General features: G+C 68.1%; 56 protein-coding genes and 1 pseudogene (1 of these 57 cut by a window edge). 26 read left to right on the top strand and 31 right to left on the bottom strand.

Annotated features, from left to right (window positions below):
- The 4 genes in view from QM806_RS36035 to QM806_RS36020 are tightly spaced (at most 14 nt apart) and all read left to right on the top strand, a layout consistent with a single transcriptional unit that may run on beyond the window.
- On the top strand, window positions 1-376 hold the 3' portion of the coding sequence (locus QM806_RS36035) for an acyl-CoA dehydrogenase family protein (protein WP_005566085.1). 776 nt of this gene lie to the left of the window's left edge; only the last 376 of its 1152 coding nucleotides appear in the window; the start codon falls outside the window, past its left edge; its stop codon occupies window positions 374-376.
- Window positions 377-390: 14 nt separating this feature from the next.
- Complete coding sequence (locus tag QM806_RS36030; protein WP_133986016.1) at window positions 391-1401, top strand: bifunctional MaoC family dehydratase N-terminal/OB-fold nucleic acid binding domain-containing protein; 1011 nt, start codon at window positions 391-393, stop codon at window positions 1399-1401.
- Complete coding sequence (locus QM806_RS36025; protein ID WP_005265182.1) at window positions 1398-1820, top strand: MaoC family dehydratase; 423 nt, start codon at window positions 1398-1400, stop codon at window positions 1818-1820. Before QM806_RS36030 ends, QM806_RS36025 begins: the two co-directional genes overlap by 4 nt.
- The gene (locus QM806_RS36020; RefSeq protein WP_283294564.1) at window positions 1817-2986 is read left to right on the top strand and encodes a lipid-transfer protein; all 1170 of its coding nucleotides are present in this window, start codon (window positions 1817-1819) and stop codon (window positions 2984-2986) included. Before QM806_RS36025 ends, QM806_RS36020 begins: the two co-directional genes overlap by 4 nt.
- Here the strand turns inward: QM806_RS36020 and QM806_RS36015 are convergent.
- Window positions 2958-4067, bottom strand: coding sequence for a flavin-containing monooxygenase (locus QM806_RS36015; RefSeq protein ID WP_283294563.1), 1110 nt, complete (start codon window positions 4065-4067; stop codon window positions 2958-2960). The genes QM806_RS36020 and QM806_RS36015 overlap by 29 nt on opposite strands.
- Before the next feature lie 109 nt (window positions 4068-4176).
- Window positions 4177-5817 (bottom strand): helix-turn-helix transcriptional regulator, encoded by a 1641-nt coding sequence (locus QM806_RS36010; RefSeq protein WP_283294562.1) that lies wholly within the window; start codon window positions 5815-5817, stop codon window positions 4177-4179.
- A gap of 151 nt (window positions 5818-5968) precedes the next feature.
- Between QM806_RS36010 and QM806_RS36005 the strand changes: the two genes are divergently transcribed.
- Both QM806_RS36005 and QM806_RS36000 read left to right on the top strand, forming a co-directional pair.
- Window positions 5969-6925 carry a daunorubicin resistance protein DrrA family ABC transporter ATP-binding protein gene (locus QM806_RS36005; protein WP_005566074.1) on the top strand — a complete coding sequence of 319 codons (957 nt, stop codon included), beginning with the start codon at window positions 5969-5971 and terminating at the stop codon, window positions 6923-6925.
- Complete coding sequence (locus tag QM806_RS36000) at window positions 6922-7740, top strand: ABC transporter permease (RefSeq protein WP_005244857.1); 819 nt, start codon at window positions 6922-6924, stop codon at window positions 7738-7740. The genes QM806_RS36005 and QM806_RS36000 overlap by 4 nt, the downstream gene beginning before the upstream one ends.
- A gap of 64 nt (window positions 7741-7804) precedes the next feature.
- Here QM806_RS36000 and QM806_RS35995 read toward each other — a convergent pair whose 3' ends face one another.
- Window positions 7805-8386 (bottom strand): nucleotidyltransferase family protein, encoded by a 582-nt coding sequence (locus QM806_RS35995; RefSeq protein ID WP_005566073.1) that lies wholly within the window; start codon window positions 8384-8386, stop codon window positions 7805-7807.
- A gap of 35 nt (window positions 8387-8421) precedes the next feature.
- The gene (locus QM806_RS35990) at window positions 8422-9414 is read right to left on the bottom strand and encodes an isopenicillin N synthase family dioxygenase (RefSeq protein ID WP_120659817.1); all 993 of its coding nucleotides are present in this window, start codon (window positions 9412-9414) and stop codon (window positions 8422-8424) included.
- Window positions 9415-9656: 242 nt separating this feature from the next.
- On the opposite strand from QM806_RS35990, the gene QM806_RS35985 reads away from it, so the two are divergent.
- Window positions 9657-10601: an alpha/beta fold hydrolase gene (locus tag QM806_RS35985; protein WP_265146968.1), complete on the top strand. Its 945-nt coding sequence runs from the start codon at window positions 9657-9659 to the stop codon at window positions 10599-10601.
- Here the strand turns inward: QM806_RS35985 and QM806_RS35980 are convergent.
- On the bottom strand, window positions 10598-11497 hold the full coding sequence (locus QM806_RS35980) for a LysR family transcriptional regulator (RefSeq protein WP_005244852.1): 900 nt from the start codon (window positions 11495-11497) through the stop codon (window positions 10598-10600). The two genes, QM806_RS35985 and QM806_RS35980, sit on opposite strands and share 4 nt — an antisense overlap.
- Window positions 11498-11651: 154 nt before the next feature.
- On the opposite strand from QM806_RS35980, the gene QM806_RS35975 reads away from it, so the two are divergent.
- Together QM806_RS35975 and QM806_RS35970 are read left to right on the top strand one after the other, a co-directional pair.
- The gene (locus tag QM806_RS35975; RefSeq protein WP_005566068.1) at window positions 11652-12956 is read left to right on the top strand and encodes an NAD(P)/FAD-dependent oxidoreductase; all 1305 of its coding nucleotides are present in this window, start codon (window positions 11652-11654) and stop codon (window positions 12954-12956) included.
- 9 nt (window positions 12957-12965) lie between these two features.
- The gene (locus tag QM806_RS35970) at window positions 12966-13430 is read left to right on the top strand and encodes an NUDIX hydrolase (protein ID WP_005566066.1); all 465 of its coding nucleotides are present in this window, start codon (window positions 12966-12968) and stop codon (window positions 13428-13430) included.
- 32 nt (window positions 13431-13462) lie between these two features.
- Here the strand turns inward: QM806_RS35970 and QM806_RS35965 are convergent, their stop codons facing one another.
- The 10 genes and pseudogenes from QM806_RS35965 to QM806_RS35920 all read right to left on the bottom strand — a co-directional run bounded on the left by QM806_RS35965 (window position 13463) and on the right by QM806_RS35920 (window position 24700).
- Entirely contained in the window at window positions 13463-16174 is a 2712-nt protein-coding gene (locus QM806_RS35965) for a molybdopterin-dependent oxidoreductase (RefSeq protein WP_283294561.1), read from the bottom strand.
- Window positions 16171-16980 carry an FAD binding domain-containing protein gene (locus tag QM806_RS35960; protein ID WP_120659814.1) on the bottom strand — a complete coding sequence of 270 codons (810 nt, stop codon included), beginning with the start codon at window positions 16978-16980 and terminating at the stop codon, window positions 16171-16173. The genes QM806_RS35965 and QM806_RS35960 overlap by 4 nt, the downstream gene beginning before the upstream one ends.
- 4 nt (window positions 16981-16984) lie before the next feature.
- Window positions 16985-18352, bottom strand: a complete 1368-nt coding sequence (locus tag QM806_RS35955; protein ID WP_120661339.1) for an 8-oxoguanine deaminase — start codon at window positions 18350-18352, stop codon at window positions 16985-16987.
- The gene (gene pucL, locus QM806_RS35950; RefSeq protein ID WP_120659813.1) at window positions 18352-19263 is read right to left on the bottom strand and encodes a factor-independent urate hydroxylase; all 912 of its coding nucleotides are present in this window, start codon (window positions 19261-19263) and stop codon (window positions 18352-18354) included. The genes QM806_RS35955 and pucL overlap by 1 nt, the downstream gene beginning before the upstream one ends.
- Before the next feature lie 3 nt (window positions 19264-19266).
- The gene (gene uraH, locus QM806_RS35945) at window positions 19267-19596 is read right to left on the bottom strand and encodes a hydroxyisourate hydrolase (RefSeq protein ID WP_120659812.1); all 330 of its coding nucleotides are present in this window, start codon (window positions 19594-19596) and stop codon (window positions 19267-19269) included.
- Window positions 19596-20108 (bottom strand): 2-oxo-4-hydroxy-4-carboxy-5-ureidoimidazoline decarboxylase, encoded by a 513-nt coding sequence (gene uraD / locus QM806_RS35940; RefSeq protein WP_120659811.1) that lies wholly within the window; start codon window positions 20106-20108, stop codon window positions 19596-19598. Before uraD ends, uraH begins: the two co-directional genes overlap by 1 nt.
- A 44-nt stretch (window positions 20109-20152) precedes the next feature.
- Complete coding sequence (locus QM806_RS35935; protein WP_283294575.1) at window positions 20153-21472, bottom strand: amidohydrolase family protein; 1320 nt, start codon at window positions 21470-21472, stop codon at window positions 20153-20155.
- Window positions 21473-21532: 60 nt separating this feature from the next.
- Window positions 21533-22276: pseudogene (locus QM806_RS35930) on the bottom strand (alpha/beta fold hydrolase); the annotation flags it as partial.
- Window positions 22273-23337, bottom strand: coding sequence for an isopenicillin N synthase family dioxygenase (locus tag QM806_RS35925; RefSeq protein WP_283294558.1), 1065 nt, complete (start codon window positions 23335-23337; stop codon window positions 22273-22275). The pseudogene QM806_RS35930 and the gene QM806_RS35925, both read right to left, overlap by 4 nt.
- Window positions 23318-24700, bottom strand: a complete 1383-nt coding sequence (locus QM806_RS35920) for a uracil-xanthine permease family protein (protein ID WP_283294555.1) — start codon at window positions 24698-24700, stop codon at window positions 23318-23320. The genes QM806_RS35925 and QM806_RS35920 overlap by 20 nt, the downstream gene beginning before the upstream one ends.
- A 140-nt stretch (window positions 24701-24840) precedes the next feature.
- Between QM806_RS35920 and QM806_RS35915 the strand changes: the two genes are divergently transcribed.
- Entirely contained in the window at window positions 24841-25404 is a 564-nt protein-coding gene (locus tag QM806_RS35915; protein ID WP_005567129.1) for a helix-turn-helix domain-containing protein, read from the top strand.
- A 3-nt stretch (window positions 25405-25407) separates the two neighbouring features.
- Here QM806_RS35915 and QM806_RS35910 read toward each other — a convergent pair whose 3' ends face one another.
- The 7 genes from QM806_RS35910 to QM806_RS35880 form a co-directional block, all read right to left on the bottom strand.
- A complete protein-coding gene (locus QM806_RS35910; RefSeq protein WP_005567130.1) occupies window positions 25408-26136 on the bottom strand; it encodes an aspartate/glutamate racemase family protein in 729 nt (242 codons plus the stop codon).
- Window positions 26137-26146: 10 nt separating this feature from the next.
- Complete coding sequence (locus QM806_RS35905; protein ID WP_005567132.1) at window positions 26147-27685, bottom strand: NCS1 family nucleobase:cation symporter-1; 1539 nt, start codon at window positions 27683-27685, stop codon at window positions 26147-26149.
- A gap of 179 nt (window positions 27686-27864) precedes the next feature.
- On the bottom strand, window positions 27865-28578 hold the full coding sequence (locus QM806_RS35900) for a GntR family transcriptional regulator (protein WP_037206963.1): 714 nt from the start codon (window positions 28576-28578) through the stop codon (window positions 27865-27867).
- Between the two features lie 10 nt (window positions 28579-28588).
- Window positions 28589-29521, bottom strand: a complete 933-nt coding sequence (puuE, locus tag QM806_RS35895) for an allantoinase PuuE (protein ID WP_054248342.1) — start codon at window positions 29519-29521, stop codon at window positions 28589-28591.
- Window positions 29518-29661 (bottom strand): hypothetical protein, encoded by a 144-nt coding sequence (locus tag QM806_RS35890; RefSeq protein WP_166680663.1) that lies wholly within the window; start codon window positions 29659-29661, stop codon window positions 29518-29520. Before QM806_RS35890 ends, puuE begins: the two co-directional genes overlap by 4 nt.
- A gap of 87 nt (window positions 29662-29748) precedes the next feature.
- Window positions 29749-30996 (bottom strand): DUF6986 family protein, encoded by a 1248-nt coding sequence (locus QM806_RS35885; RefSeq protein ID WP_005567136.1) that lies wholly within the window; start codon window positions 30994-30996, stop codon window positions 29749-29751.
- Between the two features lie 61 nt (window positions 30997-31057).
- Window positions 31058-31636 (bottom strand): TetR/AcrR family transcriptional regulator, encoded by a 579-nt coding sequence (locus tag QM806_RS35880; protein WP_283294553.1) that lies wholly within the window; start codon window positions 31634-31636, stop codon window positions 31058-31060.
- A 78-nt stretch (window positions 31637-31714) separates the two neighbouring features.
- Between QM806_RS35880 and zapE the strand changes: the two genes are divergently transcribed.
- The gene (gene zapE, locus QM806_RS35875) at window positions 31715-32632 is read left to right on the top strand and encodes a cell division protein ZapE (RefSeq protein ID WP_054248344.1); all 918 of its coding nucleotides are present in this window, start codon (window positions 31715-31717) and stop codon (window positions 32630-32632) included.
- Window positions 32633-32675: 43 nt separating this feature from the next.
- On the opposite strand, the gene QM806_RS35870 is transcribed toward zapE, so the two are convergent.
- Entirely contained in the window at window positions 32676-33992 is a 1317-nt protein-coding gene (locus QM806_RS35870) for a TrpB-like pyridoxal phosphate-dependent enzyme (protein WP_054248343.1), read from the bottom strand.
- A 115-nt stretch (window positions 33993-34107) separates the two neighbouring features.
- On the opposite strand from QM806_RS35870, the gene QM806_RS35865 reads away from it, so the two are divergent.
- Genes QM806_RS35865 through QM806_RS35845 form a run of 5 tightly spaced genes read left to right on the top strand, consistent with a single transcriptional unit; the run spans window position 34108 to window position 38045 of the window.
- Window positions 34108-35082, top strand: coding sequence for a DUF4129 domain-containing protein (locus QM806_RS35865; protein ID WP_349307619.1), 975 nt, complete (start codon window positions 34108-34110; stop codon window positions 35080-35082).
- Entirely contained in the window at window positions 35064-35546 is a 483-nt protein-coding gene (locus tag QM806_RS35860) for a hypothetical protein (protein ID WP_283294551.1), read from the top strand. The genes QM806_RS35865 and QM806_RS35860 overlap by 19 nt, the downstream gene beginning before the upstream one ends.
- Window positions 35543-36499, top strand: a complete 957-nt coding sequence (locus QM806_RS35855) for an AAA family ATPase (RefSeq protein WP_283294549.1) — start codon at window positions 35543-35545, stop codon at window positions 36497-36499. The genes QM806_RS35860 and QM806_RS35855 overlap by 4 nt, the downstream gene beginning before the upstream one ends.
- Window positions 36496-37716 (top strand): DUF58 domain-containing protein, encoded by a 1221-nt coding sequence (locus QM806_RS35850; RefSeq protein ID WP_005563574.1) that lies wholly within the window; start codon window positions 36496-36498, stop codon window positions 37714-37716. The genes QM806_RS35855 and QM806_RS35850 overlap by 4 nt, the downstream gene beginning before the upstream one ends.
- A complete protein-coding gene (locus QM806_RS35845; RefSeq protein WP_005563573.1) occupies window positions 37713-38045 on the top strand; it encodes a hypothetical protein in 333 nt (110 codons plus the stop codon). The genes QM806_RS35850 and QM806_RS35845 overlap by 4 nt, the downstream gene beginning before the upstream one ends.
- Here the strand turns inward: QM806_RS35845 and QM806_RS35840 are convergent.
- The 3 genes from QM806_RS35840 to kstD form a co-directional block, all read right to left on the bottom strand.
- Window positions 38024-38524, bottom strand: coding sequence for a C40 family peptidase (locus tag QM806_RS35840; RefSeq protein WP_005263843.1), 501 nt, complete (start codon window positions 38522-38524; stop codon window positions 38024-38026). The genes QM806_RS35845 and QM806_RS35840 overlap by 22 nt on opposite strands.
- Before the next feature lie 198 nt (window positions 38525-38722).
- The gene (gene chsH3 / locus QM806_RS35835) at window positions 38723-39589 is read right to left on the bottom strand and encodes an enoyl-CoA hydratase ChsH3 (RefSeq protein ID WP_005263850.1); all 867 of its coding nucleotides are present in this window, start codon (window positions 39587-39589) and stop codon (window positions 38723-38725) included.
- Window positions 39579-41297: a 3-oxosteroid 1-dehydrogenase gene (gene kstD / locus QM806_RS35830; protein ID WP_169695790.1), complete on the bottom strand. Its 1719-nt coding sequence runs from the start codon at window positions 41295-41297 to the stop codon at window positions 39579-39581. The genes chsH3 and kstD overlap by 11 nt, the downstream gene beginning before the upstream one ends.
- A 148-nt stretch (window positions 41298-41445) precedes the next feature.
- On the opposite strand from kstD, the gene QM806_RS35825 reads away from it, so the two are divergent.
- The 3 genes from QM806_RS35825 to dmpG are packed head-to-tail and all read left to right on the top strand — an operon-like array spanning window position 41446 to window position 44208.
- Window positions 41446-42231, top strand: coding sequence for a 2-keto-4-pentenoate hydratase (locus QM806_RS35825; protein WP_005574859.1), 786 nt, complete (start codon window positions 41446-41448; stop codon window positions 42229-42231).
- Window positions 42232-42241: 10 nt separating this feature from the next.
- Entirely contained in the window at window positions 42242-43144 is a 903-nt protein-coding gene (locus tag QM806_RS35820; protein WP_025431774.1) for an acetaldehyde dehydrogenase (acetylating), read from the top strand.
- A 44-nt stretch (window positions 43145-43188) separates the two neighbouring features.
- Entirely contained in the window at window positions 43189-44208 is a 1020-nt protein-coding gene (dmpG, locus tag QM806_RS35815) for a 4-hydroxy-2-oxovalerate aldolase (protein WP_162130642.1), read from the top strand.
- Between the two features lie 39 nt (window positions 44209-44247).
- Here the strand turns inward: dmpG and QM806_RS35810 are convergent, their stop codons facing one another.
- The 3 genes from QM806_RS35810 to QM806_RS35800 form a co-directional block, all read right to left on the bottom strand.
- Window positions 44248-44625 carry a VOC family protein gene (locus tag QM806_RS35810; protein WP_005574864.1) on the bottom strand — a complete coding sequence of 126 codons (378 nt, stop codon included), beginning with the start codon at window positions 44623-44625 and terminating at the stop codon, window positions 44248-44250.
- A 133-nt stretch (window positions 44626-44758) separates the two neighbouring features.
- On the bottom strand, window positions 44759-45106 hold the full coding sequence (locus tag QM806_RS35805) for a hypothetical protein (protein ID WP_065489014.1): 348 nt from the start codon (window positions 45104-45106) through the stop codon (window positions 44759-44761).
- Between the two features lie 2 nt (window positions 45107-45108).
- On the bottom strand, window positions 45109-46293 hold the full coding sequence (locus QM806_RS35800; protein WP_283294544.1) for a 3-ketosteroid-9-alpha-monooxygenase, oxygenase component: 1185 nt from the start codon (window positions 46291-46293) through the stop codon (window positions 45109-45111).
- 190 nt (window positions 46294-46483) lie between these two features.
- Here QM806_RS35800 and hsaA point away from each other — a divergent pair, with 190 nt between their 5' ends.
- From hsaA to hsaB, 4 genes are read left to right on the top strand one after another with little or no spacing between them, the layout of a single operon-like run.
- Complete coding sequence (gene hsaA, locus QM806_RS35795) at window positions 46484-47659, top strand: 3-hydroxy-9,10-secoandrosta-1,3,5(10)-triene-9,17-dione monooxygenase oxygenase subunit (RefSeq protein WP_005244809.1); 1176 nt, start codon at window positions 46484-46486, stop codon at window positions 47657-47659.
- Window positions 47660-47667: 8 nt separating this feature from the next.
- Window positions 47668-48546 (top strand): 4,5:9,10-diseco-3-hydroxy-5,9,17-trioxoandrosta-1(10),2-diene-4-oate hydrolase, encoded by an 879-nt coding sequence (gene hsaD, locus QM806_RS35790; RefSeq protein ID WP_169692843.1) that lies wholly within the window; start codon window positions 47668-47670, stop codon window positions 48544-48546.
- Window positions 48546-49448, top strand: coding sequence for an iron-dependent extradiol dioxygenase HsaC (hsaC, locus tag QM806_RS35785; RefSeq protein WP_283294541.1), 903 nt, complete (start codon window positions 48546-48548; stop codon window positions 49446-49448). Before hsaD ends, hsaC begins: the two co-directional genes overlap by 1 nt.
- On the top strand, window positions 49445-50032 hold the full coding sequence (gene hsaB / locus QM806_RS35780) for a 3-hydroxy-9,10-secoandrosta-1,3,5(10)-triene-9,17-dione monooxygenase reductase subunit (protein ID WP_283294540.1): 588 nt from the start codon (window positions 49445-49447) through the stop codon (window positions 50030-50032). The genes hsaC and hsaB overlap by 4 nt, the downstream gene beginning before the upstream one ends.
- 3 nt (window positions 50033-50035) lie before the next feature.
- On the opposite strand, the gene QM806_RS35775 is transcribed toward hsaB, so the two are convergent.
- Window positions 50036-51484 carry an NAD-dependent succinate-semialdehyde dehydrogenase gene (locus QM806_RS35775; protein ID WP_283294537.1) on the bottom strand — a complete coding sequence of 483 codons (1449 nt, stop codon included), beginning with the start codon at window positions 51482-51484 and terminating at the stop codon, window positions 50036-50038.
- Between the two features lie 114 nt (window positions 51485-51598).
- Between QM806_RS35775 and QM806_RS35770 the strand changes: the two genes are divergently transcribed.
- The 3 genes from QM806_RS35770 (at window position 51599) to QM806_RS35760 (ending at window position 54299) form a co-directional block, all read left to right on the top strand.
- Entirely contained in the window at window positions 51599-52840 is a 1242-nt protein-coding gene (locus QM806_RS35770) for an aspartate aminotransferase family protein (RefSeq protein WP_005263864.1), read from the top strand.
- Window positions 52841-52908: 68 nt separating this feature from the next.
- Window positions 52909-53403: a DUF3830 family protein gene (locus tag QM806_RS35765; protein ID WP_005244798.1), complete on the top strand. Its 495-nt coding sequence runs from the start codon at window positions 52909-52911 to the stop codon at window positions 53401-53403.
- 74 nt (window positions 53404-53477) lie between these two features.
- The gene (locus QM806_RS35760) at window positions 53478-54299 is read left to right on the top strand and encodes a PhzF family phenazine biosynthesis protein (protein ID WP_283294534.1); all 822 of its coding nucleotides are present in this window, start codon (window positions 53478-53480) and stop codon (window positions 54297-54299) included.
- Window positions 54300-54301: 2 nt separating this feature from the next.
- Here QM806_RS35760 and QM806_RS35755 read toward each other — a convergent pair whose 3' ends face one another.
- Entirely contained in the window at window positions 54302-55462 is a 1161-nt protein-coding gene (locus QM806_RS35755; RefSeq protein ID WP_164059382.1) for an iron-containing alcohol dehydrogenase, read from the bottom strand.
- Window positions 55463-55537: the final 75 nt, after the last annotated feature.

Raw genomic sequence — 55537 nt, 5'->3', positions numbered from 1 at the left:
CAACTGGGCGGTCGCGCACGAACTGCTCGACGAGCCGGACGTACGTCGCGCGCTCGGCGAAATCCACGCGACGTTCCGCCTCAACGAACTACTCAACTGGCAGGTGGCGTCGAGTGAGGCGGACGCCGTCGACATCGCCGACGCGTCCGCGACGAAAGTGTTCGCCACCGAACGTATTCAGCGCATCGGCCGGCTCGTCGAAGAGATCGTCGGACGCTACGGCGACCCGTCCGAGCCGGAGACCGCCGACCTCATGAGGTGGCTCGACATGCAGGTGAAGCGCAACCTCGTCATCACGTTCGGTGGCGGTGTCAACGAGGTGATGCGCGAGCTGATCGCGACAGCCGGTCTGAAACTTCCCCGAGTCCCGCGATAGGAGCGCCGCGCGAAATGAGTTCCGAACAGATTCTCGCTGCCGCAGAAGAGGTCCGGTCGGCGGGCCCGAGCGCTCCCCGCCCCGGGCGGGACCCGATCAACCTGCCGATGATCCGCAACTGGGTGGAGGCGATCGGCGACAGGAATCCGATCTACGTCGACGAGGCGGCGGCGCGGGCAGCGGGACACGACGCCATCGTGGCCCCGCCCGCGATGGCGCAGGTGTGGACGATGCAGGGGCTGAACGCGGTTCGGCAACCCGACGACCCGCTCGGGCGCATGACGACGATCCTCGACGAGGCCGGGTTCACGTCCGTCGTCGCCACCAACTGCGATCAGATCTACCACCGCTACCTGAAGGTCGGCGAGGAGGTCACCATCACCACGACCCTCGAGGAACTCGTGGGTCCGAAGAAGACGGGCCTCGGTGAGGGGTGGTTCTTCACCACCCGCAGCCTGTGGCGGGTCGCGAACGGCGACGGCACCGGCGAGGTCGTGGCCGAGATGCTGTTCCGCATCCTGAAGTTCGCCCCGAAACCCGCTGAACCGGTGGCATCTTCGGCGAACGGTCGGGGCGCGTCCTTCGACGATCTGGACCCCGCCAAGTTGATGCGGCCCAGCGCCTCGCAGGACACCCAGTTCTTCTGGGACGGGGTTGCCGCGCACGAGTTGCGGATCCAGCAGCGGGAGGACGGATCGCTGCAGCACCCGCCGGTGCCCGCGCTGTGGAAGGACAAGGCGGAGACGACGGACTACGTCGTCGCGTCGGGCCGCGGCGCGGTGTTCAGTTACGTGGTCCACCACGCACCGAAGGTTCCGGGACGCTCGCTGCCGTTCGTGGTGGCGCTGGTCGAACTGGAGGAAGGCGTCCGCATGCTCGGTGAGCTGCGCGGTGTCGACCCCGCCGAGGTGACGGTCGGGATGCCGGTGGAGGCGATCTACCTCGACTTCCCGGGCGACGACGAGACGGGCGGCACGCCGTGGACCCTGTACGCGTGGCAGCGCGGAGCGAAGGAGCAGTCATGACGTCCACACTCGATGTCGCGGTGGGAACGACGCTTCCGGAATTGACGGTGACCGGCGACCCGACGTTCGTCGTTTCGGCCGCGCTGGCGACACGCGATTTCCAGGACGTCCACCACGACCGCGACCTGGCGCAGCAACGCGGGTCGAAGGACATCTTCGTCAACATCCTCACCGACACGGGTCTGGTGCAGCGGTTCGTCACCGACTGGGCGGGACCGAACGCGGTGATCAAGTCGATCGCGTTGCGTCTCGGGGTTCCGTGGTACGCGTACGACACCCTCACGCTGAGCGGCACGGTGGCGTCGGTGGACGACGGCGTCGTCACGCTGGACGTCGTCGGGAAGAACGGTCTCGGCGACCACATCACGTCGAAGGTGACCCTCGTCCTGGACGGACGCACGAACGGAGCGGGTGCATGAGCGGGTTGTCGGGCAAGGCTGTCATCGCCGGGATCGGCGCCACCGACTTCTCGAAGAACTCGGGCCGGAGCGAATTGCGGCTGGCGGCAGAGGCGGTCACCGCGGCGCTGGACGACGCCGGGCTGACCCCCGTGGACGTGGACGGTCTGACGTCCTTCACGATGGACACCAACACCGAAGCGGCCGTGGCCCGTTCGGTCGGCATTCCGGACCTGAAGTTCTTCAGCCGCATCCACTACGGCGGGGGCGCGGCGTGCGCGACCGTGCAGCAGGCGGCGATGGCCGTGGCCACCGGTGTCGCCGACGTGGTGGTGGCGTACCGGGCGTTCAACGAGCGGTCGGGGATGCGGTTCGGGCAGGTGAACTCCGGTCTGGTGCAGCAGGTGAACTCGTCGGGTACCGACAACGCGTTCTCCTACCCGCACGGCCTGTCGACGCCGGCGGCGTTCGTCGCGATGGTCGCCCAGCGGTACATGCACGAATACGGCGCTACGAGCGAGGATTTCGGACGGGTCGCGGTCACCGACCGCAAGCACGCCGCCACCAATCCGAACGCCTTCTTCTACGGCAAGCCGATCACCCTCGAGGACCACCAGAACTCCCGGTTCATCGCCGAGCCTCTGCACCTGCTCGACTGCTGCCAGGAGTCCGACGGCGGCATCGCGATCGTCGTCACGTCACCGGAGCGGGCGAAGGATCTGAAGCAGAAACCGGCCGTGATCGCCGCGGCGGCTCAGGGGAGCGGCAGCGACCAGTACATCATGACCAGCTACTACCGCCCGGAGCTCGCGGGTCTGCCCGAGATGGAGTTGGTCGGGAGGCAGCTGTGGGATCAGGCCGGGCTCGGACCGCAGGACATGGATCTGGCCGTCCTCTACGACCACTTCACACCATACGTATTGATGCAGCTCGAAGAACTCGGCTTCTGCGGCCGCGGTGAGGCCAAGGACTTCATCGCCGACGGTGCCATCGACCTCGACGGCAGTCTGCCGCTCAACACCCACGGAGGCCAGCTCGGCGAGGCCTACATCCACGGGATGAACGGCATCGCCGAGGGTGTGCGTCAGATCCGTGGCACGTCCGTGAACCAGGTCTCCGGCGTGCAGAACGTCCTCATCACCGCCGGGACCGGTGTGCCTACGTCAGGGTTGGTGCTGACGGCCTGAGGTCGGCCCGAGTCTGTCTGCGCGCAATGTGTTTTGCGACATACCCGGCATCCCTGCCGACCCCGCCGGTGAGCATCGAGGCGAACGCCTGCAGGAACGGCAGCCCCACGAAGTACAGTCCGGGATGGTCCGGTGAGACTCCGCGGGACTGCTCGGGCCAGCCGTCGGATCCGGTGACGGGGATCTGGATCCACGACGTGTCCTTGCGGAACCCGGTGCACCAGATGACGTTGCGGACGTCGAGTGCGGTGCCGTCGTCGAGGACCGGTCTGCCGTCGTGGACGCCGGTGACCTTCGCGGGGAAGTGCTCCACACGGGCGGCGGCCAGGTCGGCTCGCTTGACCCGCAGGAGTGGTCCGCCCCCCGAGCGGACGTGGGTGCGCATCTTCCGGCCGACGGGTGTGCGTTCCGTCAGAACGTGATTGGCCATGAACCACATGATCGGGATCGCGATGTGGGCGAGGCGTCCCTCGAGGTCGAACGGCACCTCCCCGCGGACCGGCCCGCAGATCGTGGTGCGATGCGAACGGGAGACTTCCAGCGCGATGTCCGCGCCGGAGTGGCTGCACCCGACCACCAGCACCGGCCCGTCCTGCAGTTGGGACGGATTGCGGTAGTCGCTCGAATGCAGTTGCCGGATCCGGGGATCGAGACGCTCCGCCAGATCCGGAAGGACCGGGGACTGCCACGTTCCGGAGGCGACGACGACATTGTCGGCCTCGAATCGGTCCGTCCCCGCCGTGACGACGTAACGGTCGCCGACACGGGACAGGCCGTCGACGGTGGTGCCGGTCCGGATCGGCAGCGCGAATCGCTCCGCGTAGGCCTCGAAGTAGTCGGCCACCTCGTCCTTACCAGGCCAGGACCAACCCCGGGCCGGAATTCCCCAGCCGGGCAGACCGTCATACCGGGCGGGACTGTAGAGCCGGAGCGAGTCGAACCGCTCCCGCCACACGTCCCCGACGCGATCGTGAGCGTCGAGGATCACGAACCGCTGCCCGCATCTTGTGAGGTGGTAACCGGTGGCGAGGCCGGCCTGTCCGGCACCGATCACGATCGTGTCGAAGCGTTCTGTGGACATCGTGTGCCTTCTTCCCTCGGGTGATCGGTGGTCATGCTCAACGCTATGACCGGGCCGATCTCGGCGCGTCGGGAGAATGGCGCAGATACGTACGACCGTATGGGTACTTTCATGCAGACGGCTCGACGAGGTGATGCTCGTACGCATAGGCGGTGGCCGCGGACCTCGACGAGATGCCCAGCTTGACGAAGATGTTGCTCAGGTGCCGTGCGACCGTCTTCTCACTGAGGAACAGTTCCGTCGCCACCGCGCGGTTGCTCTTGCCCGCGGCCACGAGGCGGAGCACACACACTTCACGCGGGGTCAGCGGCGTGGCGGCCGCCGGGTCGGGGCGGAACTCTGCCCGGAGGCGTTCGAGGTCCGGGAGGGCACCCAGTTGCCGGTAGGTGGCGGACGCGAGGTCGTGCTCCATCTGCGCGGTGTCGTCGTCACCCAGGTCGCGGCACACCAGCGCGACCGACTCCCGGACCCGCGCGCACTCGTAGGGCGCGCCGATGTCCTGCCAGCGCCGCCACGCGTCGCGCAGAACGGTCAGTGCGTCGCTGCCCCGTCCTTCGGCGTGCAGCATCGATCCCGACGCCTGCGCGGACAGTGCGCACAGGTAGGGGATCGCGAACCGTGTTGCGATCGAGTCGAGTTCGTCGGCGGCGGTGCGAGCGGCCGGAACGTCGCCGGCGGCGAGCAGGATGTCCACGTAGGCGGGCAGCAGCCTGGCGCGTTCCACGGCGCCGGTGGACTCGTCCACCGCACAGCGGATCGAGGCGGCCGCGCTGCCGAACCGCCCCTGCGCCATCCGCAGCAGCGCGAGTCCGGGCTGCGGTCGCCTGCCCCAGCGGTTCGCCTCCAGGAACAACTTCTCGGCTTGGGCGACCTCGCCGCGCAGGCGGTGGAGGTCGGCCATCACGTAGGCGGCGGACCCGGCCGCGGCGTGCGAGGCGAGCCGCTCGTGTGCCCGCCGCGCCGAGTCCATCGCCGTGGGCCAATCGCCCTGCAGTTGCAGGATCTCGGCGCGGTGGACGAGGCACTGACCGCGGTACGGGACGAGGTCGGGTTGCGAAGAGCACCACTCCTCCAGCGCCACAGTCCATTCCCTGGACCGGCGGAGATCGCAGATGTTCTGGCACTGCTCGATCACGGCGCAGTACACGATCCCCGCCACCACCGGGGACACCTCGTCGGACGTCACCCCGACCATCGCCTCGTCGAACGCGGACACCGCGTCGGCAACGTCCCCCAGCAGGACGAGCGAATGGCCGGTGCCCAGCACCCCGAGCGTCGTCAGATCCGGGTCGGCGAACCGGGTGCCCGCCTCCGTGATCGCACGGAAGATGTCGTGGGCGGCCTTGCCGTCGCCGGCGTCGATCCGTTGCAGTCCCTGCGGCACCAGCAGGTAGCCCCGCTCGGCGCAATCGACGCCCGCGGTGTCCAGCAGTCGCTGGGCCTTGCCCAGCCAGCCGCCGCCGCGCGCCTGCTCGCCCCGCATGATCAGGACGAACGAGAGCCAGAACGCGCACCGCGCGGAGCGCACCGGTCGACCCACGCGGGCCCACTCGTACACCGCCCGTTCCCACCATTCGGTGCTGGCGTCGTCCTCACCGAGCAGGTAGGCGGCGGTGGCGACCAGTTCGAGGTCGTCACCGGACAGTGGGGTCTGCCGGTCGGCGCCCGACAGTCGTGCGTAGGTGTCGCGCCAGTCTCGTCGCTCGAAGGCCGCACGGCCCGTCCGGAGTTCCGACGTCGCGTCGGACATCACTGTCTCCTGCCGAAGATCTGCGCGCTGACCTGCTCGGATTTTCAGACTACCGCCGCACCGGGCCCGCCGGGAACGTCGAATATTCCTCGCAACCTGTCGGTGCCTCGAGTCACACTGGGGTTCACACGCCAACGGATGGGAACTTCTGATGGTCGATGCGATAACGGCAGAGGGTCTGGTCAAGAAGTACGGCAAGGTCACAGCGCTGGACGGGGTCGACCTCGCGGTCCCGTCGGGAACGGTGATGGCACTGCTCGGCCCGAACGGCGCAGGCAAGACGACGGCGGTGCGGGTCTTCACCACCCTTCTCGTCCCGGACGCCGGCCGGGCGGAGGTGGCCGGTCTCGACGTCGTCCACGATGCGCGGGTGCTCCGATCCCGGATCGGCGCGTCCGGGCAGTATGCGGCGGTCGACGAGTACCTCACCGGTTTCGAGAACCTCGAGATGGTCGGGCGGCTCTACCACCTCGGGGGCAAACGCAGCAAGGCGCGCGCCCGTGAACTGCTCGAACAGTTCGATCTGGTCGAGGCGGGAGATCGTCCCGTGAAGGGCTACTCGGGTGGCATGCGCCGGCGTCTCGACCTCGCGGGAGCGCTCGTGGCCGAGCCGGAAGTGTTGTTCCTGGACGAACCGACCACCGGGCTCGACCCCCGCGCCCGGCTGGCCCTCTGGGACGTCATCGACAATCTCGTCGCCAGGGGCACCACGCTTCTCCTGACCACCCAGTACATGGAAGAGGCCGAGCGCCTCGCCGACCAGATCGCGGTGATCGACCACGGTTCGGTCATCGCCCGCGGAACCGCCGACGAATTGAAGGACCGTGTGGGTGGTGAGCGCATCGAGCTGAGCGTCCGGGAGGGCATCGAGCTCTCCGTCGTGCGCGACGAACTGGCCCCGCTCGCCGCAGGCGACATTCTCGTCGAAGAAAACGTCCGCCGGGTGACGGTGCCGGTGACCGGCGGTGCGGACGCCCTCGTCGAGGCGCTGGGCCGCCTCTCCACTCGAGGAGTGAAGGTGTTCGACGTCGGCCTGCGCAGACCGACCCTGGACGACGTCTTCCTCACCCTGACCGGACACGAAGCCGAAGAGGAGCACATCTCATGAGCGCCCCACAGACGGCGTCCGTGCACACCGCACTCGCGGACGGGCTCACGATCGCCAAGCGCAACATGATCAAGATCAAGCGCGTCCCCGACCTCATCGTGTTCACCACGTTGTCACCGATCATGTTCGTGCTGCTGTTCGCGTACGTGTTCGGTAGTGCCATCCAGGTTCCCGGGATGTCCTACCGCGAATTCCTGATCGCCGGGATCTTCACGCAGACAGTCATCTTCGGGGCCACGTGGACGGGTCTCGGGATGGTCGAGGATCTGCAGAAGGGGATCATCGACCGGTTCCGGTCGCTGCCGATGGCCCCGTCCGCCGTGCTCCTCGGCCGCACCTCCACCGATGTCCTGATCAACATCGTCAGCCTCGTCGTGATGTCGCTGACCGGCCTGATCATCGGGTGGCGCATCCACTCGAGCCTCGGCGAAGCGCTGCTCGGCTACCTGCTCCTGCTGTTGTTCGCCTACGCGCTGTCCTGGGTGATGGCGGTGGTCGGCCTGTGGATCCGGACACCGGAGGTGTTCAACAACGCCAGCTTCATCGTCATTTTCCCGCTCTCGTTCATCGCGAACACGTTCGTCGAGACCACCAACCTGCCCGGACCGCTGAAGGTGATCGCGGAATGGAATCCGGTGTCCGCGGTGACGCAGGCCGTGCGGGAACTGTTCGGAAACACCAACCCGGCCATGACCGTTCCCGACGCGTGGCCGTTGCAGCACCCGATCATCGCCTCCCTGGCATGGTCGGCGGTGCTGCTGGTGATCTTCGTGCCGTTCGCGATCCGGCGGTACAAGAAGGCGGTCAGCCGCTGAAGGTGCCGGACCAACGGGACGCCCGTTGCGTCAGATCGAACGAGCGTCCGGTTCGTCCCGGGGGCTAGCGGAGTTCGCGCGGCGAATCGACGTCGCGGCCCGACCCCAGGTCGGAGCAGTCGACGGCCTCGGCGCCGTGTGCCCCGAGGTATTTCCGTGCACCGGAGTCCCCGGTGAGGCTGCGCCGCAACGGAAGCCAGTGGTCGCGGCCGATCAGCACGGGGTGACCCGGGCGTCCGGAGTAGTGGGCCTGACGGAGCGCCGAGCGGGCGTCGCCGGGCGGCACCGACGCCACCCGACGGACGGCGTCGACACCGAGGTCGGGGAGATCGACCAGGGTGATGACGACGGCATCGACGTCGTCGAACGTCGCCGCGACCTCCAGCCCCCGGCGCAGGGAGGCCGACAGCCCCGACTTCCAGTCTTCCGCGATCCCGACGGTGACGGGGACGCCGGCCGGCAGTAGGTCCTCTGCCTCGTCGGCGCTGGCCCCGAGCACCACGACGGTCGGCCCGCATCCGGCCTCCGACAGCACTCGCACGCCGCGCGCGAGCCACGGTTCTCCGTCCGCGCCGACGACGAGTGCCTTGGGCATGCCCATGCGCGAACCGGCCCCGGCGGCGAGCAGCACGCCCCCGATCGTCATCGTGGTCTCACCTGTCGTCGCAGCATGCGTTCAACTTACTTTTCCTTGGCGAAGTTCGCGTTGACGCGCTGGTAGAGGTAGTCCTCGGCGGTGATGTCGGGGTACTTGCCCGCGGGTCCGGAGATGACGACGTCGCGGTTGGCCTGGGCGAAGAACGCGAGGCTGTAGCGGGCGCCGTGGTCGCCGTCCGGTCCGGGGCTCTTGACGCGGTGGAAGTTGGACGGCAACCGGTCGTCGCTCCACCGCATCAGCATGTCGCCGATGTTGCAGGTGATCGCGTCCTCGGACGGCTCGATGGGCGTCCACTCCTGGGTGTCCATCTCCTTGCCCGGCAGCACCTGCAGACCGCCCTGGCCTTCTTGCTGGAACAGCAGGGTGAGGCAGTCGAAATCGGTGTGGGCGCCGGCGCGCCACAGGCCGAGGTCGCTCCGAAGGTGCTCCGGGATGGCGAAGTAGTGCAGCATGCGCAGGGTGCTCTGGTAGCTGTCCACCGACGGGTCATGGGCCTCGGCGAAGAAGTCGCGCTCGAACCCGAGCTTGTCGGCGAAGCACGACAGCAGTCGCATCGCCACGTCCCAACACTGCGCCTCGAACCCGAGCATCGTGTCGCGGAAACCGGCCAACTCCTCCTCGGTGGGCCACAGGTCGCCCATGTGCGGACGGGTGATCTGGTACGACTCCTTCTCATCCGGGACGCCGATGGACGGGCGCACCTGGGTTTTGCTCTCCCACCCGGAGTTGAAGCCCCTCTTCAGCGGGTACTGCGCCTTCACGGCCGAATCGAGGGCGAAGAACTGCTCGGACATCGCGAACGCCCTGCGCACGTCGGCGACGTCGATGCCGTGGTTGTAGACCTGGAAGAAGCCGACGTCGACCGCCGCGTTCCACAGCTGTTCGGTGATGTCCGAGCGTCGAGCATCGAAGTCCGAGAGGTCGATTCGTCGGATCTCGCGGTCGGTGGTCTCCGTCCCGAGCCCACCCATGCGGGATTCCTTGGCGAGTTCGTTCAGCGCGTGGCTGCCGGTCATCGTATCCCTCCATCCTCGATTACATGCAATCTTGCGTGTTTGACCCACTATTGCTCGCAAACGTGACGAGTGACGACTTCGATGTGACGTATGCGTTAAATGCATGAGCGGCACATAAGTAGAATCGACGGCCGGGCCTCTCGAAGAAATTACATGCAATCGATACCTCGCACCCCCGTCGGGGCGTGCACCGTAGACTGGCCGGTGGCCTCGATACGCCAACAGTCGGAACGGACGGACACATGGTGGATCCGAACAGAGTCGGCGAACCTGCCCGGCAGGAGTTCGCGCAGCAGTGGGGCGGCTCCGGCAGCGTCGTCGACATCGACGGTCCCGTCCACTGGGTCGAATACGGTGCCGACACCGGATCGCTTCCGGTGGTCATGGTTCACGGCCTCGGCGGCTCGCATCTCAACTGGGTCCGGATCGCACCGGTCCTCGCGGAGCGCACCCGGGTGCTCACCGTGGATCTCCCCGGATTCGGGCTCAGTCCGTCCGGGCATCGCCGGACGGGGGTCGGCGCCAACGCCAAGGTGCTGCATCGCTTCCTCCGGGACGTCGTCGGTGGTCCCGTGATTTTGATGGGCAACTCGATGGGCGGCATGATCTCGCTGTTCGAGGCGGCGGCGCACCCCGAGACGGTTTCGGCGCTGGTTCTCGTCGACCCCGCACTCCCTGTCGCGCAACGGATCCCGGACCCCCGGATCGCCGCGCAGTTTGCGATGTACTTCACGCCGTTCGTGGGGGAGCGGTTCCTGCAGTACTCGAGCAGGAAGTTGACGGACCGGCAGTTGGTCGCGCGGATGATCGACCTGTGCTTCGCCGAGCCGAGCCGGGCGTCGGAAGATTCCCTCGACGCCGCAGCGGCTCTCGCGGGATACCGGCGCGGGCTGCCGTCCGAGGATGCTGCGTTCCTTCAGGCCAGCCGGTCGCTGATGCGGGTCCTGGCTCGCCCGCGCCGATACCTCGACACCATGCAGTCGATCGCGCAACCCGTTCTCCTGCTCCACGGCGACCGTGACCGGCTGGTTCCGGTCGCGGCGGCGCGCAAGGTGGCGACGGCAAACCCGCGGTGGGACAGCGTGATTCTCGCGAACGTGGGGCACACCCCGCAGCTCGAGGTTCCCGACACGATGCTCGACCACGTGCACGCGTGGGTCGACCGGCACGGACTGATCGACGCCTAGGCTTCGGCCGACCCGCCGGACCCGGCGATCGACTGCGCCAGCGCGCGGAACAGGTGGGTGAGTTCGGGTCTCGTCGCCGTTCCGCTCCGGACGACCCCGCACACCGGGATGCGCAGCCGGTCGTGCGCCTCGCGCAGGAAGCTCAGCCCGCGGCGGGGAGTCGCGTCGGCCGTGTCGGCGTACAGCACCGTCCACGACCGCGGGGTCGTGAGGACATCGAGGGTGGCGGTGTGGTCGCTGGGGATCGACGGTCCGAGCATGACCCGCTGCCCGACCTGCCGAAACGCGTCCTCGACGACGGTGTGGATCAGGATCTGACTGCTGCGTGGCGGGAGCAGCAGGGGGTACGGCGCCAGTTCGCTCAGGTCGACGGTCGAGACCCCCGCCAGCGGGTGTTTGCTCGACGTCACGATCACCAGGTCCTCGAGCCCGAATTCCACCGTTTCGAGCCCGGGCCGGTCGACGCCGCCGCGAATGAGCGCGAGATCGGCGTCCCCCGACGCGACCGCGGTCATCCGGTCGGTGAAGTCCTTGATGACGAATTCGATGTCGAGCTGCGGGAAGTCTTCGCGGACAGTGGATATCGCCTCGAGGCTCTGGGTTGCGAAGCTCATGCTCGCGCTGATGCGGAGCCGGTTGCGGGGATCGAGTCCCACCGACAGCGCGCGGGCCTCGAGGCCCATCATCTCGGCCGCGATGGGCATCAGCCGTTCGCCTGCCGCGGTCAGCCGCGTGGCGCGCGTCGACCGCTCCAGGAGGGTGGTGCCCAACTCGTGTTCGAGCTTCGCGATCTGGTGGCTGATCGCCGACTGGGAGATGAAGCAGCGTTGCGCCGCCCGCGAGAAACTGCCCTCCTCGCCGACCGCGAGGAAGTAGCGAAGCTGTCGGAACTCCATGACCTGAGGTTACGTCCTTCCGTGAAGACTTATGAGCAATCGAGATAACACAATTTCGATTTCCCCAGCTTACTGGCGATTAACAATGGCCGATCCCTAATGTGGAGCTCATACGCGGCGCTAAGTAGACGCCAGAAGCAGTAGGAGGTTTTCGGTGGATCGCACACAGGTCGTCATCGTGGGATCGGGATTCGGCGCCCTCGCGGCGGCGAAGAAGCTCGGCAAGGCAGGCACGCCGTTCGTGCTGATTTCCGAGACCACCGAGCATCTGTTCCAGCCCCTTCTGTACCAGGTCGCAACCGGTGTCATCTCGCCCGGCGAGATCGCCCCGTCCATCCGCGCGATCCTCGCCAAATACCCCAGCGGTGACGTCCGGCTCGGCCGCGTCGTCGACGTCGACCCGGACAAGAAGCAGGTCGTCTACGAGGCCGGCGGGGTGAGCCACACGATCGGTTACGACAGCCTGATCGCCGCGACGGGCGCCCGGCAGGCCTACTTCGGCCACGACGAGTTCGCCGAGGTCACGTACGCGCTCAAGACCGTCGCCGACGCCGACCGGCTGCGCCGCCAGATCGTCCGCTGCTTCGAGGAGGCGCACACCACCTCCGACCCGGAGCGTCGCCGCGACCTGCTGCACTTCATCGTGATCGGTGCCGGTCCGACCGGTGTCGAACTGGCAGGTCAGATCAAGGAACTGGCGGGCCGCTACTTCGAGAAGTCGCTCCGCGACATCACGTCCGAAGACGTCACCGTCACCCTCGTCGAGGGTGCGAACGAGACGCTGCCGGTCTTCGGCGGCAAGCTCAGCAAGTACACGCAGGACTCGCTGGAGAAGGCGGGTGTCGAGGTGGTGCTCGGCACGATGGTCACCGACATCGACGAACACGGTGCCACGCTGTCGTCGCCGAGCGCCGGTTTCGAGAAGCGCCTCACGGCCGACACGATCATCTGGTCGGCCGGCATCCAGGCCAACGACTTCGCCGCCGTGCTGGCGGACCGGACCGGCTGTGAGACCGGCCGCGGCGGGCGCCTGCTGGTCGACGAGGACCTCACGGTGGGCCGCTACGACGACGTCTTCGCAATCGGCGACATGGCCTCGCTGAACAACCTGCCCGCCCAGTCGCCGTTCGCGATGCAGGGTGGACGGCACGTCGCGGCCATCATCACCGGGAAACGCGCCCTCGGAACGCCGTTCACGTACCGCGACAAGGGCAGCATGGCGATCATCAACCGGTTCCGTGCGATCACCCGCGTCGGCAAGGTCGAGCTGACCGGTGTACTCGCCTGGTTCCTGTGGCTCGCCGTGCACCTCGTCTACCTGGTCGGATTCCGCAACCGGTACGTCGCGGTGATGTCGTGGTGCGGTTCGTTCCTCGGACACCGCCGCCCGCACTTCCACTACGCCCAGGAGATCGACCCCGCCGAACTGACCGAGCAGCGAGAGGGTGCCGCGGCCTAACATCGGTCGATGACCGTCACCAGCGCTGGAGTACTCCTGTATCGCACCGACGATGCGGGAGTGCTCCAGTTGTGGCTCGTGCACATGGGCGGCCCGTTCTGGGCGCGCAAGGACGAGGCCGCGTGGTCGATCCCCAAGGGGGAATACGCCGAGGGCGAGGATCCCTACGCGGCCGCGCTGCGCGAATTCGAGGAAGAGATCGGCGCGCCGCCGCCTGCCGTCGAGTACGAGTTACTCGGCGAATTCCGGCAGCCCTCACGCAAGCTGATCACCGTCTATGCGGCGGAGGTGAGCGAGGACGTCACGTTCGTCGAGAGCAACACGTTCGAGCTGGAGTGGCCGCCGCGGTCGGGGAAGTTTCAGCAGTTCCCCGAGGTCGACGACGCCCGCTGGTTCCCGGCGAGCGTCGCCGAGACGAAGCTGGTCAAGGGGCAGCGTCCGATAGTAAGAGCCTTGCGCCTTCGGCGCCCGTGAGTACTTATTAACCGCGGGACGTTAATAAGTACTCACGGGCGCGGGAGCGCACGCCAGACGGCGGCCGGGGTCATCGGGATCCGACGAAGCCGGGCACCGGTGGCGTCCGCGATCGCGTTGGCCAGGGCGGGGGCGACCGGGTTGTACGGGGACTCGCTCATCGACTTGGCGCCGTGCGGGCCCAGTTCGTCGTAGGTGTCCGCGAAGTAGACCTCGGTGTCCGGCACGTCTACGAGCTGCGGGATGTGGTAATTCCGGAGCTGCGGGTTGAGCACCGTCCCGGCGCCGTCGAGGAGGATCTCCTCGTACAGTGCGCTGCCGATCGCCTGCGCGACGCCGCCCTCGACCTGCCCGCGGCACTGCTGCGGGTTGAGGACCGTGCCGGCATCCGCCGCCTGGATGGACTGCAGGATTCGGACCTCCCCGGTGACGGTGTCGACCGCCACCCGGAACGCGTGCACGTTGAAGACCACCGAGCGGGGGGTGCCGTCGTGCCTGCCCTCGGCGCGGATCGGTCCCTCGGGCACCAGCTTGTCGAGTTCGACGACCCGTCCGGCGACCTCGACCGCGTCGGGTGTCAGCGCGCAGTGGGCGTCCTCGGCGGCACCCGCGACGCGGCGGGCCACCTCGAACAGCTGCTCCCGCAATCGGGTTCCCGCAAGATGCACCGCCTTCCCCGCGACCACAGTGCCTGCCGAACCGAACGCGCCGGTGTCGTGCCCGGCGACGTCGGTGTCGGATTGCAGCACGGTGATCCGGTCGGCGGTGGTGCCCAGCGCGGACGCGGCGAGCTGGGCGTGCACGGTGGTGGTGCCGTTGCCGAACTCCGCGGTACCCACCCGAAGTTCGTACCGGCCGCCCTCGACGAGGGTGCAGGACACGTCCGCGAAGTGCCCCCGCGGCGGGATGGTCGCGATCATGGACGCCGCCGTACCCTCACCGACCCGCCACTGCGGGCCGTCCGGTGGGCGCACGTCGTTGCCGCGGCGCAGTGCGGCCTCCGCAAGGTCGAGGCATTGGTCGAGTCCGTAGCTGCCGTACGTGAGGTCGCCGTGCTCCACCTCGAAGTCGACGAAGTCGTCACCCGGCACCACCACGTTGCGGCGGCGCAGTTCGAACGGATCGATGCCCAGCTGCGTCGCCAGCTGATCGAGCGCGGACTCTACCGCGAAGATGACCTGGCCGAGACCGTAGCCGCGGAACGCGCCGGACGGCAGGTTGTTGGTGTAGACGGCCTGGGCGTCCACCCGCTTGTTCGGCGACCGGTACAGCGCAACGGATTCACTGCAGCCGTGGAACATCACCCCCACCGAGTGGTTGCCGTAGGCGCCGGCGTCCGAGAGCACGTCGACGGCGAGCGCCGTCAGCTTTCCGTCCCCGTCGGCGCCGACCTTCACCGACACCCGCATGGGATGCCGGCACGGGGCGATCGTGAACTGGTCGGAGCGGGTGAACTCGTACTGCACCGGTCTGCCGGTGCGCAGAACGGCGAGAGCGACGAGATCCTCCACCAGCATTTCCTGCTTGGCGCCGAATCCGCCACCGACGCGGGCGGTGAACACCCGGACCTGCGAGCGGTCCAGCGAGAACAGGTGGGCGAGTTCGTCGCGGACGAGGAAGGGCACCTGGGTGCTGCTGCGGAGGGTGAGTCGCCCGTCGGAGTCGAGCCAGCCGACGGCCGAGTGGGTTTCGAGATGCGCGTGCTGCACGCGTTGCGTCTGCCACGTGCCCTCCACGACGGCACCCGTGTCCCGCGCCGCCGCGAGTCCGCCCGCGAGGTCGCCGACTTCGCCGTGGACCTCGGCCACCAGGTTCCGGGACGGGTCCGCGATCCGGGAATCGGCGCCCTTGTCACCGTGCAGCAGGGGGGCACCGGGGCGGCGTGCCAGGTCGGGATCGAAGACCGGTTCCAGCACCTCGTACTCCACGTCGATCAGTTCCACTGCGCGCCGGGCGATGTCGACGGAGTCCGCGACGACGGCCGCGACGCGCTGCCCCCGGAACCGGAGGATCGTGTCGAACACGTGGGTGTCGTCGGGGTCGTCGGTGCGGAACTCGTGGCGGGCCGTGGAGAAGGCGACGTCGGGACTGTCGCGGTGGGTGAGCACCGCGTGGACGCCGGGCAGCCTCTCCGCGGCGGACGTGTCGAGTCGGGTGATGCGGGCGTGCGCGTGCGGGCTGCCGAGGATCTGGATGTGCGTCAGGCCCTCGACGGCCAGGTCGAGGGTGTAGGGTTCGGCGCCGCACACCACCCGGGCGGCGGCAGGCGCGGGAATGGAGCGGCCGAACGACTCACCGGCACTGTCCGATTCGGTGGTGCACACGCCACCGACGGCGTCGCGAATGGCGCGATAGCCGGTGCAGCGGCACAGATTCCCCTTCAGTGAGCGCGGCAGGTCGGCGCGTTGACCGGAGTCGAGCGCGGACGCGGTCACGACAATCCCGGGTGTGCAGAACCCGCACTGGAAGCCGGCCGCATCGACGAACTGCTGCTGCACGGGGTGGAGTCGATCGGGACTGCCGAGCCCGGCCGCGGTGGTCACCTCACGGTTCTCGGCGCGATGCGCCGGCACCACACACGAGTGCACCGGAGCGCCGTCGAGCAGCACGGAACAGGCGCCGCAATCGCCGGCGTCGCAACCCTTCTTGACCGCGAACCGCTGCTGCTCCCGCAGGAAGGTGCGCAGGCACTGACCGGGCCGTGGGTCGGCATCCACCGACTGCCCGTCGACCGTCAATTTCATTCCAGCTCCCTCCTGATCTCCTCGGCGAGCACTCCCGTGACGTGCCGACGCCAGTCCGCGGCGCCGTGCGCGTCGGTCAGGTAGTCGTCGGGGGAGATCCGTTCCGACAGAGACTCGCTCAACACGTCGGGGCCGGGAACGGCGGGGAAGCGGAGGACGAACGGGCGGACGGTCGACGCGGTGACGGTCAGCGCGAAACCGTCCGCGTCGACACGCCCGGCCAGCAGGGCGCCGGACCGTCCGAGCGGCGAGTACGCGATCTTGCGCAGCGACGTGCGGCCCCGCAATGCGGTGGCGGGAAGGTAGATGCTGCGGATCAGGTCACCGGCTCCGAGCACTGTGCGACCGGCATCGGTGACGAATCGGTCGACCGGGACTCGGCGTTCACCCCCGTCGGCGGTCCAGAGCAGGAGTTCGGCGTCGAGGGCGCAGCACAGCGTGATCATGGCCCCGGCCGGGAGCGCGAGGGCGAGGTTGCCGCCGACGGTCGCGGTGTGCCAGATCTTCCACGACGCGACGAGGGACTCGGCGCACGGCCGGAACAGGCTCGTCGCCGTCCACTCGGCGGGAAGCGGTGCGTTGCAGATATTCTCGATGGTGCAGGTCGCGGCGAGCTCGAGTCCGTCGTCATGGACGGTGATCGCAGGCCAGTCGAGGGTGGTCAGGTCCACCAGCCGGGTGATCGTCGGCTGCGGTTCCGAGTACAGCCAGGTGCCGCCCGCCAGGAACGCCGCTCCGGGTTCCGGGGCGGGCAGGTCGTCACGGCTGCGTGGGGCCGAGAGCTCCGTCACGAACGACAGATCCATCGACTCACCCCGCCTTGCGCACCAGGGCCCGGTGGGCCTGCTCGACCTCCGCGGCGACGTTCTCCTCGTTCACGGTGATCACTCTCCCACGCTCGACGACCGCTCGCCCGTTCACCAGAAGCAACTCGAGCGGCGGTGTGACTCCGAGCACCAGCGCGGCCACCGGATCGGTGATGCCGGAATGTGCGAGGGTGTCGACCCGCCACAGTGCGAGATCGGCCAGTTTGCCGGGCTCGAGGGAGCCCAGTTCGTCCTCCCTGCCCAGGACCCGGGCCCCGCCGCGCGTGGCGAGTTCGAGGGCGGTGCGCACCGTCATCTCGCCCGGGCCGCCGCGGGCCCGCGCGAACAGCACGGCGTGCCGGGCCTCCTCGAGCATGTTGCATGCCTCGTTGCTGGCGGCGCCGTCGACGCCGAGCCCCAGCGGAACCCCCGCCACGTGGAGGTCCTTGGCGCGGGCGATCCCGGCGCCGAGGCGCGCATTGGACGTGGGGCAGTGGGCTGCCCCGGTTCCGGTGCCCGCCATCGCTGCGATCGCGACGTCGTCCAGGTGGACGGCATGCGCGTACCAGACGTCGGGGCCCACCCAGCCGAGTTGCTCCATGTATTGCACCGGGGTGCAGCCGAACCGCTCGTGGCAGAAGTCGTGCTCGTCAAGGGTTTCCGCGAGATGGGTGTGAAGCCGCACGCCTGCGGAACGGGCGAGGGCCGCGGCCTCTGTCAGGAGGTCGCCGGTGACGGAGAACGGGGAGCAGGGCGCCACCGCGATCCTCAGCATCGAGTCGGGAGCCGGGTCGTGCCAGCGGTCGATGACGTCCTGGGTGCCCTTCAGGACGTCCTCGAGACGCTCCACCACCGAATCCGGTGGCAGTCCGCCCTGACTGTGGCCGAGGTCCATCGACCCTCGGCTGGGGTGGAACCGGAGCCCGACGGTCTGCGCTGCCTCGATCTCGGCGCCGAAGACGTCGCCGCCGTCGCGCGGCACGACGTAGTGGTGGTCCGTCGTGGTCGTGCATCCGTGCTTCGCCAGCCAGGCGAGACCTCCGGTGGCCGCGGTCCGGACGGCGTCGGCGTCGATGCCCGCCCAGATCGGGTACAGGGTGGTCAGCCAGCCGAACAGGGTGTCGTCGGCGGCGAGCCCGCGGGTGATCCACTGGTACAGGTGATGGTGCGTGTTCACCAGCCCGGGGGTGAGCAGGCAACCCCGTCCGTCGACCACCCGAGCGCCGTCGATCACCGGCGCGGGACCGGCACCGACGTCGACGATGCGGTTGCCCCGCACGACGACGTAACCGTCCGGGTACTCGGTGCCCGCCGCGTCGACGGTGGCGACGTGCGCACCGGAGACGACGACGGTGGCCGGGCCGGCGGACATCAGCTGAGCCAACCCGCGTACGCCGCCCACGCGGGTCCGGCGTCCGGAGCGTCGGACCGCTGCACCGTCGCCTGGATCAGGCCGTACGGGCGGTCGGCGGCGTGGAATACCTCGTTGTCGTTCTCCACCCCGAAGCGGGCGAGATCGTGGGCGAAGTGGTGCTTGTTGGGCGCGGACAGGCGCACTTCCGCGAGCACGGGGTAGCGCTCGAGGATCGCCTTGCCGATCTCGTACAGCGTCTGCTGCAGGGCGAGCGAGTGGACGGTCGCGAACGTCGCGACGATCTGCTCCTTGATGCCGGCGTAGACACCGTTCCAGTCGACGTCGGTGGTGACGAACCGCCATTGCACGACAAGCGAAGTCGCCATCACCCGGTCGTGGGTCTCCTCGAGAATCGTGTACTCGTCCTTCAGGAATCCGAAGAACTCGCTGCCCGTGGACTTGAGGATCACCAGATCCTTCAGCCCGCCGACCACCCACGTACCGTCGGCGTCGACGGTGATCGCCGCGGTGCGCACCTCCTCACCCTTGCGCACCCAGGTGTGGTCGTGCTCCGCTCCGTCGACCACCGCGCGCTGCCAGGCGTACTCCTCGATCTCGATGCGGGCGCCCTCGACCGGGGCCACGTCGTCCACGAAATGTCGTGCCAGCGTCAGCCCGTACTCCTCGATGGAGTCGAGGCCCTTCTCCTTCGCGTAGGAGTACGCCGTCTGCTTCTGGGTGTCGGTGGGCAGCACCGAACTCTGGTCGCCGGCGAGATGCGCCGCCGAGAAGTCGCCGCGCAGGCAGGTCGACACGCTCACGTCCCGGATCTCGTGCCGGGGGGTGTCGCGGTAGATCCGCACGATGCGGTTCTCGGCTTTGCCGTACTGGTTGTCGCCCAGGACGATGGCGCCGGTGAGGTCGGTCATTGTTCAGCTCCCGCGGTAGGTGGAATAGGCGAAGGGGGACAACAGCAACGGGACGTGGTAACCGCGCTGCGGGTCGTCGAGGACGAACGTGACGCACACCTCCGGGTAGAACGTCTCCTGGCCGCGGGCGGCGAAGTACTCGCCGGTCTCGAAGACCAGCGAATAGGTGGCCGCAATGAGACCCTCCGGCGCGATCTCGGCGATGCGGCCGTCCGCATCGGTCGCCGCGCTCGCGATGACGTCGCCCTCAGATGACAGCAGACGGACGTGCATCCCGGCCGCGGGTGTGCCGTCGGTGGCGTCGAGCACGTGGGTGCTGAGGATCTTGGACATCAGTGTGCCGTGTCTCCGATCTCGCCGAGAAGGCGTTCGAGGCGTATCCGGTTGATGGCGGCCAGTTCGGTCCGCAGGATTTTGCGCTCCGTGGCGCTGTCGTTGCCGAGGCGGTCGCGCAGCACGTCCAGCAGTTCGTGCGCCGACCGACCGGACGCGCACACCAGGTAGACGTGCCCGAACTTCTGCTCGTACTCCTCGTTCCCGGCCCGCAGGCGCGCGCGGACGTCGTCGTCGGCGGCGGCGACCGCCGACTGTTCGCGAGCGGACGACGGGTTGTCCGCCCGGTCGCCGATCCTCGGGTGGCCGGCCAGGGCCGCGTCGATCTCGGACTCCGTCAGGTCGCCGAGCACGTTTTCGGCGGCGGTGTACACCGCGTCGGCGGACGGAAACGGACGGCCGACGGCCATCCGCTGCGCCCACACCGTCGATGAGCAGCACTGCACGAGCAGATCGACGGCCCGCGCGTCGCTCAGTGCGTTGAACGCGATCAGGCCGGGCGGTTCGGTCATGAGGGCTCCTCTCTCGTGCGCCTTTTCGGTACCTCTGGCTACCACTATGGCGCACCGGTGGCGGTCAATTCGGCGATAAGCCCTGCTTCGTCGACCCTGGTGCTGTGTCCGTCCCGGATCAGGACTTCGCCGTCGACCAGCACGGTGTCGACGATCTGCCGGCTCCCGGTGGTCAACAGTGTCGCGCCCGGGTCGCGGACGGGCAGGCAACCGAAGTCGCGCTCGAAGCGGATCAGGGTCAGGTCGGCCGTGCCGCCGACGGCCACACCGTTCGGGCGGGACGCGAAACCGAGATTCTCGTTCGCGCCGTTCGTCGCGAGGTCCATCATGGCGTCGAATCCGAACAGGTCGGCCGTCTTGCGATGCGCCCGCTGCACGTAGGCGCCCATGCGCAGCGTTTCGAGCATGTCCTGGGTGTCGTTGCTGGCGGCGCCGTCGACGCCGAGCCCGACCGCGATGCCCGCCTCGAGCATCTCCGGGACGGGGGCGACGCCGCTGCCGAGACGCATGTTGCTCATCGGGTTGTACGAGACGGCCACACCGCGGCGGGCCAGCACCGCGCGCCCGTGGGCGTCGAGTTCGCAGCAGTGCACAGCGAGCAACCGGTCCCACAGGAACCCGTTCGTGTCGAGGTAGTCGACCGGGCCCGCGCCGACGTGTTCGCGGCACATCACGTCGTCGGTGGGGGTCTCCAGCAGGTGGATCGACACGGTCATGTCGCGTTCGCCCGCGAACTGCCGCACCGCCGCCATCCCCTCCGGTGTCAGCGACCGGGGGTTGGGGACGGCCAGACCGACCGTGACGCGTGTGCCGTCGGCCTGCTTGACCAGCTGGTCGGTGTGCTCGAGCACCCCGGGCAGCGGCTGCAGGAGGCGCGGGTCGACGCCCCACTTGCGCGTTGTGTCCGCGCGGTCCGCCACTCCGCGGCCGAGGAGTGCCCGCACGCCGGTGTCTTCCAGGGCGCGCAGCACCGCGTCGTGCACGTCCGGAGACGGATGCGGCCACATGTGCTCGACCAGCGTCGTGGTGCCGCTGCGCAGGGCGTCGAGGCTCGCGGCGACCGCGGCCAGGTAGGCCCGATCCGGGGTGATGACCGCGGATTCCGCACCCACGGTCTGCAGCCAGCTGAGCAGCGGCTGCCCCTCGCCGATGCCACGCATCAACGACTGCTGCAGGTGGGTGTGGGTGTTGACGAATCCGGGGATCAGGTACGCCCCGGCACCGTCGACCGCCGTGGCCCCCGACGGTGCCGGAGCGGTCGGGCGGATCTCGGTGATCAGACCGTCGGCGATCAGGACGTCGCGGTGCGGCAGCCAGCGGCCCTTCGCGTAGACGGTGACATCGGAAATCAGATCGGGATGCATCCGCATCCTCCATGGGTTCTCGGGAGTGCGGCTGGTTCGCGCCCGCCGGACACGGGTAGGTCTCGGGCCGACGCAGGCGCAGAAGTCGACGAGTGCCGCGAGCAGGGCCTCGCGCGCCGACAGTTGCGGGGCGTGATCGCTGTCCAACGTCACCACCCGCGCGCCCGGCACCCGGTCCTGCATCGCACGCTGCGTCACGAGCGGCACCGAACGGTCGAGCGTCGCCTCCACGTACAGGCGGGGGACGGAGCCGAACCGCTCCGGCGTCCACACCGGGGCCATGAGACGTGCAGTCTCGAGTTGCGGCAGCAGCTTTCGAGCAGCAGTGATCGCATCACCGGCCGACGATTCGTGAAAGAACACGGCGGCCGCGGCTTCCGGCGGCACGATGGTCCCGGATCCGTCGGGGGTCGACTGCAGCCAGGCCGAGATCCCGACCGGTTCCGGTAGGCGCAGGTCTGCGCAGAGGTCGCCGAAGTTGCTTCCCGACGGCAGCATCATTCCGGCGACGTACGCCACACCCGAGATCCGGTGCGGAAGGCGCTCGGCCACCTGGGTGGTCACGATGCCGCCTCCGGAGTGACCGACCACGAACACGGGCCCGTCCAGCGAAACGATGTGCGCCACGACGACATCCGTCACTGCGTCCAGATCGGTTCGCGCACCGTCCGGCCAGTTTCCCACGCCGGGAAGGTCGAGTGCGTGCGGCTCGTACCCGCTGTCGCGCAACGGCTCCAGAATTGTGTCCCACACCCAGCTGCCCGCCCAGGCGCCGTGGATCAATACGACGTGCCCACGGGTCACCGGGCGGCCGCCCGGTCCGCCGCGGCGAGGACCCGCTCGGCCTCCCGTCCCGCGGCCGTGTTCTTCTTGCCGTGACGCGAACCCGCCAGTTTCGCCTTGATGTGCTCACGGACCGTCACCGGTGCGTATCCGTCGTCGGAGTGTTCGCACAGTCCCGGCAGGGTCGCGATCACCGCGTCGACGTTGCCGTCGTGGAAGAACGCCGCCGATCGCCGGCGCTTGATCGTTCCGTCGACGACGGGCGGAGTCACCCGGTGCAGCGTCGACATCCACCGGTCGTTCGTGAGCCGGGCGGTGAGGTCGCCCAGGTTGACGAGCAGTGCGCCCTCCGCGGGGCTCACATCGTGCCAGCGCTCGTCGCGCCCGAGCACCTGCAGGCCTGCCACGCGATCGGCCCACAGCACGGTGACCAGTCCGAAGTCGGTGTGCTCACCCATGCCGGTCAGCTCGCTGTCGAGGGTGACGCCGCCCTCCGGCAGCGCGTAGTTGTTCATGCGGAGGACGTCGATGGAATGGTCGGTCAGGGCGGTGAAGAAGCCCGGATCGAGCCCGAGGGCGTCGGCGAAGATCCGTGTCAGGGTGCGGGCGACGCGCTCGCCGTGCGCGTAGTAGGCCTGCACGCTGTCCGTGAAGGAGGGCACCTCCGGCCACACGTTCAGTCCGTAGTCGTCCTCGGACAGGTCCAGCTCCGGGAACGACCGGGCCTCCGTTCCGACGTTGTAGGCCTCGAAGAAGTCGTTCATCCGGGTGGCCGATTCGACGCCCAGGCTGAGGCTGAGCGACTCGCTCTTCGGCGGACTGTACCCGCGGTTGGCGCCCTCCACGCGATACGTCTTCTTCGTCTCCAGGGGCAGCGCGAAGAAGTCGTCGACGGCGCCGGCGAGTCCCTCGATCACCGGTTCGGGGATGCCGTGACCGAGGATCTGGATGAATCCGACAGTGGCGCAGGCCGAGTCGATTTCGCGCGCCACCCGGGCGCGTTCCGTGTCGGACCCGCCGGTCACGTACGGGGAGATGTCGATGACGTGGACGTCGAACGGCTCAGGCACAGGCGGCAACATGCGGCTCCTCGGAGGTCGGGGGAACGGGGTCGGTTGCGATGACGGGTGCGGAGGCGGCGCGGGCGGCGGCGCCGATCCGGGTGTGGTTGAACAGCAGGTTCAGGGAGAACGCGGAGATGGCGGCGAGTGTGATGCCGCTGCCGAGCAGGATCTGGGCGGACGAGTTGAAGTGCTCGAACATGCCCTCGGCGAACTCGGGGAGCAGGCCGATGCCCACCGACACCGCGACGATGGTGGTGTTGATCCGGTCGCTGAGATCCACCTTGCGGAGCGTGTTCATCCCCACCACCGCGACCGTCGAGAACAGGATGATGCCGACACCGCCGACGACCGGCGCGGGCAGGGCCGCGACGACGGTACCCATCTTCGGGATCAGTCCGAGGACGATCAGGATCGCACCGCTGGTGGCCGTCACGTACCGGCTGTGGACGCGGGTGGTGGCGACGGCTCCGACGTTCTGCGTGAAGATCGTGTCGACGAACGCGTTGAAGATGCCGCCGAGTACGCCGGACAGTGCATCGCCGACGAGGCCGCGGGCCACGTCGCCCTTGGCGAGGGGCTTTCCGGTGATCTCGCCGAGAGCCAGCATGCTCGCCGTCGACTCCGCGAACACCACGGCCATCACGATGCTCATCGCCACCACCGCCGTGATCGGGAACTCCGGTGCCCCGAAGTGGAACGGAGCGGTGATGCCGAACCAGGGGCTGCCGGAGACGCCGCCCAGGTCGATCAGGCCCATCGGAATCGCGACGAGCGTGCCGATCGCGAGGGCGAGGAGCACGCCGAGCTGGGTCCAGATCCCGCGGCCGAGGCAGAGGAAGGCGATCGCGACGAGCACGACCACACCGGCGAGCATGATGTTGCCGGGATCCGCGAAACCGTCTGCCGTCGGATCGTTTCCGACGATGAGGCCGGCGGCGACGCCGATCAGGGAGATGCCGACGACGGTGAGGACGACCCCGGTGACCAGCGGTGGGAAGAACCGGATCAGCCGCGCGAAGGGTACGGCGAGGGCGAGTCCGACGAGGCCGCCTGCGAGCATCGAGCCGTACACCGCCTGAAGCCCGTATTCCTTGGCGATGAGGATCATCGGAGTCAGCCCGGCGAACGTGGCACCACAGACGATCGGTAACCGTGCGCCGGCCAGCTTACCCACCCCGAGGCTCTGGATCATCGTGATGATGCCGGCGATCAGAAGGTCGGCGCTGATCAGCAACGCGACGGTGGACTTGTCGAGTCCTACTGCGGCACCGAAGACCAACGGGACGGTGATGCAGCCGGTGTACATGATGAGCACGTGCTGCAGACCGAAGGCCGCTTGCCGCACCAAGGGCAGGCGCTGGTCGACTGCGTGGAAGGACATGGGTCGATCTCCGTCCGAGTGAAGGGAGCGTTCGAGTTCACGTTCTATTGAGCACGCCAATCTTTTCTCAGCAGGGTCAATTTCGTTTCGTCCGTGTTATCAGTCGCGGTTCCGCGAAACACGGTGCTAGCGTTCGCCTCATGGACGAGGATCAACGCACGCTGGCCGTCGCCATCGGCGCGGCGATCAGGTCGGCCCGGCGTGACGCGGGACTGACCCTGCGCGACGTGGCGGCCAAAACGGGACTGTCGCAGCCGTTCCTGAGTCAGGCGGAGAACGGCCACTCGGTGCCGAGCGTCATGAATCTGCACCGGGTGGCCCAGGTGCTGGGAACCACGGCGCACGCCCTGCTCGAACAGGGCGCGCGCACGCCCACCAGCCTCGTGCGCAGCCGGGAGGGCAGGCGATTCGCGTTGTCGGACGGCGCCGTGCTGCGGTTCTGCTCCACGGGCGTGCGCGCGATGGAACCGAATGAAGTGACGGCGCAACCGGGTTCGCAGGCCGGCGAACACACCGAACACGCAGGCGAGGAGTTCATCTACGTCATCGACGGCAGCATTCGGGTGGAGGTCGGCGTCGAGGAGAGTTACGTGCTCGACCGGGGAGACACGCTGTACTACCCGGCCACCGTGCCGCACCGGTGGTTCAACGACGCCGCGGAACCCGCGCGGTTCCTCATCACGAGCACCCCGCCGTCCTTCTGACCGTCAGCGGCCGAAACCCTCGAGCAGTCCGGTGTACTTCTTGGGCAGGGGAGCCGCGAATTCTCCGTGCGCGCCGGTCCGCAATCCGAGCGTCACGAGGGACTGCACCATGAGGGTGGCCGCCGCCACGCCGTCGACGACCGGCACCCCGAGTTCCGCCGAGATGACGGCGCACAGGTCCGCCATGCCCGCGCACCCCAGCACGATCGCGTCCGAACCGTCCTCGTCGCGGGCGACCCGGCAGGCCTCGGTGATCACCTTCACCGCATCCGGGTCGCGGTCGAGGTCGAGCACGGCGATCTCGCACGCGTGCACCCCGAGGCAGAACCGTTGCATTCCATACCGTTCGGCCAGTTCCCAGGCCCGGCCCCGGGTACGTCCCAGGGTCGTGACGACGCTGAAGCCACGGCCGAGGAAGCTCGCAGCGTGCATGGCCGCCTCCGCGATCCCGAGCACGGGCCCGGAGGCCAGTTCGCGAGCCGCGTCGAGGCCCGGGTCGCCGAAGCAGGCGATCACGTAGCCGTCCACCCCGGCCTCCTCGCCGCGCGCGATCTCCTCGAGAAGCCCGGGGACACTGAGTGCTTCGTCGTAGTGACTCTCGATCGAAGCGGGACCCATCTGCGGGCTCACCGCCTCGACGAGCGTCCCCGGCCCCGCGACGGAGCGGGCGCAGTCGCCGATCTTGTCGGTCATCGACTGGGTGGTGTTGGGATTGATGATCTTGATGTGCACGTTCGTCGACCTATGCTTCGATCGGGGCTGTGCGATGCGCACGACGGGCGCCGGCGGACAATCCGAGGTAGCAGACGAATCCGACACCCATGCCCAGGAACCACGAGTACTGGGCCGCACCAGCCATGCCCCACACGTCGAGTCCGAACGGCTGGGCCTTGAGGATCACGGGAATCATCGCGACCAGGGCGCCGACGACGGTGGAGATGATCGCAGCGGGGTTGTAACCCTTCTTGTACCAGTATGTTCCGCCCTCGGACATGGTGAACATGTCGTCCAGGATCACTCGCTGCCTGCGCACCAGGTAGTAGTCCGCGATGAGGATTCCGAACAGCGGTCCGATGAACGCCCCCAGCGTCTCGAGCGTGTAGTGGATCACCTCGGGATTGTTGTACAGGTTCCACGGTGTGATCAGGACGGATCCGACGGCGGCGATCATTCCGCCCGTACGCCAGCTGATGCGCTGCGGGCTGACGTGCGAGAAGTCGAATGCCGGGGAGACGAAGTTGGCGACGATGTTGATACCGATGGTGGCGACGATGAAGGTGAGGAGGCCGAGGACGACGGCGAACAGGTTGTCCATCTGCGCGACCGTCTCGACGGGGTCGGTGATCAGGCGGCCGTACACGGGCAGGGTCGCGGAGGCGGTGACGACGGTGAGGATCGAGAAGAACAGGAAGTTCACCGGGAGGCCGAGGAAGTTGCCGCGTTTGACCGCGCCGAACGTCTTGCCGTACCGGGAGAAGTCGCCGAAGTTGAGCATCGGGCCCGAGAAGTACGACACGACAAGGGCGATCGCGCCCAGCACCACGGGCACAGCCGACCAGCCGGTGTAGTTCACCTCGCCGAGGTTCAGGCTGATGTTCGACCATCCGGCCTCGCTGATCAGGTAGATCGCGAGCATCAGCATCACCACGTAGACCGCGGGGCCGCAGAAGTCGATGAACTTGCGGATGCTCTCCATGCCACGCCAGAAGACCAGCGCCTGCAGCACCCACATCGTCATGAACCCGGCCCAGCCGAGCGCCGACAGTCCGAGGAATCCGTGCTCGTGCACGTCCGCCCAGGGCGCCAGACCCGGCCAGATCTTCAGGCCGAGGATCACGAACGCGTGCGACGCCAGGTACGTCTGGATTCCGTACCAGGCCACCGCGATGAGGCCGCGGATGATGGCCGGGACGTTGGCGCCGAGAACACCGAAGGCGCTGCGGCACATGACCGGGTAGGGGACGCCGGTGACCTGGCTGGGTTTGGCCACCAGGTTCGCGAACACGTTGACGATCGCGATGCCGACCACCAGCGCGACGAGGACCTGCCAGCTGGTCAGTCCGAGCGCGAACAGGCTGCCCGCGGTGACGTAGCCGCCGACGCTGTGCACGTCGGACATCCAGAACGCGAAGATGTTGTACGACGACCACGACTGCGTCTTCAGCGGCGCGAGATCGTCGTTGGTGAGTCTCGGGTGATAGCCGGGCTTGATCAGCCCGGCGCCGGCCAGGTGTGCACCGGGGACGGTTTCCCCCTCGTTGGAGGGTGCTGTCTGAGTCATCGTTTCGCTCCCTGGTGCAGTACGGACACGACTGCGTCGACGTAAGGGTGCCTCGGTGAAAAGCACACCACCGAAGTGCTGGGAGCAAAAGTAGTTTTCGGATATTTCCTGGTTGTGACGGCGAAGATATATTCTCGCCGGCGCACCCTCCGAGCCGAGAATATATCTTGCCGGACGGCCTACCCGGGCGTGTCCCGGAAGATTCCGGTGTCCGTGGGGAGGGCGGCGATCACCGTGTCGAGTTGTTCGTTGTGCCGGTCGGTGGCCGCCTTCAACGCCGCGGCGTCGCGGGCGAGGAACGCCGCCAGCATGTCCCGGTGCCCGAGGTGAAGTTGCAGCCGCGCCGGCGTCCCCACCTGCGACATCGGCTGCACGGGCTCGGTGATGTTCCACGCCGACTCGAACATGTGCAGCAGTCGCTGCATCCGGCACGGCGATGCCAGGGCGAGGTGGAAGTTACGGCTCTCCCGGTGGTACGCGGTCAGGTCGTCCTCGAGAACCGAGCGGTCGAGTGCCGCGTACGTCGCCCGGGCCCGTGCGTCGTCGGCCTCGTCGGCGAGGGTGATCGCCACGGAGTGCGCCGCCGACTCGAGGACACCCCGCACCAGGTAGAGCTCCTCGAGTTCGTCGACGGTCAGCCGGGCGACCGTGTACCCGGCGTTGGCCCGGTGGTCGACGAGCCCCTCGCCGATCAGCGTCTTCAGCGACTCCCGGATCGGGATGCGGCTGACGCCGAAGTGCTCGGCCACCTCGTCCACCGGGATCGGGGTGCCCGGCGGGGCCCCGCCGCTGAGGATCACCCGGCGCAGCTCCTCCAGGATCACGGTCTGCGAGCTGCCGGGATCCCGGTTGGCCAGGTTCGTGACCAGCACCGATGGTCGTCGCGGGGGCATCGGGTCGTCCTCAGGCGGGGTGTACGGCGCGCCAGTGGCGGGCGATGTCGATGCGCCGGGCGACCCACACGTCGTCGTGGGACTGCACGTGATCGAGGAACCGCTCCAGCGCCGCGGTGCGGGCGGGCCGTCCGACGATGCGGCAGTGCAGACCCACGGACAGCATCTTCGGCGCCCCGGCCGTTCCCTCCGCGTACAGGACGTCGAAGGCGTCCCGCAGGTGCGCGAAGAACTGCTCGCCGCTCGGGAAACCGCCGGGCGACGCGAACCGCATGTCGTTGGTGTCGAGGGTGTACGGCACCACCAGGTGGTCGACGAGGCCCTGTCCGGGGGCGTCGACCTTCACCCAGTAGGGGAGGTCGTCGGCGTACGAATCGGAGTCGTACTCGAAGCCGCCGTGCTCGACGACCAGCTGCCGGGTGAGCGGGGAGTCGCGGCCGGTGTACCAGCCGAGCGGGGCCTCGCCGGTGAGGTCGCGCAGGATCTCCACCGCCTCGGCCAGGTCCTTGCGTTCGGTGTCCTCGTCGGAGAGCTGGTACGACTTCCACCACAGACCGTGGCAGGCGATCTCGTGACCGAGTTCGCGAAAGGCGCTGACGGCCTCCGGGTTCCGCTGCATCGCCTTGGCGACCGCGAAGATCGTGAGCGGTAGCCCTCGTCGCTCGAAGGCCCGGAGCACGCGCCACAGTCCGGCGCGGGATCCGTATTCGTAGATCGATTCCATGCTCATGTGCCGGTTCGGGAACGGTTGGGCCCCGACCATCTCGGACAGGAACGTCTCCGATGCCTCGTCGCCGTGGAGCACGTTGTTCTCGGCGCCCTCCTCGTAGTTGAGGACGAACTGGACGGCGATCTTCGCGCCGCCCGGCCACTGCGGATCGGGTGGGTGCTGCCCGTATCCGACCAGGTCACGGGGGTAGCTGGAGTCGAAAGCGTGGGTCATGATTCCAAGCCTGCCCGACCCGCCTCGGTCAGGGAACCCCACAGGCGCAGCCGCGCCGTGCCGCCGTCCCGGTCGCGGACGCTCGCCTCGCCCGGCGGCGGACTGTGGAAGCTGGGCGCGGTCAAGGTGTTCGGGGTCACGGGTGCGGCTACCTCCTGATCGGGCGTGGGGCAAGTGTAGGGCGTCGGCGGGGGTGCTGCGGGCGGTCCTCGTGCGCGGGGAGGTGCTCAGCTCCCCGGAACCACCGCCCGGGTGAGGAGGTCGCGCAGTGTGCCCACCGTGCATCCGGGGGCCTGCGCGCGGACAGCGGCCTCGTCGAACGCGCCGCACGCCAGTCCCCGCAGGATCACCGTCGCGAGCGCCTGGGCGGTGGCCGGTTCGTCCATCACCCCGCCGCCCTGGCGGTCGAGGTAGGCCTGCACCCGGGTGGCGGCGGCGGGCAGCGCGGCGCGGTAGAAGTCGAACGTCGCGAGCCAGCGGGTGATCAGATGCCCGGGATGCATGTCCCATCCCTGGTAGTACCCGCGTTCGAGCGAACGGGTGACGAGCCGGTAGTGCCGGGCCAGCGCGGCGTGGATCTCCTCGTCGCTGCCCTGCGGGATGACCTGGGTGGATCCGTCGCACACCCACACCCCGGTCTGGGCCGCCGCCACCAGCATCACGGACTTGGCGTGGTCGGCCACCGGATGCTCGAGCGACTGGAACCGTGACGCGATTCCGCAGGCCGCGCTGTAGTCGTAAGTGCCGTAGTGCAATCCGGTGCAGCGTCCGTCCGCGAGGTGGATGGCCTTCGCGACGGTCACGGTGCCGTCCGGTCCGAGCACGGCCTGGGGGCTCTCGATCTGCAACTCGAAGCGCAGCGACCTGTCGGGGAGCCCGTACGCGCGCTCGAGTTCCTCGCACAACGCGACGACGGCGGTGACCTGCTGGGCCGCACGTAGTTTCGGCACCGTGAACACGAAGCCGTCGGGAACCCCACCCGCGCCTTCGAGGACGAGTTCGAGCGTCCGGATCCCGCGGCGGCGCTCGTGCGGGGCCAGACCCTTCGCGCGGATGCCCAGCGACCGCGGGCCGGGCGGGTCCGAGGAGAGCAGTCGCAGCGTGCGTCCCGCCTCCAGTGCGGCCGCGTCCTCGACGTCGTCGCTCCGCCAACCGAAGCCGTCCTCGAAATCGATCCGCAGATCCATGATCGGACGGTGCTCGAGCATCGCGCGGACGTCGGGAAGCGCACCGGTCGTTCCGATTTCGGACAGCGCATTCGTGTGCCTGTCCAGCAGTTCGACAGCCTGCTCACCCCACAACCTCGGGGTGTCCGGTCCGGCGTCCGCCGCACTCACATAGACGGTGTGGACGGGCTGCGGTTGCTGCCGATCACCCGGAAAGGCGTCCGCAAGGTCGGTGTCGACCGGGTCGAGGAGTGCGTCGACGCGGTCGAAACCGCTGTCGGGGAGACGGCTGAGGTACTGGGGGTTCACGCCACGATCTTGGCAGAAACGCGGGATTCTCGTCGTCCACACCCCGCCGGGTGGTCGTCGTTCAGTCCGTCGCACCGCGCAGATACGACTCGACGGCGCGGGCCAGCTGCCGCACGCTGCGATCGGTCCCTGGCTCGATGCCGTCGAGTGACCGGGCTCCCACGAAACGGTCGAAGACCAGGCCTTCGACGACGCTGACGAAGTCCGCGCCCGCGTTCTCGGGGTCGGCGACGCCGAGGGCGTCGAACAATTCGGTGGCGCGGGCACGGGAGAACAGGCACGTCGCGAGGAGTGCGTGCAGGTCGGCGTCACCGGACAGTTCGACGGACAGCGCGTGCCGCGCAACGACGTCGTCGTGATGGGTGTGCAGCAGCCGGTCCAGCGACCGGGCCACGCCCTCGGCGACGGAGGCGAGGTCGAGTGGCGGGGCCGCCGTGGTCGCGAATTCCTGCCGCGAGCGGTCGGCGAGCCGGCGCACGGCGGATTCGATCAGGGCTCGCCGGGTGCGGAAGTAGTAGGACGTGGACCCGCCCGGGAGATCCAGTGCACGGTCGACGGCCCGATGCGTCAGCGCGCGCATGCCCTCCCGCGCGATGATCGTGATCGCCGCGTCGGCTATCCGCTCACGCCGCTCGGGCACGGTGTCTGCCTCCTCACATCGGCTTGTCGCCCGAGACTCTACATTCGTAGTGTTTCCACTGTGGATGTAGAGGTTCTGTTGGACGACGCGCAGCGCGCGGCCGCGGCCGTCCTGTACGAGACCGCCGAGGGGCTGGAGCAGGGGCGGCCCGGGATTCGCGGCGTGTACCTGTGGGGACCCGTCGGACGTGGCAAGACGTGGTTGACGGACCGCTTCTACGGGTCGGCGGAGGTCCCGAAGCGGCGCGTGCACTTCCACTCGTTCTTCCGCCGGCTCCACGCCGACGCGCACACGCTGGGTTCCATCGACCTCGCGATCGATGCGGCACTCGGGGACGTCCGGCTGCTGTGCTTCGACGAGTTCCACCTGCACGACGTCGGGGACGCGATGCTGGTCGCGCGACTGCTGAAGGTCCTGTTCACCCGCGGGATCACGCTGGTGGCGACGTCGAACTATCCACCGGAGGGGCTGCTTCCGAATCCGCTGTTCCATCACCTGTTCGCGCCGTCGATCGCCGTGCTGGAACAGAATCTGACCGTCGTGAGGGTGGCCGGACCCGTCGACTACCGCACCGTGGCCACGGCGGACGGCGGGTTCGCTGCCGGACGTTTCGTCCGAGCTTCCGACACGGAGCCTCCGGCACTGTCCGAGCGCGTCGCCCTGACCGTCGGGACCCGCACGGTGACGGCCTCCGCGGTGCGGGACCGCGCGGTCTGGTTCGAGTTCGCGGTGCTGTGCGGCACCCCGACCGCACCCGCCGACTATCTCGAACTGTCGGAGCGGTTCGGATGCTGGGCGATCACCGGTGTGCCCCGACTGCGGGAGGCCGGCGCGGAGACCGTGCGGCGGTTCGCGAACGTCGTCGACGTGCTGTACGACCGGGGGACCGCGTTGACGCTGGTTGCCGAAGCGTCGTGGGACGACGTGTTCGCCGGACTCGACGGCACCCTCGACGTCGACCGGCTGGTGAGCAGGCTGTCGACGCTGAGCCGGTGACCACCGAGGCAGACCCGTGCGTGGGTCGGCCCCGGTGAATCGATCAGACGTACCGGCTGTACGCGGGGAGGTCCAGCTGGCCGTTCCCGGACAATCCGATGACCACGACCTCCGGTTCGGTGACGGTGCGGGCGTGCGCGATGGCCGCGGCCACTCCGTGCGTCGATTCCGGCGCGGGGATGATGCCCTCGGCGCGGGCGAAGAGCAGGCCCGCGGCGAGTGCGTCGTCCTGTTCGATCGCGGTCGCCTCCATCAGTCCGAGGTCGACGGCGTGCGAGACCATCGGCGACATGCCGTGGTACCGCAGGCCACCCGCGTGGATGGCGGGCGGAACGAAATCGTTGCCCAGCGTGTACATCTTCAACAGCGGCGTCAGACCGGCGACGTCGCCGAAGTCGTAGCGGTATTCGCCCTGCGTCAGCGATGGGCATGCCGCAGGCTCGCAGGCGACGAGGCGGGTGGTGGTGCCCTCGCGCAGATTGCGACCCAGGAACGGGAAGGTCAGGCCTGCGAGATTGGAACCACCGCCGGCGCAACCGAATACCGTGTGCGCGACAGACTCACCCGCCTCCTCGAGCTGGACCATCGCTTCCTGGCCGATCACGGTCTGGTGGAGCATGACGTGGTTGAGGACGCTGCCCAGCGAGTAGTGCGCGTCGGGGTTGTTGGCGGCCACCTCGACGGCCTCGCTGATCGCCATGCCCAGCGAACCGGTGGTGTCGGGATGCTCGGCCAGGATCGCCCGCCCGGCTTCGGTGAGGTCGGACGGAGACGGATGACAGATGCCGCCGTAGGCCTCCATCTGGAGTCGGCGGTACGGCTTGGCGTCGAACGAGGCGCGAACCTGCCAGACCTCCACCTCGAGGCCGAGCAGGGCGCCGGCGAACGACAGCGACGCGCCCCACTGGCCCGCACCGGTCTCGGTGGTGAGCTTGGTGGTCCCCTCGAGCGCGTTGTAATAGGCCTGTGCCACAGCCGTGTTCGGCTTGTGCGATCCGACCGGGCTGACACCCTCGTATTTGTAGTAGATCCGTGCCGGTGTGCCGAGCACTCGCTCGAGCCGGTGTGCGCGCACCAGCGGCGACGGGCGCCACATGCCGTAGATCTCGCGGACCGTTTCGGGGATCTCGATGTACCGTTCCGTCGCGACCTCCTGTTCGATCAGGCTCGCGGGGAACAGCGGTGCCAGGTCCTCCGGTCCCAGTGGCTCACGTGTGCCGGGATGCAGGTGCGGCGGAACGGGTTCCGGAAGATCGGCGGCAAGGTTGTACCAGTGCGTGGGTACGGCCGAGGGAACCGAAACCCCCAGAGGTTCCAGCGATCGAGCCAGTTCGGCTCCGGTTACCGGGGACGTGGTCAAGTAACTCTCCTTCGTGGATGGATACGTCCCGAACATGCTGCGCTGTCCGCCGCCGCGAACGGGTGATTTTCCCGGTCCGCGCGTGTCACGATGGAGGGGCAACTCGGGAGTGAGGATGCCGGACCGTCGCGTGCGAAGCAGGGTCGTCCACACGGTCGCCCTGCTGGCGGCCGTCGTGACGGTCACCCTTGCGGTCCGGGTGGTCCCCGCGCCCGACACCCCCGCGACACCGTCGGAGCCGGGCGCAGGTGCGACGCGCGCCCTGGTCATCCTCTCGGCGATCGCCGTCGTCGTCGCGGCGGTGGCGCTGGCGTCCGCCCTTCGCAGCGGCCGGCCGCGGGTCGCCCCCGACCCGCCACCGGCAGGGCTCACCGGAAACACCGGCTCCTCGGTCTCGCGTCGGCACATTCTCGGATGGGCGGCGTTCGCCTCGCTCCTCGTGGCCGCGGCGTTCCTCCTCGGGTCCGTCGGTGGAGACGAACCACTCGACCGTCAACCGTCGCAGGCGAGCCCGGCCGCCGACGACGGGGCCGGCCGAACCGACGAGTCCGTGCCCACCGAGACTCGTCCGCCGCCCGACCTGGTGGACGAGACCCGCGAGGATCTGACGGAATTGTGGACCGCTGCAGCGATTGCCGGTCCGATACTGGTGACCGTGTTGATCCTCGGCGCCGTGGCCCGGCGCCCCCTCCGGGCCCGGGTCGGCGCCTGGACCGCGGCGAGTTCCCCCGACGGTCCGGCTGCCTCGCAGTCGCTGGCCCGGGCAGCGGTGGAAGGTCTCGCCGTGGTCGTGGCCCCGAGTCTGCCGCCGCGTGAGGCCATCATCGCCAGTTACGCCGCCATGGAAGATGCGCTGCGCGAGGCGCCGGGCGCCGAACCGCGGGAGTCGGACACCCCGTCCGAAGTGCTGGCTCGCGCAGTGCAACTCGGAGCGCTGCGCTTCGAGGCGGCGGCGCCGCTGGTGCGGCTGTTCTCCGAGGCACGGTTCAGCCTGCATCCGATGGGTGAACAGCACCGTGACGAGGCCGCCGATCTGCTCCGGCGTGTACTCGACGACCTGGGGAGCGACGCGTGCTCGCCGTCGCGGTAGCCGGTGTCGGGGCCGTGCTGGCCGTGGAGGTCCCGCTGGTGGCCGCCGGTCGGTACAGTGCGGCCGTGCTGGTCGCGGGAGCGGTGACCGCGCTGGTGCTCTTCGAGTTTCGACGACGCATGGCACCCGTGGACGTCGACGACCAGCCGCCGGGAATGGAGGCGGAACGGGCCGAGGCGACGGCCCGATGGATGGCGCGGACGGAATCATTGATCAGCTGGGCGGACGGTACGCGCGGCGACTGGGATCACCATCTGCGTCCGCTCCTGGCGCGTGAGTTCCAGCAGTCCACCGGACGGCGGCAGGGACTCGACCCCGCCGAGACCGCAGCCGCGGGTGAGGTGTTCTTCGGCGACTTGTGGCAGTGGGTCGATCCCGAGTGCGTGCAGCGCTCCGACAGGGCCGCACCCGGTCCGGGCCGGGACGTGCTCGACCGGATCCTGCAACGGCTGGAGCAGCTGTGACGATGCCTGCCGAGGTCACCACCGCGCGCGCCCACGCGGTGCTGGCGGAGGTCGAACGGGCGGTGGTCGGCAAGCACGACGAACTCACGTCGATCCTGCTCGCGGTACTCGCCGGCGGGCACGTGCTCATCGAGGATCTGCCCGGACTCGGAAAGACTTTGGTGGCACGATCGTTCGCTGCCGCGCTCGGACTCGACTTCACGCGGGTCCAGTTCACCCCTGACCTGCTGCCCGCCGACCTGCTCGGCGCCACCATCTACGACATGCCGTCGGGTCGCTTCGAATTTCGTCCGGGCCCGATCTTCACCAACCTGCTTCTCGCCGACGAGATCAACCGCACCCCGCCCAAGACCCAGGCCGCGCTGCTCGAGGCGATGGCGGAGGGGCAGGTCAGCGTCGACGGCACCACCCGGATCCTGCCGCGTCCGTTCATCGTGCTCGCCACCGACAATCCCATCGAGTACGAGGGCACCTACCCGCTGCCCGAGGCGCAGCTGGACCGGTTCGCGCTCCGCCTACGACTGGGGTACCTCACCGAGACCGACGAGCACGAGATGCTGCGCCGGCGGCTCGACCGGGGATCCGCCGTCGTCGTCGTCGAGCAGGTGGTCGATGCGGCCGACCTCCTGGCGATGCGCGAATCGCTCGAGCAGGTCAGTGTTCACCACGACGTCCTCGGGTATGTCGTCGCGCTCGCGAACGCCACCCGGCATCACCCGCAGGTCGAGGTCGGGGCCAGCCCCCGCGCGGAACTCGACCTCGTACAGCTGGCACGGGCGCGCGCCCTGCTCTCGGGCCGCGACTTCGTCATTCCCGAGGACATCAAAGCCCTGGCCGTTCCCGCTGTCGCGCACCGCATCAGCCTGCGACCGGAGATGTGGGTGCGCCGCATCCGCAGCGACGACGTCCTCGCGGAACTGCTGCGCCGTCTCCCCGCGCCGAGGGCCCGATGACGGAGCACCAGTTGACGTGGCGGGCATCGCCGGCAGCCCTCGCACTGACGACCTGCGCCGCCGTGGCACTGACGGCAGGTGTCGTGGGGCGGTGGTGGGAACTGATCGTGTTCGCCGCCCCGATGCTGGGAGCGCTCGGCACGGTGACGTGGTTGCCCCGTCCCGCCACCGGCGTCCGCGTCGAGGCGTCGGCGCGCACGCTGCGGTGTTTCGAATCCGAGTCCGTGCACTTCTCGGTGGACGTGACGGCGTGCGGTGGTGCGGCGGAACTCGAGGTGGCACCGGCGCCGTCCGACGGCTACACGGTCGAGCAGGTCGGCGACGGCGACTACGTGGTGTCGGCGGACCGGTGGGGCCGGTACGAACCCGCACTGACGGTCACGGCACGTGCCGGCGGCCTGCTCACCGCCTCCCTCCCGGTTCCCGTCACGGAACTGCGGGTGTTCCCGTTGGCGCCGCCCATGCCGACTCCGTTGCCCCACGCCACACTTCCGGACCGCATCGGCGCGCACCGCACCCGCCGATTCGGCTCGGGCGTCGAGTTCGGGGACATCCGGCCGCACGCGCCGGGGGATCCGTTGCGCAGCGTCAACTGGCCGGTGAGCGCCCGGCGCGGCCGGTTGCACGTCACCGAACGGATCATGGACCGCGCCGCGGACGTCGTGGCCGTCCTCGACACCACCCCGCAGGCGCCGGGCCCGGCGTCGGAGAGCCTGCACCGGACCGTGCGCGGCGCGACACAGGTGGTGCAGACGGCCCTGCAGCGCGGCGACCGGGCCGGGGTCGTCGTCCACGGGCTCCGGCTGCGATGGCTCGGCGCCGACATCGGACGCAGGCAGTTCTACCGAATCCTCGACACGGTGCTCGACTCCGACGCCGGCGCCGCCGAAGGCACACTCGTCCCGCGGGTCGCGTTGCCGCCGAGGGCCGTGGTCATCGCGTTCTCCACCATGCTGGACACCAACTTCGCGCTGTCGCTGCTGGAGCTGAGGCGGCGCGGTCACGTCGTCGTGGCCGTCGACGTGCTCCGCGGCCCGCCGTTCGAGTACGAACTCGATCCGATGACCGGCAGGATGTGGCGGCTCGAGCGGCGGAACATGTACCGGAACATGGGCGTTCTCGGGGTCCCGGTGGTGGCGTGGGACGACGATTCCGCACTGGATCTGGCGCTGGCCCTCGCCGATCGTGCCCGCCGGCCGTCGGGGGCACTCCGATGAGATGGATTGCGGTGGTCGTGGTGCAGGCGGCGCTCGTCGCCCTCGTCCTGGGCAACGCGTCCGCGTTCGCGGCGGCCGCCGCGGGCGTCGGGGCGACGGGACTGCTGCTCGTCGCGTACACCGGTCTCGCACCGGGAATCTCGACGCTGCTGGTGGGCGCGGTCGTCACCGGCGCCGCGGCGTCTCTGGCAGCGGCACTGCCGGACGGGCCGGCATGGGTGTCCCTGCTCGGGCCGGTTGCGGCGGTGGTGCTGTTCCTCGTCGCGGTGTGGCCGTACGTCGCCAGGCGCACGCCCACGACCGAGGATCAGAACCGGCGGATGCTGTAGATGTGGAACTGCGACAGCGGCGCCAGACCCACGGGCACGCCGCGCCCGTACGCATTGAAGACCTGACCGAAGCCGGCGTAGATACCGATGTGCGACGCGTCCGGGTTGAGCACCACGATGTCGCCGGGAGCCAGTGCCCACAGCGGAATGGGTGCGCCGACCTCGGCCTGCTCCCACGTGGTGCGTGGCAGATTCACGCCCGCCTGCCGGAATGCCCACTGCACCAGCCCCGAGCAGTCCCACGCGTCCGGACCCGTCCCACCCCACAGATAGGGCTTGCCCGTCTGGGTCGTCGCGGCCGCGAGCGCGGCCAGCCCGGTCGGGGTGGGAATGGGTGTCGGGAGAACGGACGAACCCATCGAACTGCCGCCGGTGCTGCCGCTGTCGGAACTGCCCGCCACCGGTGCGGCGTTCGCGGGAAGAGCAACGAGGGCGGTCGCACAGAACGCGAGAGCACCGGCAACGGCAGCGCGTCGCACGGGACGGAGATGTCTGCGCTGGGACACGAGGTCCCCCCTTTGTTCGCTACTGCTCGTGGAGAGCCGTGGAACCGCCCCGACCATCGGTTGACACGTCTCGATGAGGTCACGGAAAGCGTACAAAGTGTTGCGGCATCATGCCTGATAATTGCGAATATCCGTCCGAACTGGGCGGATTCGGTCAAATTTCGGTAACTGTCACCCCTGGGCCAGGGTCAGCACCACGTCTGCCAGGGCCGGAGCATGATCGCGCTCGGGAACCGTGGCCGAGATGAGGAGCCGGCCCTCGTCCCGCCAGATCCGCGTGTGCAGCGTCTCGCCGGGAAAAACCACCCCCGCGAACCGGACTCGGAACCCCGCGACCTGCGACGCGTCCGAGTCGAGCACCGCGTCCACGGCCGCTTTGCACACCATCCCGTACGTGCACAGGCCGTGCAGAATCGGGGCGGGAAACCCTGCGGCGGAAGCGAACTTCGGGTCGGAATGCAGGGGGTTGCGGTCGCCGCACATCCGGTACATCAGCGCCTGCTGCGGAAGGACGGGGGTGTCGACCTCGACGTCGGCAGGCCGGTCGGGCAACTCGACGGACTGGGACGGTCCGCGCTCACCCCCGAAACCGCCTTCGCCGCGGGCGAAGATGGACGACCGCCCGGTCCACAGGGGAGTGCCGTCGAGGTCGGTGGTCGTCGATTCCTGCACGATGACGGCGGCCTTGCCCTTGTCCCACACTTCGGCGATTCGGGTGGTGGTGCGGGCCTTGCCCTCCGGGGGAATCGGCTGGTGCACGGTCACTTCCTGGCTGCCGTGGACCACGTTGGCGAGGTCGATCTCGACTCCCGGGAACGACACACGCGGGGCCTCGGTCGCGTGGAAATTCGCGGCCACCGTGGCGAACGTGGGGAGCACCTGCGGCTTCCCGTCGGTGAGGTACCGCAACTCCTTCTCGTCGAGCGGACGGGATCCGGCACCGAGAGCGAGGTGGTAGTGCTGCACGTCGGAACTGGTCCAGGAGAACTCCTGAACGGGCAGTTCGGCTCCGATGGCGATGTTCGGATCAATGGGCATTGGTGGTGTCTCCGGTGAGTGACGTCGGGGAATCGGCCTGGGAGGACTTGTCGAGGATATCGAGAACCGCGAGATAGCCGAACGTCATCGCCGGGCCGATGGTCGCGCCGGGGCCTGCGTAGGTGTGGCCCATCACCGGGCCGCTGGCATTGCCCACCGCATAGAGGTTCTCGATCGTGCTGCCGTCCTCCCGCAGCACGCGGGCGTTGCGGTCGGTGCGGAGACCGCCCTTGGTGCCGAGGTCGCCGGGGACCATTTTGACGGCGAAGAACGGCGCCTTCTCGAGCGCCCCGAGGCTCGGATTGGGCTTGTTGCGGGGATCCCCGTAGTAGTGGTCGTAACCGCTCTCACCACGGCCGAAGTCCTCGTCCTTGCCGTTCCGGGCGAAAGTGTTGAAACGCGAGACCGTTTCGGTGAGTGCGTCGACCGGCACGCCGATCTTCCCGGCCAGCTCGGCGACGGTGCCCGCCTTGACGATCACACCGGCCTTCAGCCAGCGACCCGGGAACGGGGAGCGCGGGGTGACTCCGGCGAACGCGTACCGGTCGCGGTAACGCTGGTCGAGGACGAGCCAGCACGGCACGTTTTCGCCCGGTCCGTCACCCTGCCCGTGCGTGCCGCCGTACATCGCGTGCGTCGCCTCGACGTACGGCGCGGATTCGTTGACGAAGCGTTTGCCGGATTCGTTGATCATGATGCAGCCGGGCAGGCTCCGTTCGGACAGCGCGAACCACGGGCCGCCGGTCAGCGGGATGGACGGTCCCCACCAGGCGTCTTCCATCAGATCGAGCGCGGCGCCGAGCTTTTCGCCCGCCCAGATGCCGTCGCCCGTGTTGGCCTTCGCGCCGACGGTCCATTCGGTGCCGATCGGTGCCCGCTGATACTTCTTGCGGGCCTCGTCGTTGTGCTCGAAGCCGCCCGAGGCGATCACGACGCCGCGGCGCGCCCGGAACACCTGCGGCTGTCCGTCGACCGTGGCGTTGACGCCCTTGACCACGCCGTCCTCCACGTACAGGTCGGTGAGCGGGGTGTCGAGCAGGATCGGGACACCGGCGGCCTTCAGTCCGGCCTGCAGTCCGGCGACGAGCGCCTGACCGCGGACGAGCAGGCGCTTCCCCGTAAGCTTGGCTCCGAGGAATCGGAGCCCGACCCGGGCGGCGCGCAGCGGGCCGCGCGGGTTGCGCATCAACAGGTTCAGCCAGCGGTAATCGGCTTGGGTGATCACGAAATTCGACGGTGCCTTGACGTAATCGGGTTCGAGCTTCGCGAGGTCGGCGCCGAGTTTCCTGCCGTCGAACGGTGTCGGTTCGACGGACCGTCCGCCGAGCCGTCCGCCGGGGGCCTCGGGATAGTAGTCGGAGTATTCGGGCACCCACTGCAGTTTCAGTGGGCTGTTCTTCAGCACGAACGACAGCATCTCGGGGCCGCGGTCGATGTAGGCGTCGATCCGGTCCTTCGGGACGACGTCGCCGATGATGCTGTGCAGGTAGGTCCGCGCGGCGTCCGTGGTGTCCTCGACTCCCGCGGCGATCAGCGCCTCGTTGTTCGGGATCCACACGCCACCACCGGAGCGCGCGGTGGAGCCGCCGAAGTGTGGCGCCTTTTCGAGGATGACGACGCTGAGTCCCTTGTGGGCCGCGGTAAGGGCCGCGGTCATTCCACCGGCACCGCTACCGACGACCACGATGTCGTATTCGTGCTTGCTCATGTAGAACACGTTATAGAATGATGGGGTTGTCGGTCCATCCTTTCTGCCAGGAAGTATTACTGACGACAACAAACAAGGACGAAACACGTTGCAGTGGAAACCGGTGGGCGTGCGCACGCAAACGAACTTCAGGGAAGGTCCTCACACCATGCTCTCGACCCAACTACGCACCGAGTTGGCGAATCAGCTCGACGCCGCGGAACGGGGCCGCGCTCCCATCGGCCCCCTGACCGCCGACCATCCCGACATCGACGTCGTCGACGCCTACGAGATCCAGCTGATCAACATCCGCCGCCGGCTGCAGGACGGAGCAAAGGTCGTCGGGCACAAGGTCGGCCTGTCGTCCCTCGCCATGCAGCAGATGATGGGCGTCGACGAACCCGACTACGGCCACCTGCTCGCCGACATGGAGGTCTTCGAGGACCAACCCGTCGACACGGCGCGGTTCTGCTTCCCGCGCGTCGAGGTCGAGGTCGCGTTCGTGCTGGGCGCCGACCTCCCCGGCGCAGGCTGCACCGAGCAGGACGTCCTGGACGCCACCGTGGCGTTCGCGCCGTCCATCGAGCTGATCGACAGCCGGATCACCGATTGGAAGATCACACTGCCGGACACGATCGCGGACAACGCGTCGTCCGCCGGTTTCGTGCTCGGCAAGAACCGGGTGCAGCCCGCGGACATCGACATCACGGCCATCGACGCCGTCCTGACGAGCAACGGCGAGACCAAGGCCGAGGGACGCAGCGACGCCGTGCTCGGCAACCCGGTGACGGCCGTCGCCTGGCTCGCGCAGAAGGTCGAGAGCTTCGGCGTCCGGTTGAAGGCCGGCGACATCGTGCTGCCCGGATCGTGCACCCGCGCCATCGACGCGCATCCGGGCGATCACTTCCGCGCCGAGTTCAGTGGGCTCGGCTCCGTATCCCTGCAGTTCAAGTAGGAGTGTGTTCATGACCAAGGCAAGTGTGGCGATCGTCGGTTCGGGCAATATCAGCACCGACCTGCTCTACAAGCTGCAGCGATCCGAGTGGCTCGAACCCCGGTGGATGATCGGGATCGACCCCGAGAGCGAGGGCCTGGCACGGGCCCGCAAGATGGGACTGGAGACGTCGGCCGAGGGTGTCGACTGGTTGCTGAACCAGCCGGAGAAACCCGATCTCGTCTTCGAGGCCACGTCCGCGTACGTGCATCGGGAGGCAGCACCGCGGTATGAGGCCGCCGGCATCCGGGCCGTCGACCTGACACCCGCCGCCGTCGGACCGGCCGTGGTCCCGCCGGCGAACCTGCGCGAACACCTCGGCGCCCCCAACGTCAACATGATCACGTGCGGAGGGCAGGCCACGATCCCGATCGTGTACGCCGTCTCCCGCGTCGTCGACGTGCCGTATGCCGAGATCGTCGCGTCGGTGGCATCCGTCTCCGCGGGCCCGGGCACCCGCGCCAACATCGACGAGTTCACCAAGACCACCAGCCGCGGCATCGAAACCATCGGCGGAGCGCAGCGCGGCAAGGCCATCATCATCCTCAACCCGGCCGACCCGCCGATGATCATGCGGGACACGATCTTCTGCGCGATACCCGAGGACGCCGACCGCGCCGCCATCACCGATTCCATCCACCGCGTCGTCGCGGACATCCAGCAGTACGTCCCCGGCTACCGGCTGCTCAACGAACCGCAATTCGACGACCCGAGCGTCGTGTCGGGCGGGCAGGCGACGGTCACGACGTTCGTCGAGGTCGAGGGTGCAGGCGACTTCCTGCCCCCGTACGCGGGCAACCTCGACATCATGACCGCAGCGGCAACCAAGGTGGGCGAGGAGATCGCCCAGAAGCTCCTGAGTGTGGAGGCATGAGCACAATGGTCCAATTCGACGGGGCGAGCGGAGCGACGGGAAATATGCGCAGCAGTTGGGACATCCGCGTCACCGACACCTCACTGCGGGACGGTTCGCACCACAAGCGGCACCAATTCACCGGTGAGGAGGTCCGGGCCATCGTCGGTGCGCTCGACAACGCCGGGGTCCCGGTCATCGAGGTGACGCACGGCGACGGACTCGGTGGGTCCTCGTTCAACTACGGGTTCTCCAAGGTCCCCGAGCAGGAACTCATCTCGATCGCCGTCGACACGGCGAAGAACGCGAAGATCGCCTTCCTCATGCTGCCGGGGCTCGGCATCAAGGACGACATCATCGTCGCCCAGGACAACGGCGCCTCGATCTGCCGCATCGCCACGCACTGCACCGAGGCGGACGTGTCCATCCAGCACTTCGGGCTGGCCCGCGACCGCGGTCTCGAGACCGTCGGCTTCTTGATGATGGCGCATTCGATCGCACCGGAAAAGCTCGCCAAGCAGGCCCGCATCATGGCCGACGCCGGCTGCCAGTGCGTGTACGTCGTCGACTCCGCAGGCGCGCTCGTGCTCGAGCAGGTGTCCGACCGCGTCGAGGCGCTGGTGCAGGAACTCGGCTCGGACGCCCAGGTGGGTTTCCACGGTCACGAGAACCTCGGACTCGGTGTGGCCAACTCGATCGCCGCCGTTCGGGCAGGGGCCAAGCAGATCGACGGCAGCACACGACGATTCGGCGCCGGTGCCGGGAACGCGCCGGTCGAGGCGTTCGTCGGCGTGTGCGACAAGATCGGCATCAAGACGGGGATCGATTTCTTCGCGATCGCCGACGCCGCCGAGGACGTGGTGCGTCCGGCGATGCCCGCCGAATGCCTCCTCGACCGTCAGGCGCTGATGATGGGCTACGCCGGCGTCTACTCGAGCTTCCTCAAGCACGCCGAACGCCAGGCCGAACGGTACGGCGTCTCGTCCGCCGAACTCCTGGTCCGCGCCGGCAAGCGCAAGCTCGTCGGCGGCCAGGAAGATCAGCTCATCGACATCGCCCTCGAACTGCAGCGCGAGCGCCTGTGAGTACTTCTTAACGTCCCGCGGTTAATAAGTACTCACGGGTCAGCGGGCGGTCTCCCAGAGCCCGACGACGTTGCCCTCGGAGTCGGTGAAGTATGCGGCGAATCCCATGTTCCCGACGGGGGTCCTGCCGGTGACGGTCTTGCCACCGAGGGATTCGATCCGTTCGAGGGCGGATTCGATGCTCTCGACGTCGACGGTGACCACGGGAGAGGTCACTTCCCCGCGCTGCATCATGCCGCCGTTGATGTAACCCGGTTCGTCGGGCATGCCGCTCTCACCGACGGGTCCGGTGGTGACCATGCTGTAGTCCATGTCGGGGATCTCGGCGATGGCCCACCCGAATGCGTCCCGATAGAACGCTCGTGCGCGGTCACCGTCGTCGAAGGGGATCTCGAAGTGCACGATTCGGCCTGTCATGGCGCGCCTCCGGCTCGGCTGGAACCGCCGGATCCGACGGCACATCCAGCCTAAGCGCCCAATGTGACATTCGTGCAGCCTGACTGCACGAATGTCACACCGGGCGCCGCATCCGCCGCAGCGGCACCGACGACTATTCGACGCGATCCCGCACGTCGATGAACCCCTCCATCACCGCGTGGTTGATGCTGTCCCACAGTCGCGGGCACCCCTCGCGGAGCGCGGTGGACTGTCCCTCGCCGACGGCGTCCCGGAACGTCGGGCACGTCTTCGCAGGGTCGTCCGTCCACTGGACGCTCGTGTGCTCGAGGCTGTTCTTGCGCACCAGCACACAGGTTCCGCACGTACGGCACTCGACTTCGTTCATGCCGTCGTCGAGGTAATTGGCCTTGTCGGCCAACGTTTGCGCATGAATGGCCTCGAGCCGAGCAGGCTGCCCGGCGAAGTCGGGAGCTTTCGCCCATTCGGTCGAGGCACTCATGATCAGACCTGCGCTTCCCGGTTCGCGGACCGCTCCGCAGTCGTGCTTTCGGACCGCTCCGCGGCCTCGCGTTCGGCCTTCTGACGGGCCAGGTTCTCCTCGACCTCGTGCTGCCAGGCTTCGTTGGCCTTGGTGGTGTCGACCTCGAACTCGAAGCGCTGCGTCATCTTGTCGGTGACGTCGGCGACGTCGACGTAGAACTGGTCGTACCAGCGTCGCAGCTGGTAGACCGGACCGTCCTCGTCGCAGAGCAGGGGGTTGTCGATCTTGGTCTTGTTCTTCCAGATCTCGACGTCCTGCAGGAATCCCTCGGCGATGCCCTCGGTGAACTTCGCGGCCAGCTTGTCGGCGGTTTCGTCGTCGATGCCGGTCGGCTTCTTGACGGTGACGCCGTACTGGAGCATGAACGAATTGTTCGTCACCGGATAGTGGCAGTTGATGAGGACGCTCTCGACCTCGTACCCGCCGTAGCTGTTCCACAGCGGATTGATCATGTAGGACGGCCCGTAGTACGCGGCCTCGGAGCGCAGCAGCGATTCCATGCCGTACTGCGTCGCCATCCCGACGTCCGGGCGACCCTTCGTGTTGAGGTACTGCGTTGCGATGTGGCCTTCGAAGACGTTCTTGAAGTACGTCGGGAACGCGTAGTGGATGTAGAAGAAGTGCGCCATGTCGACCACGTTGTCGATGATCTCGCGGCAGTTGGACCCTTCGATCAGCATCGAGTTCCAGGTCCAGTCGGTCCATTCGTCGCTGTAGGCGCCCTCGATGCGGGGGATGGTCACGTTCTCCGGCGGGGGATTGCCCTCCGGGTCGTTCCAGACGAACAGCTGGCCGTTCTGCTCGAGGGTGAGCCACGCCCGGGTGCGGGCGATCGGGGGAACCCGGCGTGCGTAGGGAATGCTGGTGCACTTGCCGTTGCCGCCCCAGCGCCAGTCGTGGAACGGGCAGGCCACGGAGTCGCCCTTCACGGTGCCCTGCGACAGGTCGCCGCCCATGTGCCGGCAATACGCGTCCAGAACCTTCAGTTCGCCCTTGTTGTCGGCGAAGACGACGAGTTTGGTGCCGAATGCCTCGATCGAATGCGGTTTGCCGTCCTTGAACGTCTTGGTCAAACCGAGGCAGTGCCAACCACGCGCGAAGCGGGTCTGGACCGTGCCCACATCGATCTCGCGAATCTGCGCCATTGTGCCCTCACATCCCTTCATGCTGTTAGTAGAACACGTTATAGAACTTCGACACGATCCGCCAGATTTTCGGGGGCTTTCTTCCAGACCCGGGCCGTCAAACAGCACCTTTACCGGTATCTCGACATAAATGGGAACGTGTTCTAGTCTCAGAAGATAAGTGAACCATCGAACGAGACAGGAGCGTCCTGTGGGTGACCATGACAGTCACGAGGTGATGCAGCGGCTCGACGCACTACTGCCGACGCTGCGAGAGCGTGCGCAGGAGACCGAGGATCTACGTCGTATCCCCGACGATTCCATGAAGGCGCTCCAGGAGACCGGATTCTTCCGGTTGCTCCAGCCCGAACAGTGGGGTGGTTACCAGGCGGATCCGGTGCTGTTCTACTCCGCGGTGCGGAAGATCGCGAGCGCCTGCGGTTCCACCGGCTGGGTCTCGTCGATCATCGGTGTCCACAACTGGCACCTCGCGCTGTTCTCGCAGCAGGCTCAGGAAGACGTGTGGGGTAACGACACCGACGTCCGGATCTCGTCGTCGTACGCGCCGATGGGCGCCGGCCAGGTCGTCGACGGCGGATACACGGTCAACGGTGCCTGGGCCTGGTCGTCCGGCTGTGATCACGCCAGCTGGGCGGTGCTCGGTGGGCCCGTCATCAAGGACGGCCGCCCCGTCGACTTCGTCAGCTTCCTGATCCCGCGCGAGGACTACCGGATCGACGACGTGTGGAATGTCGTGGGACTTCGCGGAACCGGCAGCAACACCGTGGTGGTGGAGGACGTCTTCGTCCCGACGCACCGCGTTCTCAGCTTCAAGGCGATGAGCAACCTCACCGCTCCCGGGCTCGAGCGCAACACCGCGCCCGTCTACAAGATGCCCTGGGGGACAATCCACCCCACCACCATCTCCGCGCCGATCGTCGGGATGGCCTACGGCGCCTACGACGCGCACGTCGAACATCAGGGCAAGCGCGTCCGCGCGGCGTTCGCCGGTGAGAAGGCGAAAGACGACCCGTTCGCCAAGGTTCGCATCGCCGAGGCGTCGAGTGACATCGACGCCGCCTGGCGCCAGCTGTCGGGGAACGTCGCCGACGAATACGCACTGCTCGTCGCGGGTGAAGAAGTGCCGTTCGAGCTGCGGCTGCGGGCACGCCGCGACCAGGTGCGCGCCACGGGCCGCGCCATTTCGTCCATCGACAAACTGTTCGAGAGCTCGGGGGCCACCGCGCTGGCCAACGGCACGCCGCTGCAGCGTTTCTGGCGGGACGCGCACGCCGGACGCGTCCACGCGGCAAACGATCCCGAGCGCGCCTACGTCATGTACGGCACAGGCGAATTCGGTCTGCCCATCACCGACACGATGGTCTAGGAGAACACGTGACGACTACCGAAGAGGCCCTCACGTTCGAGTCCACCTCGAAGTTCGCCCAGGTCCGGCCCGACCTGAAGTTGCACTACCACGAGGCCGGGGTCGGCAACGACACCACGATCGTGCTGCTGCACGGCGGCGGGCCGGGCGCTTCGTCGTGGTCGAACTTCGCCAGGAACATCCCGGTTCTCGCCGAGAAGTTCCACGTGCTCGCCGTCGACCAGCCGGGGTACGGGTTGTCGGACAAGCCGACCGAGCACCCGCAGTACTTCGTGCACAGCGCGTCCGCGTTGAAGGATCTGCTCGACACCCTCGACATCGGCGGGCGTGTCCACCTGCTCGGCAACTCCCTCGGTGGCGGTGCCGCAGTGCGTTTCGCGCTGGACTACCCGGACCGCGCGGGCCGGCTGGTGCTCATGGGCCCGGGCGGACTCAGCGTCAACCTGTTCGCCCCGGACCCGACCGAGGGCGTCAAGAACCTCGGCAAGTTCGGCTACCAACCCACCCGGGAGAACCTCGAGGCGTTCCTGCGCATCATGGTGTTCGACCAGAAGTTGATCACCGACGAACTGATCGACGAACGTTTCGCCGCGGCGAGCACACCCGAGTCGCTCGCCGCCGCCAAGGCGATGGGAAAGTCGTTCTCCGCGGCCGACTTCGAACTGGGAATGCTGTGGCGCGAGGCGTACAAGCTGCGCCAGCGGGTGCTGCTGATCTGGGGGCGCGAAGACCGGGTCAACCCGCTCGACGGGGCGCTGGTGGCGCTGAAGATGATTCCGCGGGCACAGTTGCACGTCTTCGGCGGGTGCGGCCACTGGGCGCAGCTGGAGAAGTTCGACGAGTTCAACCGTCTGGCAACCGATTTCCTTCTGGACGGGGGTAAGTGATGAGTATTCGTTCACTGGCATACATGCGCATCGAGGCCACCGACATGGCCGCGTGGCGCGAATACGGTCTCAAGGTGCTCGGCATGGTCGAGGGCAAGGGCTCCGACCCGGACGCCCTGTATCTGCGGATGGACGACTTCCCGGCTCGCCTCGTGATCTTCCCGGGGGAGCAGGACCGGCTGTCGGTGTCGGGCTGGGAGACGGCCAATGCCGCGGAGCTGCAGGAGGTCCGCGACAACCTGTCGGCGGCCGGCGTCGCATTCAAGGAGGGGACGGCCGAGCAGCTGCAGGACCGCAGGGTCGACGAGCTGATCACGTTCGAGGACCCGTCGGGCAACACGCTCGAGGCGTTCCACGGCGCGGCCCTGGAGCATCGCCGGGTGGTCAGCCCGTACGGGCACAAGTTCGTCACCGGTGAGCAGGGCCTCGGACACGTCGTCCTTTCGACCACGGACGACGAGGCGTCGCTGCGCTTCTACCGCGACGTCCTCGGTTTCCGCCTGCGCGATTCGATGCGGTTGCCCCCGCAGATGGTCGGGCGGCCGGCGGACGGCAAGCCGGCGTGGTTGCGGTTCTTCGGCTGCAACCCGCGGCACCACAGCCTCGCGTTCCTGCCGATGCCGACGCCGAGCGGCATCGTGCACCTGATGATCGAGGTCGAGAACTCCGACGACGTCGGATTGTGCCTCGACCGCGCGCTCCGCAAGGAGGTCAAGATGTCGGCCACGCTCGGCCGCCACGTCAACGACCTGATGCTGTCGTTCTACATGAAGACCCCCGGCGGCTTCGACATCGAATTCGGTTGCGAGGGACGCCAGGTGGAGGACGAGAGCTGGATCGCGAGGGAGAGCACGGCCGTCAGCCTGTGGGGTCACGACTTCAGCGTCGGGATGCAGCCGTGAGCGAGGTGACCGGGGACAGGGCCGTCGCGGCCGAGGCGATCGATCCGCGACGGTTCCGGACGGTGCTCGGCCAGTTCTGCACCGGCGTCACCATCATCACGACGATCGACGACGGCGTGCCCGTGGGGTTCGCGTGCCAGTCGTTCGCCGCGCTGTCGCTCGAACCCCCGCTCGTGCTGTTCTGCCCGACCAAGACGTCGCGGTCGTGGGCGGCGATCGAGCGCAGCGGCATCTTCTGTGTCAACGTGCTCGCGGAGGAACAACAGTCGACGTGCGCCCGTTTCGGTTCCCGGGACCCGGACAAGTTCGCCGGGATCGACTGGACGGAGTCGCCGCTGGGCTCGCCGATCCTCACCGGCTCGCTCGCCCACATCGACTGCTCGCTCGAGAGCGTGCACGACGGCGGCGACCACTGGGTCGCGTTCGGCCGGGTCTCCTCCCTGAGCGAGATCAGGGAGGAGCGACCGTTGCTGTTCTACCGCGGGCAGTACACCGGCATCGAACCGGACAAGACCGTGCCTGCGCCGTGGCGCGACGACCTCGAGGCGTTCCTCACGACGTCGTCGGAAGACACCTGGCTCTAGTTGCTAGACGGCGACACCGATGTACTTCGTCTCGAGGAATTCGTCGATGCCGGTGGTCCCGCCTTCGCGTCCGAGCCCGGATTCCTTCACGCCGCCGAACGGCGCGGCCGGGTTCGACACCACACCCTGGTTGAGCCCGACCATGCCCGACTCCAGCGCCTCGCACACACGGATGCCGCGCTTGAGGCTCTCGGTGTACACGTAGGCCACCAGCCCGTACGGGGTGTCGTTGGCCCGTTCGACGGCCTCGGCCTCGGTCTCGAACGTGCTGATCGCGGCCACCGGTCCGAAGATCTCGTTGTGGCACATCTCGGCGTCGTCGGGCACACCCGTCAGGACCGTCGCCGGGTAGAAGTTGCCCGGCCGGTCGAGTGCCTCGCCGCCGGTGAGCACCGAGGCGCCGCGGTCGATCGCGTCCGCGACGAGACTGCTCACCTTCGCGACGGCAGCCTCGTCGATCAGCGGTCCGACGACGACGCCGTCCTCGGTGCCGCGCCCGACGGGCAGGGCCTCCATTCGTTGCGTGAGTTTGCGGGTGAATTCCTCGGCGACCGAACTGTGCACGAGGATTCGGTTGGCAGCCGTGCAGGCCTGGCCGATGTTGCGCATCTTCGCCGCCATGGCCCCGTCGACGGCGTCGTCGAGATTCGCGTCGTCGAAGACGAGGAACGGCGCGTTGCCGCCGAGTTCCATGGACGTGCGCATGACCGTGCGGGCGCACAGTTCGAGCAGATGCTTCCCGACCTTGGTCGAACCGGTGAACGAGAGCTTGCGGGCCCTGCCGTCGAGGATGAGGGGGGTGATCACCTCGTCGGGGCTGGACGTGGTGACGACGTTGACGACGCCGTCCGGCAGCCCGGCCTCGGTGAGGATGTCGGCGAGGGCCAGGATCGACAGCGGCGTCTGGGCTGCCGGCTTGATGACGGACGTGCACCCGGCGGCGATCGCGGGCCCGATCTTGCGGGTGCCCATCGCCATCGGGAAGTTCCACGGGGTGATGAGCAGGCTCGGCCCCACGGGCTGGCGGGTCACGAGGAACCGCGACCCGCCGCCGGGCGCCGTCATGTAGCCGCCGTCGATGCGGACGGCCTCCTCGGCGAACCAGCGGAAGAACTCTGCGGCGTAGGTGATTTCGCCCCGCGCCTCGGTGAGTGGCTTGCCCATCTCGAGCGTCATGACCAGCGCGAGCCGGTCGACGTTCTCGAGCAGCAGCCGGTGCGCGTTCATGAGGATGGTGCTGCGTTCGCGGGGGGTCGTGGCCGCCCACGACGGTTGCGCCGCCACCGCTGCGTCGAGCGCCTCGCGGGCCTCCGCGGCGTCGGCGTCGGCGACCGTGCACAGGATCTGTCCGGTGGACGGGTCGTGGACCGGCATGGTGCGTGCGCTGTCGCGCCACTTGCCGCCGATGAACAGGCCGGTCTGCACCGATGCGATTGCTGCTTCCTCGAGCATGATTTTTCCCCGTTCTCCATTGCCGAAGGGACGGTCCCCATGTTATACAGATTGTCAACAATCTGACAATGCACTTGCCGACATCCGCCGGCATCTACGCGTGGGAGGGTTCTCGTGACTCGGCTATCTCCACTGCTCGCTCAGGCCACACCCGTGACGGTCGATCACGGTGAAGGTTGCTACCTCTACGGCACCGACGGCAGGCGCTATCTCGACTTCACCGCGGGCATCGGCGTCACCAGTACCGGGCACTGCCACCCGCACGTCGTGGAGGCCGCACGCAGGCAGGTCGGGTCCCTGATCCACGGCCAGTACACGACGGTCATGCACCAGCCGATGCTCGAGCTCGTCGATCGACTGGGATCGGTGCTGCCCGCGGGCCTCGACTCGCTGTTCTTCGCGAACTCAGGAAGTGAGGCGGTGGAGGCGTCGCTACGACTGTCGCGGCAGGCGACCGGCCGCCCCAACGTGATCGTCTTCCACGGCGGATTCCACGGACGCACGGTCGCGACGGCGACGATGACCACGTCCGGCACCCGATTCTCCGCCGGCTTCAGCCCGTTGATGGGCGGCGTGCACGTGGCACCGTTCCCCAACGCCTACCGCTACGGCTGGTCCGAGGAGGAGGCGACCGCGTTCGCGCTGAAGGAACTCGACTACATCTTCGCGACGCTCACCGCGCCGAACGAGACGGCGGCGTTCGTCGTCGAGCCCGTTCTCGGTGAGGGCGGGTACGTGCCCGGCAACACCGCGTTCTTCCAAGGGCTCCGCGAGCGCGCCGACCGGTACGGCATCCTGCTCGTCATCGACGAGATCCAGACCGGTTTCGGCCGCACCGGCAAGTTCTTCGGGCACCAGCACTTCGACGTCCGGCCCGACATCATCACCATCGCCAAGGGTCTGGCCAGCGGCTTCCCGCTGTCGGGCATCGCGGCGTCCGAGGAGCTCATGGCCAAGGGCTGGCCGGGGTCGCAGGGTGGAACGTACGGCGGCAATGCCGTGTCCTGCGCGGCCGCGGTCGCGACGCTCGAGGTGATCGAGAAGGAAGATCTCGTGGCCAACGCCGCCGCGCGGGGTGTCCAGTTGCTCGACGGTGCGCGCACGCGCGCCATCGACGGGATCGGCGACGTCCGTGGCCTCGGACTGCTCGTGGGCAGCGAGTTCACGGCCGCCGACGGCAGCGCGGACCGTGCGAAAGCGGCTGCGGCGCAGCAACTGGCCGCGAAGAAGGGGCTGCTGCTGTTGACCTGCGGCGCCCACATGAACGTGGTACGGATGATTCCACCGCTCATCGTGACGGCGGAACAGATCGAGGACGCCCTGAAGATCTGGTCCGAAGTACTCGACGAAGTGTGACAAGCACCCGTGAGTACTTGTTAACCGCGGGCGGTTAACAAGTACTCACGGGCTCCGAAGGAGGACCTGTGGCTCGCTACATCACCATCAGCCTGGACAAGCGCGGCGTGACCTGCCGTGCCCGGCTTCTCGACGAGGACGCACCACTCACGTGCGACGCGGTGTGGGACGTGCTTCCACAGAGCGGCGACGCGTACCACGCCAAGTACGCGCGCAACGAGGTGTATACGCTGATCCCGCGGATCACCGCGGCACCGCGGCGGGAAAATCCCACCGTCACACCGATTCCCGGTGACGTGTGCCTGTTCGACTTCGAGCCCTGGGAAATCGGCAACTCGGCCTACGGGTACGAGCCGGGCTCCGAGGCGCACGCCGCGCAGGGCGCCACCGACCTCGCGATCTTCTACGGCCGCAACAACCTCCTGCTCAACGGTGACGTCGGCTGGGTGCCCGGCAACGTGTTCGCCGCCATCGAGGAGGGGCTGCCGGAATTGGCGGCCGCGTGCAACGACCTGTGGATGCGCGGGGTCGAAGGCGAGACGATGAGCTTCGCCCGGGCCTGACGTCGGCGCGACCGGTCCAGAGTGTGCGGGATGGCCCTCGACGAGCGCCGGGGCGTCCACCACCATCGGACGATATGAAGCTCGACATCTATCAGATCGACGCATTCGCCGCCGGACCCTTCGAGGGCAACCCGGCGGCGGTCATGCCGCTGACCGACTGGCTGGACGACTCGGTTCTTCAGCAACTCGCCGAAGAGAACAATCTGTCCGAGACGGCGTTCTACACCGCTCGGCTTCCCGTGGACGCGGGGCCCCACGACCCGGAATATCCGGCGTATCACCTGCGATGGTTCACCCCTGCCGTCGAGGTGGACCTGTGCGGCCATGCCACCCTCGCCACGGCCGCGCAGATCCTCGAGGACGTGCACCCGGACGCCGCCCGCATCCAGTTCTGGACGCGCAGCGGTTGGCTGCACGTCGACCGTGGATCGGACGGGAAACTGGTGATGGATTTCCCGGCCGAGCCGCCGGTGCCGATCGCGGCCGATCCCCGGATCGTCGCAGCACTCGGCATTCCGGTGCGGGAGTGCCTGAAGGCCACCGACCTCGTGTTCGTCGCGGAATCTGAACACGACATCGCGTCGATGGCCCCCGACTTCGCCGTGATCAGCCCGCTGAAGGTGCGGGGCATCGTCGTCACCGCAGCATCCGACCTCAAGGGACTCGATTTCGTGTCGCGATGGTTCGGCGCCGCTGCCGGCGTGCAGGAGGACCCGGTGACGGGGTCCGCGCACTCGCAGATCGCGCCGTACTGGGCTGACGTCCTGGGCCGAAACAGCCTCGTCGGACGCCAACTGTCGGCGCGGGGAGGAACCGTGCACTGCGAGGTGCGCGGCGACCGCGTCCACCTGTCCGGGGCGTACCGGCGATACCTCCGGGGCACCGTCGAGTTCTAGCGCTAGCTGAAGACCTCCGAATACAGCGTCTCGATCTGGCCGGCGGTGGGCACGACCGGATTGTTGCCGGGCGATCCCGACGCCAGCGCCTGCTCTGCCATCAACGGAATGAGGCCGTCCCAGGCATCACGGTCGATCCCGTAGGCGAGCGGCGTCGGAACCTTCAGGTCGTGACACAGCGACGTCAGGGTCTCGACGAGGAACTGCGCGGCGACGGAATCGCCCGCCGATTCCGGTGCAGCGCCGAACGCACGCGCGCAGTCGGCGTAGCGGCTCTCCGCTCCCTTCACGGAGAACGCAGTGATCGCCGGAAGCAGCATGGCATTCGACAGTCCGTGTGCGACATGGAAATGCGCACCGATCGGCCTGCTCATCCCGTGTACCAGCGCCACGCTCGAGTTGGAGAACGCCATACCGGCCTGCATGGACGCGACCATCATCGCTTCTCTCGCGGTGCGGTCTTCACCGTCCGCGTACGCCGTGCCGATGTGCTTACCAATGGTGCGGATCGCGGAGAGCGCGAGTCCGTCGGTGAACGGCTGGGCCTTCTTGCTGACGTATGCCTCGATGGCGTGGGTGAGCGCATCGATTCCGGTGTCGGCGGTCAACCGCGGCGGCATCGACATCGTGAGTTCGAAATCCACGATCGCGGCGATCGGCAGGAAGGAGAGTCCCGGGCACAGCATCTTCTCGTCGGAAGCGCTGTCGCTGATGACGGTGAATTGCGTCGCCTCCGAGCCGCTTCCGGCGGTGGTCGGTATCGCGATGATCGGCAGCGCCTTCCCGGTGTACACGTGGGGAGCCTTGTACGACCGCATTTCGCCGCCGTTCGCGGACAGCACGGCCAGTGCCTTCGCGGTGTCCATCGGACTGCCGCCGCCGAACCCGATCACCGAATCCGCGTTGTGTTCGGCGACGATCCTCAGCCCTTCCTCCAGGGAATCGGTGGTGGGGTCGGGCACGGTGCCGGAGAACAGTGCCGGCTCCTTCCCCGCGGACCTGAGGAGGGTCATGATCCGGTCGGCCGCGCCGGTGCCGGTCAGATAGGAGTCGGTGACGAGAACCGGTCTCTGCAGACCCAATTGGTCGACAACCGAGCCGATCTCGTCGACTGCTCCGGCCCCGATCCTGGCGAAACGGGGGAGTGAGAGATGTGCGGTCATGGGAGAGGTTCCTTAGTTGCTCTGGGGGAAGCCGAGGTTGAGTCCGCCGTGGCTGGGGTCGAGCCAGCGGGTGGT

The organism is Rhodococcus sp. IEGM 1351 (assembly GCF_030056875.1).
GTDB classification, from domain to species: Bacteria; Actinomycetota; Actinomycetes; order Mycobacteriales; family Mycobacteriaceae; genus Rhodococcus_F; species Rhodococcus_F opacus.
Note: the sequence above shows the minus strand (reverse complement) of the source record. Positions and strands in the feature narration are given on the sequence as shown.

What these genes read in the sequence shown, in the direction of transcription:
- QM806_RS36030 (WP_133986016.1), top strand. Translation starts at nt 391, where the DNA reads ATGAGTTCCGAACAGATTCTCGCTGCCGCAGAAGAGGTCCGGTCGGCG.
- QM806_RS36025 (WP_005265182.1), top strand. Translation starts at nt 1,398, where the DNA reads ATGACGTCCACACTCGATGTCGCGGTGGGAACGACGCTTCCGGAATTG.
- QM806_RS36020 (WP_283294564.1), top strand. Translation starts at nt 1,817, where the DNA reads ATGAGCGGGTTGTCGGGCAAGGCTGTCATCGCCGGGATCGGCGCCACC.
- QM806_RS36015 (WP_283294563.1), bottom strand. Translation starts at nt 4,067, where the DNA reads ATGTCCACAGAACGCTTCGACACGATCGTGATCGGTGCCGGACAGGCC.
- QM806_RS36010 (WP_283294562.1), bottom strand. Translation starts at nt 5,817, where the DNA reads ATGTCCGACGCGACGTCGGAACTCCGGACGGGCCGTGCGGCCTTCGAG.
- QM806_RS36005 (WP_005566074.1), top strand. Translation starts at nt 5,969, where the DNA reads ATGGTCGATGCGATAACGGCAGAGGGTCTGGTCAAGAAGTACGGCAAG.
- QM806_RS36000 (WP_005244857.1), top strand. Translation starts at nt 6,922, where the DNA reads ATGAGCGCCCCACAGACGGCGTCCGTGCACACCGCACTCGCGGACGGG.
- QM806_RS35995 (WP_005566073.1), bottom strand. Translation starts at nt 8,386, where the DNA reads ATGACGATCGGGGGCGTGCTGCTCGCCGCCGGGGCCGGTTCGCGCATG.
- QM806_RS35990 (WP_120659817.1), bottom strand. Translation starts at nt 9,414, where the DNA reads ATGACCGGCAGCCACGCGCTGAACGAACTCGCCAAGGAATCCCGCATG.
- QM806_RS35985 (WP_265146968.1), top strand. Translation starts at nt 9,657, where the DNA reads ATGGTGGATCCGAACAGAGTCGGCGAACCTGCCCGGCAGGAGTTCGCG.
- QM806_RS35980 (WP_005244852.1), bottom strand. Translation starts at nt 11,497, where the DNA reads ATGGAGTTCCGACAGCTTCGCTACTTCCTCGCGGTCGGCGAGGAGGGC.
- QM806_RS35970 (WP_005566066.1), top strand. Translation starts at nt 12,966, where the DNA reads ATGACCGTCACCAGCGCTGGAGTACTCCTGTATCGCACCGACGATGCG.
- QM806_RS35965 (WP_283294561.1), bottom strand. Translation starts at nt 16,174, where the DNA reads ATGAAATTGACGGTCGACGGGCAGTCGGTGGATGCCGACCCACGGCCC.
- QM806_RS35960 (WP_120659814.1), bottom strand. Translation starts at nt 16,980, where the DNA reads ATGGATCTGTCGTTCGTGACGGAGCTCTCGGCCCCACGCAGCCGTGAC.
- QM806_RS35955 (WP_120661339.1), bottom strand. Translation starts at nt 18,352, where the DNA reads ATGTCCGCCGGCCCGGCCACCGTCGTCGTCTCCGGTGCGCACGTCGCC.
- pucL (WP_120659813.1), bottom strand. Translation starts at nt 19,263, where the DNA reads ATGACCGACCTCACCGGCGCCATCGTCCTGGGCGACAACCAGTACGGC.
- uraH (WP_120659812.1), bottom strand. Translation starts at nt 19,596, where the DNA reads ATGTCCAAGATCCTCAGCACCCACGTGCTCGACGCCACCGACGGCACA.
- uraD (WP_120659811.1), bottom strand. Translation starts at nt 20,108, where the DNA reads ATGACCGAACCGCCCGGCCTGATCGCGTTCAACGCACTGAGCGACGCG.
- QM806_RS35935 (WP_283294575.1), bottom strand. Translation starts at nt 21,472, where the DNA reads ATGCATCCCGATCTGATTTCCGATGTCACCGTCTACGCGAAGGGCCGC.
- QM806_RS35925 (WP_283294558.1), bottom strand. Translation starts at nt 23,337, where the DNA reads ATGTTGCCGCCTGTGCCTGAGCCGTTCGACGTCCACGTCATCGACATC.
- QM806_RS35920 (WP_283294555.1), bottom strand. Translation starts at nt 24,700, where the DNA reads ATGTCCTTCCACGCAGTCGACCAGCGCCTGCCCTTGGTGCGGCAAGCG.
- QM806_RS35915 (WP_005567129.1), top strand. Translation starts at nt 24,841, where the DNA reads ATGGACGAGGATCAACGCACGCTGGCCGTCGCCATCGGCGCGGCGATC.
- QM806_RS35905 (WP_005567132.1), bottom strand. Translation starts at nt 27,685, where the DNA reads ATGACTCAGACAGCACCCTCCAACGAGGGGGAAACCGTCCCCGGTGCA.
- QM806_RS35900 (WP_037206963.1), bottom strand. Translation starts at nt 28,578, where the DNA reads ATGCCCCCGCGACGACCATCGGTGCTGGTCACGAACCTGGCCAACCGG.
- puuE (WP_054248342.1), bottom strand. Translation starts at nt 29,521, where the DNA reads ATGACCCACGCTTTCGACTCCAGCTACCCCCGTGACCTGGTCGGATAC.
- QM806_RS35865 (WP_349307619.1), top strand. Translation starts at nt 34,108, where the DNA reads ATGCCGGACCGTCGCGTGCGAAGCAGGGTCGTCCACACGGTCGCCCTG.
- QM806_RS35850 (WP_005563574.1), top strand. Translation starts at nt 36,496, where the DNA reads ATGACGGAGCACCAGTTGACGTGGCGGGCATCGCCGGCAGCCCTCGCA.
- QM806_RS35845 (WP_005563573.1), top strand. Translation starts at nt 37,713, where the DNA reads ATGAGATGGATTGCGGTGGTCGTGGTGCAGGCGGCGCTCGTCGCCCTC.
- chsH3 (WP_005263850.1), bottom strand. Translation starts at nt 39,589, where the DNA reads ATGCCCATTGATCCGAACATCGCCATCGGAGCCGAACTGCCCGTTCAG.
- kstD (WP_169695790.1), bottom strand. Translation starts at nt 41,297, where the DNA reads ATGAGCAAGCACGAATACGACATCGTGGTCGTCGGTAGCGGTGCCGGT.
- QM806_RS35825 (WP_005574859.1), top strand. Translation starts at nt 41,446, where the DNA reads ATGCTCTCGACCCAACTACGCACCGAGTTGGCGAATCAGCTCGACGCC.
- QM806_RS35820 (WP_025431774.1), top strand. Translation starts at nt 42,242, where the DNA reads ATGACCAAGGCAAGTGTGGCGATCGTCGGTTCGGGCAATATCAGCACC.
- dmpG (WP_162130642.1), top strand. Translation starts at nt 43,189, where the DNA reads ATGCGCAGCAGTTGGGACATCCGCGTCACCGACACCTCACTGCGGGAC.
- QM806_RS35810 (WP_005574864.1), bottom strand. Translation starts at nt 44,625, where the DNA reads ATGACAGGCCGAATCGTGCACTTCGAGATCCCCTTCGACGACGGTGAC.
- QM806_RS35805 (WP_065489014.1), bottom strand. Translation starts at nt 45,106, where the DNA reads ATGAGTGCCTCGACCGAATGGGCGAAAGCTCCCGACTTCGCCGGGCAG.
- QM806_RS35800 (WP_283294544.1), bottom strand. Translation starts at nt 46,293, where the DNA reads ATGGCGCAGATTCGCGAGATCGATGTGGGCACGGTCCAGACCCGCTTC.
- hsaC (WP_283294541.1), top strand. Translation starts at nt 48,546, where the DNA reads ATGAGTATTCGTTCACTGGCATACATGCGCATCGAGGCCACCGACATG.
- QM806_RS35775 (WP_283294537.1), bottom strand. Translation starts at nt 51,484, where the DNA reads ATGCTCGAGGAAGCAGCAATCGCATCGGTGCAGACCGGCCTGTTCATC.
- QM806_RS35760 (WP_283294534.1), top strand. Translation starts at nt 53,478, where the DNA reads ATGAAGCTCGACATCTATCAGATCGACGCATTCGCCGCCGGACCCTTC.
- QM806_RS35755 (WP_164059382.1), bottom strand. Translation starts at nt 55,462, where the DNA reads ATGACCGCACATCTCTCACTCCCCCGTTTCGCCAGGATCGGGGCCGGA.